Source organism: Scytonema sp. NUACC21 (genome assembly GCF_054684315.1).
The window spans coordinates 1-57,671 of the sequence record NZ_BAAFZH010000053.1 but is presented as its reverse complement, the minus strand read 5'-3'; the positions used below and the strand labels follow the sequence as shown (position 1 = coordinate 57,671).

Here is a 57,671-nt window from a genome sequence, read left to right as displayed (position 1 = left end):
TTTCTCTTCTAATGCCCTAAGAGCAATCCACAGAGCATCTTCTACAGCATCAGATTGTTTTGCTTGCAGGCTGACTGCAGAGAAAGCATGACCTGTACGGCATCGGAACCGCAATAAATCACCCTTTGATAGATCCCAAAGAGTACCACCACAATCAGGACAAGCAAAGGGAGAAGGTTTACCGGGTTTATTATCGTTGTTGAGTGCTTCCATATTCATCTCCGCCAAATCAGATTCAAATTCCACCTCGTTAGGAACGGAATTTTCTGCTTCGACTTCCACTGGCGTGTTTACCAAATTTACCAACGTACTGGGAATATCTGATAGTGCCACGACAAAATCAATATTGTCTATGTTTTCAATGGCACTGAGGGGCATTCCCGAATACATGGCATCATCGGGATCTTGAACAACCGCTACACCCTTCCGCATTTTTACTGCCTTCAATCCTGCCGTACCATCATCAAGGACACCTGTTAGTATTACCCCAATGACTCGCCCCCCGTAAGCTCGTGCAGCAGTACGAAACAGAGGGTCGATAGCTGGACGGTGGTTATTTTCTCTTGGTCCCCGCGAGAGTTGCAAATATCCCGGTTTTACTAATAGGTGATAGTCCGGTGGGGCAATATAAATTCGTCCTGGCGAAATCAATTCACCATCCTTCGCATGAGCGGCAGGCAAATTGCCTGCGCGAGCGAGAATGCGAGGTAAAACGCTGTTACTATGACTGGGTACGTGTAAAACTATGACAATAGCAGCATCTAAATCATCTGGCAAATTTTTTACTAAGTAAGTAAGCGCTTCGACTCCCCCTGCCGATGCACCGACAACGATAATGTCGTGTCCGGGCATTTTTTGATTCCTCCTTTTGGCAGCGGAGTACTTAACTACACTGCTCTTAAAATCAGATTAACAAAATGAGGGCAGCTATTTACCTAGCTTTTAGCAGATTTATTTTGTCTAGGATGCCGGGACTTGACGTCGTTGCACCCGTTCGGGGCTACCCGTAGGAATTGACGCTATTAACTTCTGAGTGTACTCCTCTTTAGGTTCTCGATAGATTGTCTCTGCTGTACCCTGTTCCACAATTTGACCGCGATTCATGACTAAAATGCGATCGCTCATAAATTTCACCACACTTAAATCGTGGGAAATAAAAATATAAGTCAAACCAAATTCATCTTGTAACTCTTTGAGCAAATTCAGCACCTGCGCCTGCACCGATACATCAAGGGCAGACACTGATTCATCACAAATGATAAACTTAGGATTCAAAGCTAAGGAACGGGCAATGCAAATCCTTTGGCGTTGACCACCGGAAAACTGATGGGGATAGCGCTTGATAGCATCTGCACTCAAACCCACCCTTTCTAAAAGATAAGCAACGCGATCGCGACGTTGCTGTTTCGTTGAGCCAATTGAGTGAATCACCAACGGTTCCATAATCGCATCCCCGATTTTCATTCGCGGGTCGAGGGCGCTAAAGGGATTTTGAAAGACAATTTGCATTTCCCTTCGCAACTCTTGCAACGCATTGCCTTTGAGATTTGTAATATCTCGTCCCTCAAACAGAATTTCACCCCCCATCGGTTCAATTAATCGCAGCAAGGTTTTCCCAACAGTGGTTTTGCCACAACCCGATTCTCCCACCAATCCCAGAGTTTCCCCTTTTTTGACATCAAAGGAAACACCATTCACTGCCATATAGTAGCGTTTTGTACCACCAAATAACCCTCGCACGGGGAAACCAACTTTGAGATTGCGGACTTGCAACAAAGGTTGCTGTTGTTCTAAGGTCGCCAACCTTTGAGAAAATTCCTCAATCGAGACTTCTTGTGGCTGTGCGGGTTGTTTTGGCTCTATTACCACCTCTCCTGCTGGTGTCTCTTCTACCTTCATGTAGTCGGAAACTGTGAGTAATTTTTGCGGTCGGCGGTTAAGTGTGGGGCGACAAGCGACTAAGCCTTTGGTATAGGGATGTTGGGGATTCGTAAAAATTTGTCCGGCTGAACCTTGTTCTACAATTTTGCCCCTGTACATTACTGCAACTTTGTCGGCTGTTTCTGCAATCAGCCCTAAGTCGTGAGTGATAAAAATCATTGACATTTCACGGCGTTGCTGCAACTCCCGCAACAACTCAAGGATGGTCGCTTGAACCGTTACATCCAATGCTGTGGTTGGTTCGTCAGCAATCAATAACAACGGGTTGCAGGAAATTGCCATTGCTATCATCACCCGCTGCAATTGACCTCCTGAAAGTTCGTGAGGGTAACGTTCTAAGATTGCTTCTTTGTGTTGTTTTACCAACTGTGCCAACTTTTGCTCGTCCGGGGTTGATGAACCAAAGGAGGTTTTCCACGTCTCGATATACTGTTCCCTTAATGCTTCATCGCTAGGCAAAAGCTTAACTTCTTGCAGGCGGGCGATCGCTTGTTTTCTCGCTTCACCTGAGGATATATTTTGATGTCGCAAAATTGCTTCTGTTAACTGAAACCCAATCGTGTAAACTGGATTGAGGGAACTCATTGGTTCTTGAAATATCATGGCGATGTCGCCACCTCTGTGGAGTTGCATCTCCTCGCCAGACAACTTTGCCAAATTTACAGTTTTGCCATTGTCTTGGAGGCGAAACAAAATCTCACCGCCACTTACTTTCCCCGGATTTTGTATCAAACCCATGATTGCCAGGGACGTTACAGATTTTCCACTTCCAGACTCCCCTACTATTCCCAGAGTTTCCCCTCTGTGCAAATCAAAAGAAATACCATCTACAGCTTTAACAACTTTGGTATCACCTACAAACTCAACTTGTAAATTACGAACTTCCAGAATAGTTTCTCTCATAGGAGTTGGGTTCAAATTGGAACTTATAAATATTTGGAATATTTGGATTTTAACAGCGACTTTCTATTTTTCCCAATTTGCATTAAAAATCACACATAAGTAAGTTTGCGTAAGTCCAGTTCACCAGTCACCAGTTAAGCTCATCTTTTATTTTGTTCATTTGTAGAGGTTTCAGCTATCTTCACATTCCTTAACACAGATGCTTTTATTCCCACCTACTGACTTATTAGGATAAAATGTAGCATAGGCAACAGATAATATAGCGAATATAGTGGATGAACATTGCCGACATCCACAGACAATGTATCCGTGACATCCATTATTTCATCTGTTGCCAATCTCACCGCCTTAAAACGGAATATCATCCGGATCTGCTTCTTCGATGGGTGCTGGATAGGTACTGCGCTCAAAACTTTGGCTTTGGGGTATGCGTTGTTCGTCGGAATTATCTTGGGAAAAGGCACCAACGTTGCTTGGGACTGGGGTAGATGTAGTTCGGGGAGGCTCGTAAGAAGGAGTCGTTTTTGCAGAAGACGCCGCAGGTGAAGGTGTTCTAGCAACGGATGATGAGTTTGTATCAACAGCTGTTCCTAGAGCGTGAATTCTTTGTACTGTCAATTCAGCACGTTTCTCCTTGTAACCTTCTGGATGGGGAATAGTATTCATATTGAGGCGACCTTCTATCAGGACGCGATCGCCTTGGTGATAATTTTGATAAATCTCGTTCGCCAAATTGCCCCAGCCTACCGCTTTTAAAGTTGCTGGCGGTTCTTCTGCCCGCATTGATGGGAACTGTACCACCATCTCAGTGAGTTCCAACCCATCTGGTCTGTGGCGGAGTTGCGGTTCTTCAATGATTTCTACCATCAAAATACAGAGATTCATGTCGTTTTCCTTCTAAAAAAGTGCAAAAGACTCGAATGTAAGTAAGTGGGCGAAATTAAATATAACTATATTGGTCGCCATTTGTCCTTTGTCCTTGGTCTTTTGTCCGTAACAAAGACTCTTGACAAATATAAATTAGTATAATTGTACCATGTAATAATTTGTAATTAACTTTTCCTATTTTTCTCAAAGTGTGTTATTTGGTGCTGAAATCGCTCAATATAATATTATTGTGTAGGTTGGGTTGAGGAACCCAACCCAACGTTCATTCAATTTTGGCATTGAGGAACCCAACCCAACGTTCATTCAATTTCGGCATTGAGGAACCCAACCCAACGTTCATTCAATTTCGGCATTGAGGAACCCAACCCAACCAACAGGTTTTAATATTTACTTTATAAATTATCTCTAAGGCTATTGTTAAAACACTCGTGGCGCAAGTTGTTCTAGAAAACATTTATAAAAGTTTCCCTCCTCGTAAAGGGGAAAGTGTTGCATCACCCATTCAACGCCCATCTACCTCTGAGACAACCAGCGATCCTGTGGCTCATCGTGTAGAAAATGCCGGTGTTTTGCGGCGAATCAACTTAACGGTGACGGATGGAGAATTTATGGTTCTGGTAGGACCCTCTGGTTGCGGGAAAAGTACCCTCCTGCGGTTAATTGCTGGATTGGAAATATTAACAGGCGGTAATATCTGGGTGGGAGATCGCTTGGTAAATGACTTACCACCCAAAGAACGAGACATTGCAATGGTGTTTCAAAACTATGCTCTCTATCCCCATATGACAGTGTATGAGAACATCGCTTTTGGGTTGCGACGCCGTTCTGAAGGAGTGAGGGAGGGGAAAAGAGGGGGGGAAAATATCTGCGTATCACCGCGTTTTCCCATCTCCACAACAGATTTACTAGTAGGGATGACAAGAAAGTTACCGAAGGGGCTAAGATACGTTTCCGAGAAAGAACGGGTAGTGGATAAACGGGTGCGTGATGTTGCTCAGTTACTGCAAATTGAAGCCTTGCTCAATCGTTTACCCAAACAGCTTTCTGGGGGACAAAGGCAAAGAGTAGCATTAGGACGCGCAATTGCACGGAATCCTCAAGTGTTTTTGATGGATGAACCTCTTTCTAACTTAGACGCCAAACTCCGCGCTGAAACCCGCGCTCAAATTGTCAAACTGCAACGTCAGTTGGGTGTCACGACAATTTACGTTACCCACGACCACACTAATGTAGTAATTCTAAATCATCTATGAAAAGTTTGAAAATTTTCAAGCACTATTACTTGTTGAAAAATTGTTCGGGACCATAAGAGTCACAGATGCTTGTAGGATGATGAATAAAATTAATGCAGAAACTATTTCAACGGTGTTTAACCCAGCAATTAATCCATCAATCGCCTTTGTGCTTCTAACGTTGACAGATAAACACTTAAATTTAGCACAAAGAATCGAGTTTTTGGGGATTGCCACTCTATTTGCTTCTGGGTTAATTATTCTATGTCTCTTTGCGTTTGTTCGTCTTGGTTTAATCAATTCTCTAGATATTCCCGATCGCAAGCAGGAGTCTTTATGCAAGTGACCGCTCGCCACGTCCAACTTGACATTGCCCATCGTTTCCACGCGGCACTCACTGCACGCGATTGGAGTGCAATTCGTGTCCTCCTCACTGAGGATGCACACTGGACACTGCCAGGTAACAATACAATTTCAGGAACTGCAAATGGAGCTGATGCCGTGGTCGATCGCGCCCGTAAAATTGCAAGTTATGGACTGAACTTCGAGCTACTGCACATTCTCGTCAGTCGAGACAATGTAGCTCTGTCTTTACACAATACTGCAAAACAGGGCGATCGGATACTCGATGAGTATCTGGCTACGGTATGTCGTCTTAGAGATGGTAGGATTGCAGCAATCGAGACTTTTCTCTCTGACGTTGACGGCATGAATGCCTTCTTTATCTAAACCGGAAGCTTGACAACAAACCTATAAAAAAGGAAACTCTAATGCCTTACGTTACCGTCGGTAAAGAGAACTCTGGAAGCATTGATATCTACTACGAAGACTTCGGAGCAGGGCAACCGATTGTGCTGATTCACGGTTTTCCTTTAAGCGGTCATTCCTGGGAGAAACAGGTAGCGGTTTTGCTAGAAGCTGGTTATCGGGTCATTACTTACGATCGCCGGGGCTTTGGTGCTTCCAATCAGCCGTCGTTTGGCTATGACTACGACACCTTCGCTGCCGATCTCAACAAGCTAATGACAGAACTCGACCTGCGGGATGCCGTATTAGTTGGTTTTTCAATGGGGACCGGTGAAGTGACGCGCTATCTTGGTAAGTACGGTTCAGAGCGCGTTAGTAAAGCAGTGCTAATGGCTCCAGTGCCGCCCTTCTTGTTGAAAACAGATGATAATCCTGAAGGAGTCGATCGCAGTGTTTTCGACGGGATTATGAAAAGTATCGTAGAAGATCGCCCAGCTTATCTATCGGCATTTTTCAAAGACTTTTTTAACGTAGATGTCCTACTAGGCGATCGTATTAGCAACAATGCTATTCAGATGAGTTGGAATGTTGCAGTAGGAGCTTCCGCTAAAGGGACTCTGGACTGTGTACCGTCATGGCTAACCGATTTCCGTGACGATTTGCCACGTATTGATGTGCCAACCTTAATTGTTCATGGGGATGCCGATCGCATTCTTCCACTTGCGTCTACCGCCGCAAGACTACCGAAGTTAATTAAAGACAGTCACCTTGTCGTGATACCGGGCGGTCCCCATGCTATCAACTGGACTCATGCAGATCGAGTCAATCCCGTGCTGCTAGACTTCCTTAAAAGAAATTAATTGACCTTCTAACATCTAGTAGATTGCTATCGATGGTATGTCACATAAAACCTGACATCCTTCGATGGACCCAAGTTCACAAACCTCACATTGTGGAGAAATAGATATACCTATATCTCAAATGAATCAAAATGGTCTTATCTTGCAACCCAGCCAAGGGACTTCTTACTGAGTACTGGGTGACTTATATACCTTATACATACGATTGTTTTGCTGCCGATCTGAATGCACTCCGACATCAGTTAGGGCAAGAACGCGTCTGGTTAATGGGACACTCTGAAACTGGGCGTCACGCGCTCTATTATGCCTTACAGTACCCAGAGCATTGTGCTGGTCTTATACTTCTTGATACAGTAAGCTTTCAAGATGAACAGTCACGCACGGATAGGGAAGCGGGTATGCAGGAACGCCAGCACGAACCCTGGTTTGACCTTGCCTACAAAGCATTTACAAGTCAGGAGATGCCAGAGTCAGATGCAGAGCTTGCGAGATTAACCCAAACTATCCTGCCATTCTATTACTATGATGTCGCTAATCTTGAGCGGGATGCAGCTCGCCATGCTGCAACATCAATGTCTGTAGATGCGTTTAAGGGTGCTGCTCAATGCCAGTGGAACAAAATCAATCTGATGTCGCGGCTTGGAGAGATAGATATTCCAACTTTGGTTGTAGTTGGGAGCCATGACTTTATTTGTTCGCCACTCCATGCTATCGACTTCATATGGGGATTGCAAGTTCTAAGCTAATTTTGATTGAAAAGGCTGGTCATTTTCCCTGGCTTGAACAACCCGATTGGTTTTTCAACAAAGTAAAAGAAGGGTTGGTCGCCGTTCTGTAATACCTGTAATGTTCGGATGTAAATTTTAATGTTATCATAGGGAGTTAGATTTCAAAATATCCCGCTCCTATTAAGATACTTTAGGGAGCAATCGCTTTTTTTAGTTTGATTTCGCGTTGCTCCCCTGCTCCTTTGCTTACTAATATGGCGTTTCCGAATCTAGTGGGCTACACTCAGTTGTAAGGGCGAACAGCCGAGAGCCCCTACTCTTGTACTTCATTTGCCTAAGGAATTGCTATAAATGAGCGAAAGGGCACAGAGCATGGGAGCGCAATTGAGAATGGAGAGCCAACCAGGAAAGAGAACAGAAATTGTTGCGATTGTTAATCAAGGATGAAAAGAATGATGAGTCAATCGACTACAATTCGGGTTTTGATTGCTGACGACCATGCCATAGTCAGGCAAGGATTGGCAACCATCATCAATCGTGACCCAGAAATGACGGTAATTGCTCAAGCAGAAGATGGGCAACAGGCGATCGACTTATTTCGGGAACACCAACCAGATGTGACATTGATGGATTTGCGAATGCCGCAAGTCGGAGGAGTTGAAGCCATTGCTGCTATTTGTGCTGAATTTAAACCTGCCCGAATTATTGTACTAACAACCTACGATAGCGATGAAGATATCTATCGCGGATTGCACGCGGGCGCTAAAGGATATTTGCTTAAGGATGCTAAACCCAATGAGCTTCTGAATGCAATTCGCACAGTTCATTGCGCTCAGCAGTATATTCCACCAGATGTGGGGGCAAAACTGGTGCAGCGGATGAGCCATCCAGAACTGAGCGAACGAGAGCTAGAAGTACTCCGTTTGATGACGCGGGGAATGAGTAATCTAGACATTAGCACCGCTTTGAATATCAGTGAAAGTACTGTCAAATCTCACGTTAATCGAATTTTAAGTAAGTTGGGAGTCACCGGTCGCACCCAAGCCGTGATTGTTGCAGTCAAACGCGGGATTGCGAGTTTGTAGGCGGTACTTCAGTTTGAATTTAGATTCCAACTTTAGTTGGAGCCAAGCTTCGATTTTGAGATGGATTGATTCATCAATCACTCGATCAAACAAAAGTTTCAACTCAAAGTTGACGACTTCTTATAGGCAATTGCATATATTGAATTTATGCAAACGAAGAAAGGCAATTGAGTTGCAAGATTTAAGTTGGCTTTACATAAATCCCAGAAAGAGGGTCTTATGGCGATTGCTTGCAATCAGCATTTCTTCCCTCAGAGGTATCGAGTGAGTCAAGACCGAGATTGCAGTTTGTTATTCTTTCCGCCTTCAACACAGGATCCCATACAAGGTGTGCTAAGCGCCCCCGTGGTGCTGGTCATGTATGGGGACTATGAGTCTCCTGAAAGTGCGGACGTTTATCGGCTAATTAAAGTCATTAGGCGACAACTTAGTGTTTCTTTTGGAGAGAACTATTTATGCTTCATCTTCCGTCATTTTCCACAGATACAGATTCATTCTCATGCTCAACGTGCGGCGGAAGCAGCCCAAGCGGCGGCTGCCCAAGGTCTGTTTTGGCAGATGCACGATATTTTATTCGCCCATCAACAAGAGTTGGGAAACGGCTATCTTATAGAGTACGCTAACGATCTAGGACTTGATATCCCCCAATTTCTGCAAGATATATACCAACAAGTGCATCTCGATAGCATCAATAAAGATATTCAAAGCGGATTACTCAGTGGAGTAACAGCTACCCCAGCCCTGTTCATTAATGGAATTCGGTATACCGAGCGCTGGAAGATTGAGCAGTTGACGGCAGCTATTGTCACTGCAAGTCGTTAAGCCTCATCGTAAGTGAGAAGGACTTTCTTGCACCTGCTGAGTTGACTGCTGCTGTCTGTGCGCGTGCGATGGAACCGAACTCCCTCCAATTCTGAAGGGTGGACACTTTGATTGTTATCAAGGAGAGGGCTTCAAGATTGCAAGTACAAGTGCGGTGAAATGGTTTGAGAAATATTTGAAGCAAGTATCAGGGTAAAAATCGAACACTCAAAACTGCAAGAAGAAACTATGAAAACACTCACGCGATTTGCTTTACTGCTTGGTATAACGCCTAAATTCTACTCAAAACGGCAAAAAACATTTCTCAATATGGTTTTATTGAAGTGTGGTTTTTATGGTATCGCTTTCACTGACGTTACCTATGAGTTTTAAAATTGTCTCTGCTTCGGAACGAGTTCCTATATGAATTGCAGGTGACATTTTTGCATACCCTCTCAAAACTCTAGAACATCTCATCAACCAAGCCAAACCTGGAGATGTGGTAGTCTTTCATTTCTCCGGACAATCAAGGCTGAGTACCGTATTGATGGCAATATAAAAAATTTAGAGACGTTATACTAACGTCTCTACAGAATCTATGCAGGATTTACTTGGACTCTATTCTGAAGTAAATTAATAATAGAAGCTTTTTCTAAGAGCCCGACAAGTACACCATTGTCACGAATTACAGCGAGTGTAGATAACTTTCTTTGTTCTAGGAGTTGCACTACATCTAGTAACGCTTGGTCAGATTTTACAGTGGTAAATTGTTCAGCCGATCGCATGACTTGTCTGATTTGAGTTTCTGACCACAGTGCCGTAGGAATAGTTCGCAAATCGTCAACGGATATTGTTCCTACAAGCTGTCCGTTATCATCAGTCACTAAGAAACGATACCAGTTTTGCCAACTCAAAATCCGTTCATCAGCAAATGCTCGTAAAGTCAGATTGGCACTTACAACCGGGCTGTCGGTAGTGACGGCATCCGCAGCAGTCAACCCTGTCAGTTTTTCCTGTACCCTAGCAAATTGAGCTACATTACCAGCATTTTGCAGTAAAAAGAAACCGACTAACAAGTTCCAGAAGTTGGCAAAGCTACCAAACAATAACAGTGGTAATAAACCAGAAGCTATAGCTACCCAACCAAAGATTTGCCCAACTCGACTGGCAAAAACCACACCCTTATAAGGATTTCCCGTAATCTTCCAAACAAGAGCTTTTAAGATATTTCCACCATCTAGAGGCAAGCCAGGAATTAGGTTAAACAGCGCTAATGCCAAATTCACAGAAGCTAGAACACCTAGAATTGCTGCTAGCGGTGCTGGGGAAGCGATCGCAAAACCAACAGCTGCGAATATACCAAATAACAGTAGGCTAACTAAAGGACCTGCAATGGCAACCCAAAAAGCCTCTGCTGGGGTTTTTGACTCTCTCTCTAAGCTTGCCAACCCACCAAATATAAACAGCGTTATAGATTTAACGCCAATTCCTTGACGAAGAGCGACAAAGCTGTGTCCCAATTCATGGGCAACAACAGAGCCAAATAATAACAGTGCTGTTAGCAATCCCAGTAGCAAAGCGAATCCGCCCAATTGGGGAAATTGCCCTGCCAATCCACTGCTGTAGCTGAGAGTTACCAAGCCCAGGACTAAAAACCAAGATGGATGGATGTAACCGTTCCCATGTATGCTGCATGTTGAGGTTGCAGGCTGTCGAGAAATACGAAACTCCGTAGTTCTATTCCCAAGGTTCTCCTCTCCACTCATAAGGGTCAAAGTTTAGATGTTGCAAAATATGAAGTCAACTTTAAACTACCATAAGAGGGAGTCTCTAAGGCACGTAGCGCACAACTGCTTCTTGTGACAAGACAAAATTTGCACAATTGACATCCCCTGTCAAACTCTGGCAAATTCCTCTCACTTCAGAAACACCAATGATGATACGAATACGTAAGCCGTAATTAGTTGGGTAAGCTTCATAAACAAATGGTTTACTGGTTTTGGCAGTTATTGCCGCTGCGAAAGCTGGAGATACACAAATAATGGCGTTTTTATTTGGGGGTACATAATAATCTATAAAAAAATCGCTATCTTTACTGTCTTTAGTCCAACCACTTCCTACTTTATATGTAGCCCCAGTTATACATTTGAAATCCAGCCCCTTTTCGTATTCACGACCTCTTTGTATGACAACTTTAGGAACAAAATTAGGATTATAAAGTTCTTTTTCTCTTTGAGCTTCAAACTGTTTGGCTAAATAATTACTATCTATAATTCTTGCTCTGACAATATCAGTTAAGAAAATGGTATACAACGCTAGGCAACTCATTCCTAAAGTTATTGTTATTGCTAACAAATATCCTTTGCTCTTATATAGTGGATTTCGTCTTTTCATCGCTATCAATAATTACAGGTTGTTGTAAGGGCGCGGCGGTCTTGCGCCCCTACCTATGTACTTCATTTACCTGAAAAGTGCCGCAATACTTGTATAATTTAATACTATCTACAGCCCTTGAATTCTGTAAACTTTTATAAAGTAATATAATATCTGTTGCCAAATTAGCTTAAAGCGATTTGGGATTCAATGAAGTACGCCTGTAAGGACGCAAGGCATAACGCCCCTAAATTAGGTGTACTTCACGGATCGTGGTAAACCACCACAAATCCAATACCCGTGAAATTCCATGCTCAACACCAGAATTGACGACCTGCGTAACAATGCCATCCAGTTTTTAGAGCAAAACCCCAAAGAACGACTACAAGTTCTCAAACAACTTGGTATAGCCCGTTATGACTTCTTAACCAATATACGCCTTAATGAATCCAATATCGTCTGTATGATGAGATTTTTACAGAACCCCAGTCAGTTAAAATTCCCCAATTTAATGGGGGCAGATTTATCAGGTTTGGTTTTGGATGAAGTTAATTTTATCCGTGGTAATTTATCTGGGGTTAACTTGTGTGAAAGCAGTTTAATTAATGCAGACCTTATATTTGCTAATTTTACTCACGCCGATTTAAGAAATGCTAATTTAACTGGTGCAACTTTGAATCAAACTGTATGGTTAAATACTCTTGTCGATGGGTGTGAGTTTGGACAAGGTATTGGATTAACACAAAATCAACGTGCAGATTTACAGCTTCATGGTGCTAAGTTTAGCAGTTTTGTTAAGTAAAATAAATGCGATCGCACAATTTGTAATTGCATTATTCTTGTTTCGGCGTAGGGTGGGCACTGCCCACCAGCCAGTAAATTAGCTAAACCACCAAAAAATTAGTTAACCAAAGGAGTAGGGTGGGCACTGCCCACCAACCAGTAAATTCGTTAAACCAGCAAGAAAATAGATAGTTTTTACCAGCTTAAAGCACAGTATATCACCTGTTTGATTTTGATAGAGAGATTTACCAGTGCTTGGTGGTATTTGGACGTTTTCAATAAAAGCGATCGCAATCTACTGTGTCTAATCAATACTTCATGTCAATTCTTCACTATCATCAAAAATACCCTCACCAAAAATAACTATGGGATCGTCTTTACAGGCTCCAAAAGTTTCTTCAAAAAAATTAGGAGGTCATCCTTTACCTTGTGTTTTCTTTTCTAGAGCGCTTGCAGCAACTTATTTTACTACAAGCTGTCATAGTTTGTAACTAGCTTTATGGTGAGTTGTGTACTGATAAAATGAACAGTTCTTAACTGTCCTTCAGTAGAAGGTATGACCTCATTAATGTAGAGACGCTTCAAACAGCGCGTCTCTACAACGGTGCGTTTTTACAGGGATTTGCTGGAATTTGGAAAACAGACTACAGATGTAATTCATTACCAAATTCAGCAATGCCCAAATAGCCATACTTCAAAAGCAGTGTTATTTCTCTAGAAAATGGTGTAGGTGAAGATGGAAAACAAAAGAATTCGTTTGATTTTGCAGTCTTTGCAGATTTGTTTTGTTACCGGATGCTTGAGTGCGATCGCTCTCATCGCAAATGTACACACTTCCACAGCTGGATTATTTGACTCTACAGTGGATCGATTACCCACAAATGAACGGGTTGCATTGCGAAAGGGGCAGTCGCTTGTAACAGGAGACAAGGGGAAGTACACTGCCAGAGTCCTCATTACCACCTCATTAGACACAGCATGGGCGGTTCTGACTGATTACAACAATTTTTCAAAATTTCTACCAAACGTAGTCTCAAGCAAAGTGATTAGTGCCAACAATAATCAGAAACTGATTGAGCAGGTTGATTCGCGCCAGGTGTTTCTTCTCAATGTCAAATCCCGTATTCGCTCAGCCATTACGGAAACGGAAAAAAGCCGCATTGATTTTGAACAAGTTGAGGGCGACCTTAAAAGTATGAAAGGCTACTGGTTAATTGAACCAATTGCTCCGTATACGGGTGCAAAAGCAAATCAGGTTTTGATTACGCAAGTGGTTGAGGTTCAACCCAAATCGGGCACACCTGCAGATGTCTTCTACGGTATTTTCAAAGATTCTTTGAGTAAGATGATGGGTGCAATCAAGCAAGAAGCAGAAAGGAAATCACCCTCTGTATCCCAGAACAAGCAATTGTAGAGACGCGGTAGGGGCGAACGGTTGTTCGCCCTTACAAATGCACCTGAAAATATGGTAACAACCTAGTAGTCCGCCACACCAACGCCTGTAAATAACTCTACTGATTTCGCTTGTTATCTAAAAGCGATCGCATATCTAATTAAGAATCTTATGACATTGGAGATTGTATTTTTTCTAACGAAACCAAACCATTTTCTTCAAAATTTATCTCTAGATGATATCCTTCCATCATCGCAGTTCCCAGTAAAGGCTTATAAATGTATTAAAATATAGAGGAAGATTCATTGCACTAACTGCTTGTGGTGGTAAGGTAAGATAGCCGTTGAATCCAGTATCAATGGCAAAATCCACAGAAAAATCTGGTTATTGTGGTAAACGGAAAATCACTGGAATTATCGCCCTTTGGTCAATCAATCTTCCAGAAATCATTCAACTGTACGCTTCAATGGAGCATTGCCAAAACTAAATGCAACATCATAACCGATTCGCATAGTAAATAATCTAGCGTTTGGATTCTTCTGCTTTAAACTTAATGCTGATTCTACACCAGTTTTATCAATTCCATATTCGCCAGTTTCTGCATCAATGACAATCATCTTGCCAATATTATCGCTATGCTCGACCTTTTGACGAATCCCGCAATCGTAAAACTGTTTGGCTCTTTGGGCAACTTCCTCTACAGTCCAAAAAATAGCCTGCATGATTTCACCTGGTTTTACCTACTATTTTCCATATTCTCATTATGGCGTAGATACTGTTGGCACATATGCTGTAATGCAGGCTCGAATCCAAAGAATACAAGTGTTTGAGGGATGAAAGCTAACTTACAGAATACAAAGTACTATAAAATACGGTATTTTGGTAAAAAATATGTATTTTATTCAAAAGTCTTGCCTCACTGAATGGGCTGTGTAATACTCTTAAAGTATAAACTTTAAGTACGGTAAAATTATAGAGTTGCCGTATATTAGAATGAGTAAGTATTATGCAGGAAATCTAAATAGGCATCATGCATCTTCTTTGGTTTATCCCAACTCACGGTGATGGGCGTTATCTCGGAACTGCCATTGGCGGGCGATCGGTGAGCTTTTCTTACCTGCGTCAGATTGCTCAAGCAGTCGATCACTTAGGCTTCACTGGAGCATTGTTGCCTACGGGTCGTTCTTGTGAAGATGCCTGGATTTTAGCATCGAGTTTGATGTCTCACACTCAGCAGATGCGCTTTCTAGTGGCGATACGTCCGGGATTGATGTCGCCGGGAGTCGCAGCAAGAATGGCAGCAACTTTTGACCGTCTTTCTGGTGGGCGGTTGTTAATTAATGTTGTCACGGGTGGCGATCCGGTTGAGTTGGCGGGAGATGGCTTGCATCTGAGTCATGACGATCGCTACAGGTTAACAGATGAGTTTTTAACTGTGTGGCGACAAATAGCTGCAGGTGAAGTCGTGAGTTTTCAGGGTGACTATCTCAACATCCAGGAAGGGAAAGTACTCTTTCCTCCCGTCCAAAAGCCCTATCCACCTTTGTGGTTTGGTGGTTCTTCTCCCATTGCCCAGCAAATTGCAGCCAAACACGTTGATGTATACCTGACTTGGGGCGAACCACCAGCCCAGGTTGCTCAAAAGATTGCAACTGTTCGCAGACTGGCAGAAGAAGAAGGAAGGAAATTAAGGTTTGGCATTCGCTTGCATGTCATTGTACGAGAGGCTGAGAGCGAGGCTTGGGATGCTGCCAATCAGTTGATTCGGTATGTGGATGAAGAGGCGATCGCACGCAGCCAACAAGCCTATGCTCGTATGGACTCTGAAGGACAACGTCGTATGAGCCAATTGCACAATGGCAGCCGAGATGCCTTAGAAATTAGTCCAAACCTGTGGGCGGGAATTGGCTTAGTGCGAGGTGGTGCGGGAACTGCCCTTGTTGGAGATCCAGATACAGTGGCTGCAAGAATGCTGGAATATTCAGAAGTGGGGATCGATACCTTTATCCTCTCTGGATATCCCCATTTAGAAGAGGCTTATCGAGTTGCAGAAATGTTGTTCCCCCGTCTACCTCTAGAGAATTTGCCAGTTGTAGAACAGCAACAACTTATCAGTCCGTTTGGCGAAATTGTTGCCAATCAAGATTTTCCACGGCAGCAGAAACCACAAACAAAAGCTGTTACTGTGGATTAGGAGTAGGCAATTAAACAGCTTTCATATATAGGAGTTGAAAATATGCCACATATCTTGGCAATTTCAGGAAGCCCGTCTCATCCCTCCAGAACCTACAGCCTTTTGGAATACGCTACCACAATATTGCAACAAGAGGGTTTTGAATCGGATATTATTTCAGTTCGCGATATACCATCAGAGGTTTTGGCCTACGGACGTTACGATAGTCCAGATTTAGAACAACCAAAGGCTCTATTGGAACGGGCTGATGGTGTGATTGTTGCCACTCCGGTTTACAAAGCAGCATATACAGGTGTGCTCAAAGCCTTTTTAGACTTGCTACCCCAACGGGCATTGGCAGGTAAAGTGGTGCTACCTCTTGCCGTTGGTGGAACTATTGCCCATTTATTATCTATTGATTATGCTCTCAAACCAGTGCTGTCTGAATTAAAAGCACAGTATATTTTGGGCGGTGTTTATGCTGTAGATAAGCAAATTCAACCACAACCTGATGGCAACGTTCAATTTGATGCGGAAATTGATCAAAGACTCAAAGAAGCTCTACAAGAGTTTGGTCAAACTGTAAACAAGTTTCAACCGATTGCTCAAGAATTAGCCCACGCAAGTTAGTTCATTGCCTTTCTCCTACTTGCCTGTAGCAGGTGAATGACTCCCAGTTCATCTGCTACTTTTTTGATGTTTACCCAGTTAACAGTGGGCTACGTCTATAGTTAGCTAACGGTGAGCAGTGCCCACCCAGCCCTTGGGGCGCGAACAAATGAACTACTAAGATGAAGGCTGAAACCCGCTCTACGACTGGATCGAAAAATGAGCTATTAGGGATTGAAACGTTTCCAAAGAGCTTATGAGCTAACTCTGGATCTGTGAAAATTTCACTGAATCCCTATTAGGGATTGAAACGGTGCAGAAGCACAGCGCTTGTGAAAGTTGGAGCGTGAAAATTTCACTGAATCCCTATTAGGGATTGAAACAGGACTAGGTTTATCTGGCTTGGGTAAAACTTGTGGTGAAAATTTCACTGAATCCCTATTAGGGATTGAAACAATTGCTTTAATGTTTTGCTTGTACTCCGGCAGTGAAAATTTCACTGAATCCCTATTAGGGATTGAAACAAAGTTAACTAAGGCGCGACTGAGTGAAGCGTAACCGTGAAAATTTCACTGAATCCCTATTAGGGATTGAAACCGTGCGGATTAATACTGCAACGGAGATAGGGAGAAGTGAAAATTTCACTGAATCCCTATTAGGGATTGAAACCCGTTGCCGTTGACCGAAATCTCACCCGGTCCTGGGGCTGTGAAAATTTCACTGAATCCCTATTAGGGATTGAAACATAATGGTCGTAATTATTTTTACCTTTGTGTGGCAATTGTGAAAATTTCACTGAATCCCTATTAGGGATTGAAACTTCGTGGCTTTCGTGAGGGCATTTAGAAGTCGTGAAAATTTCACTGAATCCCTATTAGGGATTGAAACTTAGACGTTCTCCCTTATAAGTCCATTCTGTATCCGGAGTGAAAATTTCACTGAATCCCTATTAGGGATTGAAACCGCTCACTCCCTGGCACGCTCCCCCGACTTTACCGTGAAAATTTCACTGAATCCCTATTAGGGATTGAAACTGTTTATATCCATAGGACGCAACAATATGATTAAGTGAAAATTTCACTGAATCCCTATTAGGGATTGAAACTTTGAAATTGAACCAATTCTCACCATGTATACCTGGTGAAAATTTCACTGAATCCCTATTAGGGATTGAAACTTAACCTTTATCAAACTTTTAATTGCTGGGAATGGCAGTGAAAATTTCACTGAATCCCTATTAGGGATTGAAACATTCATCACAGCAATGCCAATGGCGATATGCGGGGTGAAAATTTCACTGAATCCCTATTAGGGATTGAAACGCGTGACCACAATGCAGCGATTAACATCAAAGTGAAAATTTCACTGAATCCCTATTAGGGATTGAAACAAACTAGTTAATCCCATCAATCCAAATCCGCTAAAGTGAAAGTGAAAATTTCACTGAATCCCTATTAGGGATTGAAACTCAATACACAGATGACTTAGGTGCTACGTGGGCAATCGTGAAAATTTCACTGAATCCCTATTAGGGATTGAAACGTCAAATTTTTCTCGCATAGTCCTACTTTGTTTTGTGAAAATTTCACTGAATCCCTATTAGGGATTGAAACTTTTAAGCTGGTCAGAGCTAGCGAGCATAGAAACTCGTGAAAATTTCACTGAATCCCTATTAGGGATTGAAACTTACTCATTTCTGAGTCCATGTATCGCGCCAACCCCTCGTGAAAATTTCACTGAATCCCTATTAGGGATTGAAAAAATGAACGGGTAAGGATGAAAATATAGAAGGTGGAAAAAAACGTTAAACGCCAAGAATAAATAGAATATTAATATTAGTTGCCTTAGATTAAAGTTGGCTAGTTAATGTACACAAGAGAACAAATAGAGAATTTATTTGGTACTCAAGCCGTAGAGTACATACAACGTAAAAATGCAGGTGGCATTAGTAGTAGTAAAGGAATTCAGTATGAAGATATCTTTGCTGTTTATCAATTGGCTTTGTTATCAAGATGTGTTATGGAAGAAAATCAAGACATCATTTTTTTTAATCAATGCTTTGCATTTGTTGATGATTTAGTCATTGATTGCAAAAATGAAGCTTTACTTCGGCATTATCAGCTTAAAAACAGTTCAAGCGTCAGTTGGGGAGAAGGTGAAAAATCAATATATGATGATTTTCAAAAGCAGTATCATTTAAATAAGTCAATATTCCGAGAGTCAGAGCTTTGGCTAGTAGTGCCTTCTGAGGAACTTCAGGAGAGATTGCTGGTAAGTATGCCAGATAATATTAAAAACTACAGCAAAATACTTTACTTCTGTTTTGAAAAAAGTTTATCCAAAATTATTGCAAAAGAAAATAATTTCAGACGTTCTCTAGAGTATTTGTCTGCTTTTGAGAATCCCGACCCAGATAAACTTGAATGTCTAGCAGCCGTGCTGCTGGGCGCATGGGTAGCTAGTGATAAATCAAATGTATCTATCATGGATATTCTTAAAAAAACTCAAGATTTTATACCTTCGTATATCCGTTCATTCCAAACAGAGTTGCAGCTAGACCCTGAGGTTGATAAGATATTGAGCGCTATTGATGGTTTCACCTATAATCTTACTAGAGGATTTTTGCGTTGGGAGTTCCAAAACGGACTTGATGAAGGTACACTATCATACAGTATTGAGACAAAACGCTTTCAAAAGTTTCAAAAACTTATTAAGAAAAATAAACCCTCTTCCTTTGAAGAACTGGAGGTTTTTTTAATATGACAAGAATCTACTCAGATTTATGTAAAGAAGATACCAAATTTTGGCTTGAAATACTAGCAAATAAGCATATTGAGCCTGGAAAATATAGAGAAGCCATGACAAAGATAGGTATGCACCTCGGTAATGCTATTCTGACTCAAATTGATGATGAACAGGCTGATGTATACCTAGCTTGTACTGTAGAAGATGCTGATTTTCTAGCTAAAGGTATGCTTCTAAGTCTAGAAAAGCATCTTTCCAAGATTGCTTTTGCCTGTTTTTGGAATCAACGATTTTCACCATTTGAAATTGAAGATTTAAAAGTAGCTCCGATATTAAAGAAATATCAAGAACCCACGAATAAAAAAATTAAGTATTTAGTTATTGTCAAATCTATTATCTCTGGCGCTTGTGTTGTGAGAACAAATATAGTTAACACGATCCAAAAAATAGAGCCAGAGAAAATTTTTATAGTTGCGCCTGTTATATATCAAAATGCTGAACAAAAATTGAAAGATGAATTTGAAAAAAGCATTTATGATAAATTCCAGTTTTTTTACTTTGCTAAAGATGATGAACGCACTCCAGACGGCGAGGTGATTCCAGGCATAGGAGGAAATGTCTATTTACGACTTGGGTTTGAGGGGCAAAATCATAAAAATGAATATATTCCTGAAATTGTAAAATTGAGGCGGTCTCAATTCGTGTATCGGGCTAAAGCTTCAGATGCATCTGAAGCCACTCCCAATGCAACTTAAGCAGCTTTGCTTTAAAGCCCCAAGCTAGTGAAAGTTCTTTCAAGAGAACCAATATGCAACGACATGATTTTCTTCGGCTAATTCGCGGATGGGTAGGTGTTGGAAAATAACTCTCCAGAAAAATGGCTGAATTCCTTGTACCACAAGGCTTGAGGAGAATTTTAGCACCCGACCCATCCGCGCTCCTTACCCAGACTGGATTTCAGCCATTTTCCCTCTACTCAATCTCCATTTTTGATGCTATGATTGACCCATCCGCGATTTTGAACCATGAAAACTACATACAAACTCGTTTTTGGGCTCCTGGGGTGAAAATTTCATCGAATCCCTATCAGGGATTGAAACACATCCTCCGCCTTCTTGGGAGAAGAAGTGGCGTGAAAATTTCATCGAATCCCTATCAGGGATTGAAACCTGGTTTTCGTAGTAAGAATTAATCATTTTTACGTGAAAATTTCATCGAATCCCTATCAGGGATTGAAACTGCATAAATGGACGCGCTGGCATCTCACTACCATCAACGTGAAAATTTCATCGAATCCCTATCAGGGATTGAAACAAATTCTTCCAGCGCAGACGTTAGAATTTACGCAAAGTGAAAATTTCATCGAATCCCTATCAGGGATTGAAACAGTTCGTCAGCCAAGGCACCCAAATCCGGGTCGAACGTGAAAATTTCATCGAATCCCTATCAGGGATTGAAACATCGTTTTTCGAGTGGGAGTGGTCAGACGAGTGGTGGTGAAAATTTCATCGAATCCCTATCAGGGATTGAAACCTCTCCCGACAAAAATTCGACTTTTGGTGCAGGTGAAAATTTCATCGAATCCCTATCAGGGATTGAAACTTATATAGCAGATGATCATCGACTGGGAGGACTAGTGAAAATTTCATCGAATCCCTATCAGGGATTGAAACAATTGTATTCAAACCCAAAGGTCACTCAATGAGGTGAAAATTTCATCGAATCCCTATCAGGGATTGAAACTTCAAAAATTCTTCTACATACTCTTGATAAGCTATTGTGAAAATTTCATCGAATCCCTATCAGGGATTGAAACCAAAGATTCTCCTTGTATTAAGTAAACTTAAAAGATTGTGAAAATTTCATCGAATCCCTATCAGGGATTGAAACTGACCTGAAAGTATTGAGCAAATTGCAATATGTGAAAATTTCATCGAATCCCTATCAGGGATTGAAACCGGAAGCATCGACTATCAACACTCTATCGCTTCGTGAAAATTTCATCGAATCCCTATCAGGGATTGAAACTCTTCGTCTACGATTCGAGCTAGTCGGCAGCGTGAAAATTTCATCGAATCCCTATCAGGGATTGAAACTAAATATTGGGCAACTTTTTCTACTGCGTTCATGTGAAAATTTCATCGAATCCCTATCAGGGATTGAAACGAAGAATACGCTCAAACCAGAAAAGATGGAACGGGTGAAAATTTCATCGAATCCCTATCAGGGATTGAAACCCCAAGTATCGATATTAACGCGATGAAAATATAAGTGAAAATTTCATCGAATCCCTATCAGGGATTGAAACTATCTAAAGGTAGTGTTAGAAAATACAAAAGTATTGTGAAAATTTCATCGAATCCCTATCAGGGATTGAAACTCTCTTGCCGATGAATTATTAGAAAAATTAGATGAAGAGTGAAAATTTCATCGAATCCCTATCAGGGATTGAAACGTAGTATCCAATAATCCTACAGGTAATGGGGAAGGTGAAAATTTCATCGAATCCCTATCAGGGATTGAAACCGTAGAAAATAGAGATAGACATATACTAACCTTTTGAGTGAAAATTTCATCGAATCCCTATCAGGGATTGAAACGAAATGCAATATGGCATTGTACAGGCACGACTGCCGTGAAAATTTCATCGAATCCCTATCAGGGATTGAAACTTAGACTTTAACTGACTCTCGAAATCATCTAGAAGTGAAAATTTCATCGAATCCCTATCAGGGATTGAAACTTCTAACCCAGTTCTAAAATATTGAGTAGCGTTTGGAGTGAAAATTTCATCGAATCCCTATCAGGGATTGAAACTGGTGCCCTATGAGGATGGGGAGATTGAGGTGATATTGTGAAAATTTCATCGAATCCCTATCAGGGATTGAAACAAAAGATATAAGCAAGATAGGAAATATGGAATTAGACGTGAAAATTTCATCGAATCCCTATCAGGGATTGAAACTGACTTCTATTAGCGTTGATAGCTTGTATTCAGAAAGTGAAAATTTCATCGAATCCCTATCAGGGATTGAAACAAAACCTGCTCGTAAGCACGACCCGTTAGAGTGATGGTGAAAATTTCATCGAATCCCTATCAGGGATTGAAACGTCCAACCCCCCCTCCTTTAGAATCCAGTTTTTTCGTGAAAATTTCATCGAATCCCTATCAGGGATTGAAACTCGCCAGTAACTGGCTCCAAGGGCACGGGGCAACTGTGAAAATTTCATCGAATCCCTATCAGGGATTGAAACTCAGTGATTCTCAGGTGTGTGAATTTTTCGATAAAGTGAAAATTTCATCGAATCCCTATCAGGGATTGAAACAATCTGTAGAGACCCTTTAGAACCCGCTTTTAAAGGCGGCGTCATGATCCGCAGGACAGAATTGAATCAGGGGCTGACTGATTGGTGGTGGCATTGGCTCATGGGCGGTATTGGTTTGACCATCGCCCTAGTGATTGCCAGAAGCCGTTACGAACAGCTGATTCAATGGCACTGGATAACATACGCCATCACAAATATCAGTCTGGTTGCAGTGATGGTAGTCGGTCACAGTGCTAAAGGAGCACAACGCTGGATTAACATAGCTGGCTTTAACGTACAACCTTCAGAATTTGCCAAAATAGGATTGATTATTACCCTAGCGGTAGTCTTACACAAGCGCACTGCTTCTACTCTCGATAACGTTGTCAGGGCGTTGGCAATCACAGCCGTTCCTTGGGGATTGGTATTTTTGCAACCAGATTTGGCTACCTCACTGGTATTTGGTGCCATTGTATTAGGAATGTTGTACTGGGCAAACGCTAATCCAGGCTGGTTAATCCTCCTAGTTTCCCCTATTATTGCAGCAATTTTGTTCACCATACCTTGGCCTTTCCCAATAGTTGTGTTAAACCAAATAACTTTGACGCCTTTGGGATTGCTTTGGTCATTTTTTATGGGTTTGCTTGGATTTTTGACTCTCCCCGGACGTCGATACGCTCTTGGCGGGATAGGTGCTTTGTCCCTTAATCTTTTAGGCGGGGAATTGGGAGTCTTTGCCTGGAACCACGTGTTAAAAGCGTATCAAAAAGACCGCCTCACCGTATTTATGAACCCCGAACACGATCCCCTAGGTGCTGGATATCACCTGATTCAATCTCGCATTGCCATTGGCGCAGGTGAATGGTGGGGATGGGGGCTTTTTAGAGGTCCCATGACACAACTGAATTTTGTTCCCGAACAACATACAGACTTTATTTTTTCAGCTGTAGGCGAAGAATTTGGTTTTATCGGCTGTCTGGTCATTTTGTTCGTATTCTGCTTGGTGTGTCAGCGCTTACTACATATCGCTCAAACAGCAAAAGATAACTTTGGCTCGTTGTTAGCTATAGGTGTTTTGTCGATGATCGTGTTCCAGATGGTTGTCAATATCGGCATGACTGTTGGATTGGCACCAGTTGCAGGAATTCCCCTACCCTGGATGAGTTATGGACGTTCTGCCATGCTGAAAAACTTCATTGCTTTGGGACTAGTAGAGTCTGTTGCAAATTTCCGCCAACGGCAGAAGTATTAGTTTTTGTCCAGTGTCATTTGTCATTAGTCCTTTGCAAAACATTAATGACCAATGACCAATGACCAATGACAAATGGCCAATGACAAATGACCAATCACCAATAACTAGTAGTAAGCTAGAGATAGGAGCCAAGCAAGGGGAAAGATGACGATGATTCTACCTGGAGCAACTGTTCGCGTCAAGAATCCTACAGATATTTATTATCGCTATGAAGGTCTTGTGCAACGCGTAAGTGATGGAAAAGTAGCTGTTCTGTTTGAAGGTGGTAATTGGGATAAATTAATTACTTTCCGTCTGTCGGAGTTAGAACTCTTAGAGACCGCAGGACGGAAAAAGAAATAGTGATTTGTCCTTAGTCATTAGTCCTTTGTTATTTGATGGGACTAATGACTCTTGACTGATGACTAATGACTCTTGACTAATGACTAATATGCGCCTTCCCCTACCACAGTTTAATAGAAGCAATCGTCAACCCAACCATATTGCCGAAGTTATTGAAACCACAACTTGTGAATTTTTAGCTCAGTGTTTAGAACCAGAGGATTTAAGTTTTCCTTCTATGCCTCCCTTTGGTAGTTGGGTTCGTTCCGTTGATGAAGAGTCAGGAAATCAAATTTTTGCGGTTGTATATTATGTGACAACCATGCCCATAGATTCAGTGCATCGGGCGGTGGCTCTGGGTTTATCACTGCAAGACTTACGAGAGGAACAACCTCAAATTTTCGCAATGCTTAAGACCGAGTTTCGGGCAGCAATTGTGGGATTTGAACAACTAGGAAATAATACGTTTTCAAATGGAGGGATATATCAATATTTACCGCCTCGACCACCGCAAATTCACCAAGCAGTCTACCGCTGCGAGCCAGAAATAATTGTTAAATTTACCGAACAGCTGGATTTTTTACGGACATTGCTTTCTATAAGTGGTGCGCCAGTAGAATCTTTAACAGCAGCAGCTATTCGAGGTGTGTATCAACTACGTATGGCTGACAGGCAATGGCTAGTTAGAGCAGGACGTACCCTGAATGTACTGCTTAAAGATGACTACGATCGCCTGCGGTTTATTCTAAGCCAAATCCACCCATAGGTAGTTAGGTTTTAGATAATCATTTGGTTAGTTTAGGTAAAATTTTTATCTTTTTGTCAGGGCAATTCTGAAATTTACTAGTTTGAGCCATTACTGTACTCTTTAATCGAAGTCCCACTATCGCAACTTCTGCGTCCTACCTATGGAACTCTTATCACAATTTCTTGCTTTGGAACCAACTTTCCAAGTTCTCAGCAAGGAACCTATTGTTCCCTTTGCTATTCTACTGGTAGTCATTTTAGTTGTACCAATCCTGTTTGAGCGACTGCAATTGCCAGGATTAGTAGGTTTGCTTTTAGCAGGAGTTGTACTCGGAACTCACGGTTTAGATGTATTGGATGCCAACTCGTACATAATGAACCTCCTGTCAGACATTGGTTTAATTTATCTGATGTTTGTTGCTGGGCTAGAAGTAGACATACAGCAGTTTAAACCTATAAAAAATAGGTCATTGGGATTTGGTTTCTTGACATTTTTAGTTCCTTTATTGGTAGGAAGTTGTATTGGGCGGCTCTTTGGCTATGGGTGGAATTCTGCTATTTTAATTGGCTCTTTATTCGCTTCCCACACTCTTCTGGCATATCCCATTATTAGTCGGTTTGGTGTAGTAAATAACGAAGCTATAACTGTTACTATTGGAGCCACAATTTTCACAGATATTGGTGCTTTGCTAGTATTAGCTGCCAGTGTGACCATTAATGGCGGACAATCTAGCTATAATTCTCTCATTGGATTGCTAAGTTCTTTAACTATTTACTCAATTATTGTTTTGGTAGGTTTTGATTGGGTAGGTAAAGAATTTTTCCGTCGTTCTGGTGACGATGAAGGCAACCAATATTTATTTGTGCTGCTTGCCGTATTTCTTGCAGCTGTAGGAGCCCAATTAATTGGAGTAGAAAAGATTGTTGGAGCTTTTTTAGCTGGTTTGGCTGTCAATGAAACTGTAGGAGATGGTCCAGTAAAAGAAAAGTTACTATTTGTTGGCAATATATTATTCATTCCCATCTTTTTCGTTGACCTTGGCTTATTAATAGATTTACCTACTTTTGTAAATCTTGGAACTTTGTGGTTAACGATTCTTATTGTCGTTGGTTTAATAACAAGTAAATTGCTTGCAGCTTTTTTGGCAAAATTGGCTTACCGCTATAATTGGCAAGAAATGCTGACAATGTGGTCGCTGTCACTACCTCAAGTGGGTACAACTTTAGCAGCAACGCTGGTTGGATATCGAGTTGGATTGTTAGATACTCCAGTCCTAAACAGCATCATTGTCCTGATGCTTGTCACTTCAATTTTGGGACCATTGATTACAAATCGAGTCGCTCTAGGGTTAACTTCTTCACCATTAAAAGAGGATAAGCCTGTAGAGCCTCCTTACCAAAAGCCAGAAGAACGAGAAAAAAGCTATACCATAGTTGTACCTATATACAATCCCCAAACACAGCAACATCTGATGGAGATGGCAGCGCTGCTAGCACGGCAGACAAAAGGCAAAATTGTACCACTGGCAATCGCAACGGCTTTTGCTCATATGGATGCACCTCACATGGATGCTTCTGTACAACGCAGTCAAAGATTACTGGCAAAAGCGGCAGCACTTAGCGAAGTTTTGGGCGTAGAAGCTAAGCCATTGATGCGAATTGATGATGCCTTTGCTCAAGGAATTAGTAGAGCTTCTCGCGAACAAAAGGCGAGTTTGATCGTTATGGGTTGGGGTAAACGGACTGGGTTAAAGGCACGTTTATTTGGTAACGTCATCGATAACGTTTTGTGGTCTTCTCATTGTCCGGTAGCAGTGACTCGTTTGGTAGATTCACCGAGAAAAATCCAGCGTATATTAGTTCCATTAGAAAATTTAGCGTCACCTTCATTACAACCCGTACAATTTGCACAGATTTTAGCAGAAGCAAATCAAGCACAAGTGACAGTGTTAAATGTGTGCGATCGCCGTACCAGCTCAAGTAAAATTGCTTGGAGGCGATCGCAACTTTCGCTGGCAATTTCTAAGCTAGCAATAGCAAATCCACCAGAGATTCAAATCATTGCTCATGAAAATACTGCTCAAGCGATATTGCAAGCAGCAAGACTATTTGATTTGGTCGTATTGCCATTTATACGAAATCGCACCTACCCTGGTGGGTTAGCAATTAGTGATGTCACAACTCAGTTAGCTAACCAACTAACCTGTTCTATCGTTATGCTTGGAGAACCCCAACGCACTCAAACAGCAGTTGTAACTGCTGGTATCCCCACGACTACAGCGGCAATGTCCGAGGGAATGGTGTAGCATTTTTGTCCTTGGTCGTTGGTTATTTGTCATTTATTATGCCGGTCACCAATGACGAATGATGAATGACAAGTATGTCAAAAAACTTTATCTTCTTAAAGATTTAGTAAAATCTGAGTTAAAAGCTAACAATAAGCAGAAAATGTTTGTTATTTTTCTTAATGACTTGTGAAGCTAGAGCATAAGTCCAGTAATTCTACACAACTCGGTTTCTTTACTTAAAAAACTGATGACACTTTGAGCCTACTCAAAGCTACTGAGTTTTTAGCCTGATTTTTGAATACTGGCTCTGCTTTCTGGCAAGTGCGAAGATAGAAAGGTGTAAATTCAGGGGAATTATCTACATCAATCTAGAGTCTCTCCGCTCAATTATTATTCATTCTGCTGTATTTTTGTTTCAAGCCTGGGTAATCTAAGTACAAGCGCAAGCGAAAAAGCAAACATCTGTTAGTAACTGGGAAACTATGAGAATATTGGTGACAGGCGGTGCTGGATTTATTGGGTCCCACCTCATCGATCGGCTGATAGCTGATGGACATGAAGTCATTTGTTTAGACAATTTTTATACCGGACATAAACGCAATATACAGAAATGGCTGGAGCACCCATATTTTGAAATGATCCGCCATGATATTACCGAACCAATTAGGTTGGAAGTAGATCAAATATACCATTTGGCTTGTCCTGCTTCCCCAGTGCATTATCAATACAACCCTGTGAAAACAGTAAAAACCAACGTTATGGGTACTTTGAATATGTTGGGGTTAGCTAAGCGTGTGAAAGCACGCTTTTTGTTAGCTTCAACAAGTGAAGTCTATGGCGACCCAAACGTTCATCCACAAAGTGAAGATTACTGGGGTAATGTAAATCCTATAGGCATTCGCTCCTGCTATGACGAAGGAAAGAGGATTGCCGAAACTCTGACTTTTGACTACTACAGGCAGAATAAAGTCGATGTCCGAGTTGCCAGAATCTTTAACACTTACGGACCTCGAATGCTAGAAAACGATGGTCGTGTAGTTAGCAACTTTGTGGTTCAAGCATTGCGTGGTATTCCTCTGACTGTTTACGGAGAAGGTTCACAAACCCGTAGTTTTTGCTATGTATCAGACTTGGTAGATGGTCTGATGCGTCTGATGAATAACGAATACGTTGGTCCTGTAAATTTGGGAAATCCAGACGAGTACACAATTCTGGAGTTGGCAAAAGCGGTGCAAAACCTGATAAACCCCAACGCAGAAATCAAGTTTGAACCCCTACCTTCCGACGACCCCCGCCGCCGCCGTCCCGATATTACAAGGGCAAAAACGGATGCTTTAGCTTTGCCCCTCAAAACCCCGTTTTTAGAGTGGGAATGGCTGAATAATCTTGAATCCTCCCAAAGTGCCACTGCCAATACTGGGTGGTTGCCAAATCACTTAACTGTATGGCGAGACAGAACACTGATTGCTGCTGCCCCCTTATATATTAAAGGACACAGTTATGGCGAATTTGTTTTCGATCACCAGTGGGCAGACTTAGCACAACGTATTGGTGTAGATTATTACCCAAAAATGCTGGGTATGTCACCGTTCACTCCCGCCGAGGGTTATCGATTTCTCATCGCCCCAGGAGAAGATGAACGCGAGATAACAGCAATGATGGTGCGTGAAATCGATATTTTCTGCACTAAACACGGCATCTCTGGGTGCCATTTCCTTTATGTAGATCCAGAATGGCGTCCTATCCTTGAAAGTCAAGGTTTTACACCTTGGTTGCATCATAGCTACATCTGGCAAAATTCTAGCTTTAATAATTTTGATGATTACTTAACAAGTTTCAACGCCAATCAGCGCCGTAATATTAAGCGAGAACGCAAAGCCGTGGAAAAAGCTGGTTTGAAACTACAGCCGTTGTTTGGTGACGAAATTCCTAAATCCTTATTTCCCCTAATGTACCAGTTCTATGCAGACACTTGTGATAAATTTGGCTGGTGGGGTAGTAAGTATTTAACAAAGCGGTTTTTTGAACAACTGCATACCCATTATCGTCATCGAGTGTTGTTTTTTGCAGCTTACAGTCAACAGGATAACCGTCAGCCAGTGGGAATGTCTTTTTGCTTGGTGAAAGGTGACAGGATGTATGGACGCTACTGGGGTTCTTTTCAAGACATTGATTGTTTGCATTTTGATGCTTGCTACTATGCACCAATAGAATGGGCGATAATGAACGGCATCCAATCCTTCGATCCTGGTGCTGGTGGACGTCATAAAAAACGTCGTGGTTTTCCAGCTACCCCTAATTACAGCTTGCACCGATTTTATAATAATCGATTGACACAAATTTTGCGACCGTATATCAAGCAAGTTAATGAGTTAGAACAACAGGAAATTGAGGCAATTAATGCGGAGTTACCATTTAGCAAAAAAGATGGTTAAGTAGAAGAATTATACTGAGAAAGGGGTTAAGTACAGGTAAAAACCCCGATCTTTAAATTTTGAGTTAAGGTAATTATGGACTTGACTGTTTCGGATTTAGTGGCAATTGATGACAAGCTGTCTCAGCGTCATATTGACCTTGACCCCGGTGGGTACTTTATTATTTACTTGAATCGGGAAGAAGGTTTAATTTGTGCTAAGCATTTCACGAATATCATTGACGATCGCGGTTTAGCTGTTGACCCTGAAACAGGGCAAGTGATTCCCGCACGCGGAAAGGTACAACGGAATCACTCTACAGTCTACAGTGGAAGAACCGCAAAGGAACTCTGCGTTAGACTTTTTGAGGAAACTCAGCCCTGTCCGGTGACTCAGCTAGACCATGCTGCTTACTTAGGTCGGGAATTCATCCGGGCTGAGACTGCTTTGGTGACAGGGCAAGATTATGTTCAGGATTAAAATGTCCTTAGTCATTTGTCATTAGTCATTTGTGCTACATATAAAGGACGAGGGACTAAGGACTAAGGACAGCCCTCACAAAAGATAGGGGATGCTCAACGAGCATTAACCATTTGATGATGGCTGATTAATCTGGTAAATGTAATACGTTGCCATCGGAATGATGGTTGCAGCAATTAACAGCCCTACCACCCAAGCAGTTGCGTTACCTTGGTCGGTGTCTTCTGCTTTCGTGAAGGTACCTTCTACCTGTACTTTGTCAGCAACTTGGGGTGGTCCGGGATCGGGTTCGCCAGATAGGACGGCAACTAAGCGCGTGCTTGCATCTAAGAACGCCTGATTGTATTTGTTGCCGTCCCGTAATGGTGCCATCAAGGTTTCGGAAGCTACACTTTCAGCAATATCGTCTGGCAAAAGAGATTTTACTTTATCGCCAGTTATAATTGCGCTACCGTTAGTCACGGTATCAATCATAAGTAATGTTTGATTTGCTTGGGCTTCTGGTGTGGGAAACCATCTGTTAAAGAGTTCTTTTGTGAAGCTTTCTGGAGTTTCACCATAGTCAAGACGGCGAACCGTAACAATTCTGACTTCATTCCCTGTTTGCTGTGCCAAGTCCTCAAAAGCGCTGGCAATTTTACCTTCATTTGAACGGCTGATGACTTCACCTCGATCTATAACCCAGGTACCACCAGGTGTTATGTTAGGTAATTGATATACACCTGTAGCTAAGGCAGGCATTACAAACACAGAAGAAGCCAGAACCACCATCACAAGTGGCAGAAATAGCCATTTGATATTCTGTTTCAAGTTATATATTTGGTCGAGGAGCTTTTTCATGATATTTGCCAAAGGACAGAATAATTGCACCAAGATTAATATATAACTACAGGTACAGTCTCTGAACTTGTTCGTGAGACAAAGATGGTAACTTGCGGAGTTCTTCACGCACGCTCATCAGGATTTTACCAAGATAATTTTGACCTGTTTTATCTCCTCCACAGCCCCAAAAATAATCTCTCGGAGAATCTTCTACAATGAGTTGGTCGCCAGTTGCCAAAAGAATTTCTCGAATGTCGGCATGAGTTAGAAACTTTTTGAGAACCGCTTCTCTCATAACTTGAGTTTTGACGACTTCCCAGTCAGGACGAACCCGGCGAGTACAATCGCGACCCAATGCTGCTGCTTGTTCTGGTGTCTCGGCAGCATAGATGAGAGGTACAACTACTGCATCTGGTGTTCCTACAAACTTTTGAGCTTGATAGTAATGCTCAACTGTAGACCAGCAAACGCCATCAATTCGGATTGAGTGAAACGAAAAATTGGAAAAACACCCGTAAGGCTGCCAAACTTTGTAAAAATAAATGGTCATATGAAAATTGCTTGTTTATACCTCAATTTTCTTCCTTAACTGTAGATGCTAGCAAGAACTGAGTAAATTTGAATTCTTTCACAGTACGTGTCTTGAGGCAGAAGATAGAGTTTGGAAAGCCGTTCTATTCTGGGAAAAAAGTCTATCTCGGAGGTAAAGGATGGAGTCAAAAAGCGAAAAAAACAATCCTACACCCTTGATTATTGCTGGGATTTTTATTGGTTTGGGTCTGGGAGGATTTTTTGATGGCATCGTGCTGCATCAGATTCTCCAATGGCATCATATGTTAAGTAATGTTCGACCTCCGACAACAGTCCCCAATATTGATGTCAATACAGTCTGGGATGGATTGTTTCACGCTTTTGACTGGATAATGACTGTTATCGGAGTCATTTTGCTGTGGAGGGCTGGACGGGGTGATGATGTTCCTTGGTCATCCAACCTTTTCTTTGGCTCGGTATTTCTTGGTGCTGGGTTGTTCAATTTAGTCGAAGGCGTCATCGATCATCATATTCTCGGTATTCATCATGTGAAATCTGGACCAAACCAGCTATTCTGGGATTTAGGATTTTTGGCAACAGGTGCGTTTCTTGTCATCCTTGGTTGGATAATGATAAAAAGGACAGAGAGTTAGTGGTTAGTCGTTGGTGGTTAGTAGTAATAATTTTTACCAGGTTTCTGGCTTTGACTCTCCCCCCTCTTGTTCTACGTCCTTAGAATATGTTTGAAAAAACGAGTTGGAGTTGGCAATTTTTCCAAGTTCAACAGCAAGTAGGAGAATGGATTGAATATCAGTTTTCTGGTTTCAATTGGAATCCGCAGCTCCAAAATGGATGGAAAATTAGCTCTTGGCTGTTTAATCTACTCAATTTTATTTTTTGGCTGTTACTCAGCTTATTTCTGCTATGGGCAAGTTGGCAGTTTTGGCAAGCACTTCGTCCCTATTTTTACTCTTGGCTCGCAAAAACAAGGAATTCGACTGGTTCTAGTAACAAAGGGCAAGAAAGTGACTTATCAGCAGCTGCATGGTTGACGCGATCGCAGGAATTTTACCGTCAGGGTAACTATCGTGAGGCTTGCCGCTGTTTATATTTTGCCATGTTACAGCATTTGCATGAGGGTCAAATTCTCCCCCACAAAGTCAGCCGCACGGATGGAGAGTACTTACAATTGCTGCAAATATCCGTAACTCCCATACAACCCTATGAAACTTTGATTACCACTCACGAGCAACTCTGTTTTAGTAATACTGATGTCGCCGGTGAGAATTACGAGCACTGCCAACAAGCTTATCAAGAAATTGTACGGAAAGAAAGTTGATTGCTAATTGCCAATTGCTCTCTTACCATTAGCTATTAGCCATTAGCTATTAGCCATTATGTATGAAACGCTCAAACCGTATTGTTTGGATTGGGGCATTGGTTTTAGGAGCCATCATATTACTGACCTTGATATCAGCGCCAACAAGCAGCAAAAATAATAGTGGCTCCACTTACAACCGTGCTCCCGATGGTTATGGTGCTTGGTATGCTTATATGGAACGGCGAAAAACTGGTATTCAACGCTGGCAAAAGCCTTTGAGCGATTTAAATAGAGAGAAAAAACCAGTCACGCTTTTGCAAGTACACAGTTCCCCAATACCAAATTTTTTGTATGGGAGCGAGCAAGAATGGGTAGAACAAGGTAACAAGTTAGTTCTTCTGGGCGTGAGGGAAGCTGTGACAGCAGCAAACTTTACGACAATGCAAGAATCCCCTGCAGGAAAAGTCAAGATTGAAACACGACGGCGTCACCAACTTCATCCAGGGGACAAGGTTTCTTTGGGCGATCGCTTTGGTGCAATTGTATGGGAAGAAAATTATGGTAAAGGAAAAGCTATTTTTGCGATCGCGCCCTACTTAGCTGCCAATGCCTACCAAGATAATCAAGCTAATTTCCAATATTTAGCAGATTTAGTCTATCAAAAAGGTAACTTATTATTTGTAGACGAATATATTCACGGCTATCAAGATTCTAGTATCAGCGAAAAAGAAGGCAAAGGGAACATATGGAGTTATTTTGCACAAACTCCCTTGATGCCAACATTCCTACAAATAGCTGTAGTCTTACTAATACTTATATGGAGTCAAAATCAGCGCTTTGGCAAACCGATACCACTAGAAACCCCTGCTGTTGATAATAGCGAAGCCTATATTCAAGCGTTGGCAGGAGTTTTACAAAAAGCGGAATCCAGGGACTTTGTTGTGGAGATGATTGGGAAGGAAGAACAACTGCAACTACAAAAAGCTTTGGGATTGGGACAGCAATTGCTCGATCGCCAAAGCTTAGTTAATGCCTGGGTACAACAAACAGGAACTTCTGCCGCAGAATTAGATAAAGTGTTAAAGTTACAATCCCAACAACGCCGTTTAAGCGAGCGGGAGCTGATAAGCTGGTTGGAAAAATGGAAAATGATACGGCAAATGCTGTTAACTCAAAGTCACTAAAGAAAATTCACCTCCAGCACTAGATTCACCAATGACAAATAACAAAGGACAGCCTTTACGAGTTAACTTTACTTTATACCGACCTATTTAATTTATTAAATTTTGTTTCAAAATAATGAATTCAACCAATCCTATATTAAATCGCTTAAATCAAGAGCTTAATCAAGTTGTTGTCGGTCAATTTACCTTAATACAGCAGCTTCTCATAGCACTCCTAGCAGGTGGACACGTTATTTTGGAAGGAGTTCCGGGAACTGGTAAAACACTTCTGGTAAAAGTGTTGGCACAGTTTATCCAAGCCGAATTTCGCCGAATTCAACTTACTCCGGATGTCTTACCATCAGATATTACTGGTACAAATATTTTTGACTTAAATACCCGCAACTTCAGCTTAAGAAAAGGACCAGTATTTACTGAAGTATTGCTGGCAGATGAAATCATCCGGTACTTTGTCGAATACGTTTGTCGGACAAACGCTGACACAAATGTTGCATTGAATACACCGTGACTCGCTGACTAACTCTATCACACTGCTACTCCCATTATGGTTTATGCTTTTGATGCAGAAACTAAAGAAGACGCGGAGACTAAATCCGAAACATCTCTCCCGTTCCGGTGTTTTCCTGTCTCCATGCCCTGTTTTTTGACCCAAACTTTATCTAAACCCCCAGTAGTTAAGTAATGCTGTTGGTTGACATCTTGTTCTGGGTAATCCAGATGTTTGTGCATACCGCGAGTTTCTTTTCTCTCTAAAGCGCTGTTGTACATCCACCTTGCGGTTGCTACCATTGCCTCTGCTTCCCTTGCCCGGACAATATTATTGTCATTGACTGCAAGGCTAGTACGGAGTTCTTTCCAAAGGTCATCTAAGTTGTGTAGAGATTCAATCAAACCTTGTTCGGTGCGGAAATAGTTGCGGTCATAGGGGAAGACTTGGGCTTGAGTTGCTTGAATCACTTCTTCTGGGTTGAGAGTGCCTTTGCTTGCAGGATTGAATGCTGCTTCGCCTATTGTTTCTACATGGCGAACTGTTGCTTTGTCTCCCAGTTTTTTGGTATGCAACGCCGCTGATTGTCCAGCCCAATAACCGGAAGACAATGCCCAAGCTGCGTTATGGCTGCCGCCTCCTGTAAATCCACCGCAAATTAATTCTCTAGTTGCGGCATCTCCTGCGGCATACAATCCAGAAACGGATGTGGCACAAGTATTATCTACAATCCGGATTCCACCAGTACCGCGCACGGTTCCTTCTAAACGCAGTGTGACGGGGAAATGTTGGGTAAATGGATCGATTCCCGCACGGTCAAAGGGTAAGAAGAAGTTGGGCTGCGCTTTCCTCATGGCTGACCTCATCTCTTCTGTGGCTTTGTCCAATATGGCATAAACTGGTTGCTTCAGAAGGGTTTGGGCAATGACAGAACGCCCCCGTTGTGACCCTGCACCTGGAATGGGTGAACCGTCTTCGTAGGTAAATGTTGCCCAGTTGTAAAACAGGGTTTTGGTGACGGAAGAAAAGGCGGGCGCGATCGCATAGGCGTTGGAAAACTCCATACCTGACATTTCTGCACCCGCCTCAGCTGCCATGAGGTAGCCATCCCCTGTTAAGACATTGCAGCCAAGTGCTTTGCTTAAAAAAGCACAGCCTCCAGTTGCAATGATGACTGACCCTGACCGCACAATCCATGCTTTACCAGATTGACGGTTCACACCTGTTGCCCCTGCAACTGCACCCTCAGAATCTACAAGCAGCTGCAAAGCTGGGCTGTGGTCTAAAATTGTCACCCCTACCCTTTTCACCTGCTTTCGCATCAGTCGCATATATTCTGGACCTTGCAAAGAACGGCGGTAGGGTTTGCCTTCATCATCGGTAGGAAAGGGATAACCCCACTCGGCAAGCAAATTGACGTTTACATAGGTTTGAGCCAGAACCCGCTGCATCCAATTGCGGTTTGATAAATATCCACCCAAAGCTTCCCGAGATGCCATTGCTGCTTCCCTTGCTTGTGGATCGGGCGGTACATACCACACACCATTACCAGATGCAGCGGCGCATCCGCTTGTACCGCAGTATCCCTTATCTACAAGAATGACCCTAGCACCAGAGGATGCCGCACTCCAAGCAGCCCAAGTGCCAGCCGGACCACCTCCAATGACGAGTACATCTGCCTCTAGATTTGGGTCAAAATTGCCTGTAGATGAATTACCTGACCAAAATTTACTCATGATGTTCGCGCTTCTATACCTAACCTACGTTGGCTTACAATAGAAAACCTGAGGGGACAACGCAGCTAAAATACTGGCTGCTGTTTGCAACACTGAGGATAAAAACCAGCAGCTTTCTAGCAAAAGCCGCTGATGGTGCTCGTATTGGCTTCACCAAAATACGGTTTATTGGTAGACTTGCCGTATTAAGTTACAAAGAGAGTTTTACATAGTTTTTCGGGAAAAGCAAGGAGTTTGGTTAACTTAATTGCGCCCTTGTCCCCCACTCTCATTCGGTACCCCGAATTATTAGCGGAGTTCACAATGTATGACTATTAAGGTGCTGGATTGGGATAACGAGTGTGAACGGCGTTTAACTCTGCCAAAATCTCTTTATCGAGAACCACATTCAAGCTGTCTATATTTTCTTTAAGTTGTTCTAGTGTTGTAGCACCAATAATTGTGCTAGTCGTAAACCAACGACTGAGGACAAATGCTATGGCTAGTTGTGCGGGTTTGAGGTTGTGACTTTGGGCAATTTCGACATAGGCTGCTACAGCTTCACTGACATTGGGCTTGAGATAGCGCTGTCCAAAATTTTCAAAAAGAGTGAGTCGTGTATTTTCTGGTTTCTTGCTATGCACGTATTTGCCTGATAGTAAACCAAATCCTAGAGGGCTGTAAGCTAGCAAACCTACGTTTTCATGATAGCAAGCTTCAGCTAAAGCAGAATCAAAAACCCGATTTAACAGATTGTAGGCGTTTTGAATTGAAATGACTTTGGGTAATCCCAGTTGTTTGGCTATCTGACTAAACTGAGTCACTCCCCAAGGGGTTTCATTACTCAAACCTAGATAGCGGATTTTTCCTGCTTTAATTAAATCGTCAAAAGCCGCGAGTTGTTCGGCAATAGGGACTGTTTCGCGCTCAAAATTGGGATTGTATTCTGTCTGCCCAAAAATGGGAACATAGCGATCGGGCCAATGGATTTGATATAGATCGATATAGTCTGTCTGCAACCGCTTGAGGCTATCTTCTACCGCTTGCTTAATGTTATTGCGTTGAATGTTTGTCGATCCTCCGCGCACCCATTTCACGGGACGACCTGGTCCGGCAATTTTGGTAGCAATAATCAGTTTGTCCCGTTGTTGCTTCTTCAACCATTCCCCTATATAGGCTTCTGTTCGCCCTTGAGTTTCAGGACGGGGCGGCACTGGATACATTTCCGCAGTGTCAATAAAGTTTATCCCCTGGGCGATCGCATAGTCTAGCTGCTCTTGGGCATCTTCAATGGTATTCTGCTGACCGTAGGTCATAGTACCAAGACAAATTTCAGAAACCTTAAGGTTGCTCTCACCAAGTTGATTGTATTTCATACGCTCAGAAAATTTTCCCCGTTCGTTCTCTTATCAGGACTTAAAAATACTACACCTTTACAGAAAATACTGTAAATCAACTGAATCATGTGTGTTTCAAGAAAATGCCTAAGATACTATCAGACTTAGCTTCAACAAGCAACCCAATTTTTAAAAAAGTAACTCACGTGCAATTGTAGCTAAAAATACTTAAGAACTACAGTTTTTATGAAATACTTCTATCTAGTAGAATCAAACATCGTAAACTCGACTGACTTACCGTAAAATTTATTAAGAAAATTTTTACTTTAACATTATTACTTTCTTAATTTTGAATTACAGAATTAAGAAGGTAGTGATTTAGGGTCATGAAGTATAAAATGCAAAGTACTTTCCCAGAAGGAAAGTAAAGCTTAACTTTCCAAGTTTTGCTGATTCTTCAGACTTCATTCGACCTACTGAATCTTTTGGCTCAAATGAATTTATCAAGTGATGAACAAAATTGTTTGGAATTTACTGCTAGCTACTCCGGTTATTTTAAGTCTATTATTAGCAATTGATGCAAAAGCTGTTGCCCAGCCAACAGAAACAACACCAGAGACAAAAAGAGTTGAGGAACGACTGAGTGAAGAAGATGTGACCCGAGAATTAAAGGGCAGTTCCACTCAAACTTGGGGGGAGCAAACTTCTTCAGCAAAACACAAAGGAAGTGTGTCTCAGACAACATCAGTTTCGCAACTTTCAGATGTACAACCAACTGATTGGGCTTTTGTTGCCCTTCAGTCACTGGTTGAGCGTTATGGCTGTATTGTTGGTTATCCAGACAACACTTTTCGTGGTAACCGCGCTCTCTCCCGCTATGAATTTGCAGCGGGTCTTAATGGGTGTTTGGATCAAATCAATCGCCTCATAGCATCTTCTACAGCTGAGGTGCTAACTCAAGATGATTTAGCGGCTTTGGAAAGATTAACTAAGGAATTTGGACCCGAAATTGCTGAGCTACGAGGGCGGGTAGATAATTTGGAACCTCGTGTTGCTGAAGTAGAAGCCAAGCAATTTTCTACGACTACCAAATTGGTTGGTGATGCTGTCTTTGTGCTGGCTGATGCCATTGGTCCAAGAGCAAATAACACAGAGGCTGATGATACGGATGACGACAGTAACACCTTTCTTGGTTATCGTACCAGACTGGCTTTTCAAACGAGTTTCAGCGGTAGAGACCAATTAACAACAAGTTTAGTAGCATCTAGCATTCCTAACATGGGAGCCTCAACGGGAACACAAATGACTCGTTTTACCCTGGATGAGTCAGCTAACTTCCCAAGTGGTGATTTGTATGTTGATGCCTTGTACTACCGCTTTCCTATAGGTAGCAAGGCGACCGCTTGGGTAGGGACTCGGACACTCAATCCTCCTGCGTACATTCCAACAATTACGAACTTAACTGGCAGTGCCCTTAACGGTGCTTTCTCAAGGTTTGGACAGTTCAACCCCACTGTTTACCGACCGGGCTTTGATGGCGCAGGGGCAGCGTTTGCTTATCGCTTTAACAACAAACTTCAACTCCATTTGAGTTACATACTCGATAACTTTCAGGCTAATGTACCAAACAGAGGGTTGACTAACAGTACATCTCTTGCAATTGGTCAACTCACCTTTTCACCCAATCGTCAGGTTGATGTTGCCCTCACCTATGCCCGCAAATATTATCTTGCTCAATCTGGTTTTAACCTTACAGGGGGTACAGGGAGTGCGTTTGCAAGAAATCCTTTTCAACAAAATGCCACAACCTCAGATAACTTCGGGCTTCAATTCAGCTGGAGACTCAGCCCTCGCTTCTCTTTAGGTGGTTGGTTCGGTTATACTTTAGCGCACCAGGAGACAGGGGGTGATAGTGAAGCAACTATAGTGAATGGTGCTCTCACGTTTGGTTTTCCAGACTTATTCAAAGAAGGTAATTTAGGAGGCTTTGTAATTGGTGTACCACCTAAAGTTACCGACACTGACTATAGAGTGGCAGGACAGAAACGAGAAGATCCGGATACTTCTTTACATCTTGAGGCTTTCTATCGCTTCCGATTGAATAGCAATATCAGTATTACCCCCATTGTTTATGTGATTACCAAGCCAGAGCATAATGATGCCAACGATCCAATTTGGGTAGGTGTACTGCGTACTAGCTTTGCTTTCTAGTAAAAATTTTGTTGAAAAGTTGCTTTTTTTCTTAAAATACTACGGTAAGCCAATCAGTTTATAGTACGAAACAATTTTTTGTAGGAGTGAAGTTGAATGTTTAACAAAATTTTAAAAATCTTAGTGAATCAATGGAAATCGTTGATTAAACTCCGATTCCTTCAACACGACCGGAGAAAGAGATTATTCTCAAATCTTCCAGTTCCCATTTTTGGAGCTTTTGTTGCAGGTTTGTGCTTAAGCTTGTTATTTGCTGCGTGCTCAGCTAATAATTCTGCTGATTCCAATTCCACAGCAACATCTGTTGCTAATACTGGTTCAACCAAAGCATCTGTTGTCAGGTTTGGGTATCAAAAATCGGCAATTTTGATCAAAGCTAAGGGAGTTTTAGAAAAACGCCTGCAACCAGAAGGAGTGTCAGTTGAGTGGATTGAATTTCCTGCTGGTCCACAACTGCTAGAAGCTTTAAATGTTGGGAGTATTGACTTTGGGCATACAGGAGAATCACCACCAATTTTTGCCCAAGCAGCTGGTTTGGTGAAGAAGAAGTTACCACTGGTGCTTCTAACGACCTGCAACACGTGGCACGTGTAGCCCGTCAAATGGTGACACGTTTTGGGATGAGCGATCGTTTGGGACCAGTTGCCCTTGGACGTCAGCAAGGCAATATGTTCCTCGGTCGGGACATCATGTCAGAACGGGACTTCTCCGAAGAAACTGCAGCGGCAATTGATGAAGAAGTTCGTCAGTTGGTAGAAACAGCTTACCGACGCGCTAAACAAGTGTTGGAGAATAACCGCCTCATTCTCGACCAACTCGCAGCGATGCTGGTTGAGAAAGAAACTGTAGATGCCGAAGAGTTGCAAGAATTGTTGGCAAACAATGATGTCAAAACTGCGACTTTTGCTTAGTGAGTGAGGATTGAGAATTTAAGATTTAAACAGGTCTTAGTTTCTAATTCTTAATGCACATTAATCAGGGTAATTCTGGTATTGTCTGGAATTATCCTGATTTTTTATTTTTATCCAACAAAGAATAAATCAATAACCATGAATCAGCCCCAAACAGAATTTGATACACCTTGGAAAGATATACTGCAACAATATTTTGAGGACTTTGTACTATTTTTCTTTCCTCAAGCTCATAAAGAAATTGATTGGACACAACCCCCGGAGTTTCTAGACAAAGAACTGCAAAAAGTTGTGCGGGATGCAGAATTGGGACGACGCTTAGTTGATAAGCTCGTTAAAATTTATCGTCATGGGGGCAAAGAGACTTGGATATTAATTCACGTCGAGGTTCAAAGCCAGGAAGAAAGTGACTTTGCCCAAAGAATGTTTACCTGTAACTATCGTATCTACGATCGCTACAAGCGATCGGTGGCTTCCCTAGCCGTGTTGGGAGACGAAAGAAGCAACTGGCGACCAAATCAATTTGGCTACCAGGTATTTGATTGTGAAATGAATTTCAAGTTTCCAGTCGTGAAATTGCTAGACTATCAACAGCAGTGGCAAGAGCTAGAAGCTAGCCGCAACCCCTTTGCTACTGTGGTGATGGCTCATTTAAAAGCCATAGAAACACGTAATAATAGTCAACAGCGTCTTCAATCAAAGCTAACTCTAACTAAACGGTTGTATGAGCAAGGCTTTATGCGAGAAGATATTATTAATCTTTTTGCATTCATAGATTGGATAATGAGTCTACCAGAAGAGTTAGAGCTAGAGTTTGAACAACAATTAATTCAATACGAGGAGGAAAAAAAGATGCCATATATTACGAGTATAGAGCAAAGAGGTGAGCAAAGAGGTGAGCAAAGAGGTGAGCAAAGAGGTGAGCAAAGAGGTGAGCAAAAGGGAATTAAAATTGGTTTGCTCGAGGGAATTGAACTAGCATTGGAACTGAAGTTTGGTAATTTAGGGCTTAACCTGATGCCAGAAATTTCAAAAATTGAAGATGTGGAACAATTAAGAGCTATCAAAACTGCTCTAAAAACCGCCCAGAATGTTGAAGAATTACGTAGTATTTATCATGAAGATGCATATAAAGAACCCCACCGCCTCCTAACCTCCCCAAGATATCGGGGAGGTTAGGAGGGGTAAAAATTGGTGCAGCTTCATCTTAAATTGATATTAGAGAAAGATAAACACAAATTTAGATAAATTTAAATTCAAGTCTTTTACTTATTATTTTTCAATGAAATTATCCGAACTTAGCTCTGAAACTATCGATCGCATTATCGAAATGGCATGGGAAGACAGAACGCCATTTGAGGCAATTCAAGAACAATTTGGCTTGCAAGAAAAAGAGGTCATTGCTCTGATGCGTCGAGAAATGAAGGCATCTAGTTTTCGTATGTGGCGGGAACGTGTCACCGGACGCAAAAGCAAGCATTTACAAAAGCGAGAGATAAGTATAACCAGATTCAAATCGCACAATCAAAAGATATAGTTATATCCAAACCTCTCTCAAAGGATGATTGAAAAGTAGATTGTTAAACATCGCCCATCTTCTCGACCTAATCCCCCTAGCCCCCAACCCGTATAGGAAAAGGGGGTTTCAATACCTCTTTCCTGACGGGAGAGAGGTTTGAAGTAAACTTTATGCCTTAGTTACAACGTTTTAAGAAAAGAATTCCCTCATGCTTTTAGCCAGGGGATTAAGGGCTGTGTAGTTCAGCTAAGGTTGGTTAACATACCGGGATTTACACCAAAACCTGCTATATGTAGGATTTGTTGTTCGGTATCGAACTAACTCAAACTTAGTAGATAATTAATCATATATGACGAGATTTGACTATGCAAACAGATACTATTATTGGAATGATTTTATTGTTGATTGGTAATCGCAGTACTTTATTCCTGTAGAGAGTCTCGTATTGATAATGATAATATTAAGAAAGGGGTAGAGGCGAGCGACACTTGTCTCCACCCCTTCCCCTCTTATATGATTATTATTATTTAAGTTTATTTATATATTTAGATATATTGACAAATTGCATTATTTTTTAATCTGTCACGAGTGGTCTTAACGGTCTTAACTGTCCTTGATAAGAATTCAAAGTTTTGACATATTAAATCAACAACAAGTCCTGTGAGGAAAATTTTAAGTCATGAAGATTTTTAGCAACCTTCAGAAAGTTATTTCGGTTAAAAGTTGGTGTTTACAAAATCTTTTTAATTTCAGAAATTAACTAGTACTAAGTCTGCTAACATCAATCTGAAAATTACCTCAAGTAATGCTCGGCGCTATCTAGTTTGAAAAAATTCACAATTTTACGTGATTGTGTTTGAGAATTTATTAAGTAACAAGAATTCTTTACAAAAATAAAAGACCGAGTATATAGTCGGTCTTTTGTTCCCGTGTGAATCAACGTATGAGTCTTAGTTGTAGAAATCTTCAATTTTCACATCGGTGGGCTCACTTCCTACAATCTTTCTAACGATAATTTTGGATTCTTTAGGCGTTTTGTATATATATCGGATACCATCTAGCTTTCCTTCTTGGCGAAGCCTATCCCAGTCAGCGGAATTAACTTTAAGAGTCACAGTATAACCACAGGAATTGTAGTACATATCATTAGTAACTATACCTCCCGACCAGCCGTAGAAAGCAGCAGCATCTTCATAAAAAACTGGTATGGTAGTATTTGAACCAGTATTTAACGTTTTCAAGCAATCATCAGCAACAGCCGGCGGTATACCTAGTGATAGGCTTAAGCCGACCATGATTAACAAGACAATTATGATTTTCTTCATTGTATAAATCCTCTTCGCGAAACACTTTCGTGCCCAGAAAGCAGCTTGTTTTGGGCGAGAGCAATTGGAAGTGGTCTAGTTTTCTCCAGCCAAAGTTTATAACGAAGCTTTTTCAATAACAACCAACCGCAGCTGGTTGACAAATGTTTAATATTATGTCAATAGCTTGACGTTTCGATCGCATTATTACATTACGTACAAAAATGTATTAGATTTGCCAGCCCTTTCAACGCGTTCATCTGTACTAAAATTTTGATCCAAAATCGATGCCCAATTAATCCTTATGCAATCAGCCTCACAGCATATTGTGCAAAAAAATGACCAATTTTACGAGGAATTTCTTGACCGTTTTTGATGTACTTATGTATTTAAGAACATCGATAGCCCAAAGACCTCATTTTTCGATCCAGTCTGAGAGCGGGTTTCAGCTTCAGCCATATGCACATTAGCTCAGATTCTTCTATCTCTCTTGAGTGTGAGAAACTTTTGAGACAGATCCTCAGTCTCTTTCTATACATTACTCAAGCACTCAGCCATGTTTGAATCTGCTAAAGGCATCCCAGGATTGCCCGATCTAACGCATCCTACCGAACTTATTCAATTCGGAACGCATCTACTCAAAGCTTCACTATTACTAGTATTCCTGGTTGTTGCTTTAGGAATTGCAATTGCTCTATTAAGTTTTGCCCTGCGTCGAAACCAAGAGCAACAAGCTATTTTAATCGGAGAATGGGCTGTTAGTTACTCCCAATTATTAAGGGGATTGCAACATTTAACTCTGATATTAGTTCTAGTTGTGGCAGGGTTTTTTCTCTGTTCGACTTTAGGGAATCGCTATCATCATTGGGAACAAGCAAAGGTGGCTCAAGTTGCACAGAGTGTTGCAGGGGAAAGACTGGAACAAATGGCACCGCAAGTGCGATATATCACAGAAGAACCATATACTTACAACACTCAAGTTAATGGCAGGATAGTTAAGGTCAATGATAAGCAAAAAATTAACCGTTTCCTGGCTTTGAGTGGCTCGCAAATTCAAGTTAAGATTGACCAAAGTGCTGATGTTCAAGCCCGCCGCGCTATATATAAAGTAGATTATGTTGCTGACTATAAAATAGTTAACCAACTTAAAGATATCAATAGTTTTTTCTTTGAAGCGCAACCGCCGATTGGTTATTCTCTACTACAAAGTTACAAAGTCGAGCGTGATGGTACTCGTTTACAACAAACCAATCCGGGCGATTATAACTTTCTGTTTCAACTGCAGCCCGGTCAAGAAACAAGTCTCAGAGTCACTTACAAAGCTCAAGGAGGTCCGCGCTGGGTTTATAACTCTAACGGGCAGTTGCTTTCTAATTTTCGCTTAAATGCGATCGCCAATTTTGCAGGGGCTGATTTTGCAAGTGGTATCATACCAAGCGAGATGGAAACTGATGGAAGAAGCACCCGGTATACTTGGATATTTGACGATAATGTTTCGGTCAGAAATCCATTTGGAGTTTTTACCAACACGAATCCAATTCGCGATACTGGAGTTCTTCCCCGCTTGCTGTTACTAGCACCAGCAATATTTCTTTGGTGGATACTGTTGCTATATTTATCACTGCCAATAAGTTTGAGAAATGTTGCAATTGCGGGTGGTATCTTCTTTGCTTGTCTGCTGACTTTGACTTATCTCAGCCGCCTGATGAGCCCTCCAATTGCTTGGGCTTTAATTTCCCTCATCTTGCTATTTTTAACTTGGGGTTTGGGGTCAAACCGCAATGCATCTCTCGCTGCTATCATCTGCACAATTTCTGGCGTTGTGTTTCCTATTTTTGGATTATTAGTACCGTTTAGTGGTCTGACTCTCAGTCTTGCGGGCTTTCTTTCTGCTATTTGGCTTGCAGTTCGTCACTGGTATGGTTGGTACAGCTTGGAACCACAAGAAAGCGATTTCAACTTTTAGTTTTTCCCGCCTCTGGCACTTCCAAAAATCCCTCTCGCGATTCGTCTTGCATACGTGATTCTCCCCAAGCATTACTGTTAAATTTGTAACAACCGTGCGAGCGACTGCGGTAATGGAAGCACGATGGCAATCAACACAACCATTGCTAGCAATCCCCCTATGTCCCGTTTGTTATCTAGGTCGCTAACATCATTGAGAGCAGGCTCATCAATCAGCGGTAGGAATAATAAAATAATCGCCCACAAGAAAAACTCTTGCTGAACTAAAGAAAGTAGCAGCAGCAATAAGCGAGAAATTTGACCGATGACAACTGCTGTTCTTTGCCCAAATATGGCATGAACAATGTGACCCCCATCAAGTTGTCCTACTGGCATCAAATTCAATGCTGTCACTATCAGACCCAAAAACCCAGCTACTGCTACCGGATGGAGGTCAATTGCTGATGATGGTGTTAACTGACTGCCTAAGGCTAACTTTGAAATTACCGCCAGTAATATGGAGTATTTGGGATTGAGAGCATCGGGGTTTAAAATCCCAGCTTTTTCCGATTGCGGAACGACGTCAGAATGAGCCAAACCCCAAAATAATAAGGGTAAGGTTGCTACGAAACCTGCTATTGGTCCTGCACTCCTAACGTCAAATAAAGCTTTGCGATTGCGCTACCGCATCATGATGAACACGATTTTAGAAAGCGATCGCAGGTTCGGTGTCTTGATGGTAGACCCGGTAAGAGGTACGATTGCTGATGTTGGTTGCTGCGCGGAAATTATTCATTACCAGCGGCTGCCAGATGACCGCCTGAAAATGTTAACTCTAGGGCAACAAAGATTTCGTCTTCTCAAGTACGTTCGTGAAAAGCCCTATCGAGTGGGTTTGGTAGAGTGGATTGAAGACCATCCTCCTACGCGGGACTTGCGACCTTTGGCTACTGAAGTGGAACAACTGCTGCGAGATGTTGTCAGACTCTCAGCTAAGTTGACCGAACAAAACATCAAGCTACCAGAAGATTTGCCAGATTTACCAATAGAATTATCTTACTGGGTTGCAAGTAACCTTTATGGTGTCGCCGCAGAGCAGCAAGCACTGCTAGAGTTACAGGATACCGTCGCTCGTCTGGAAAGAGAAGCAGAAATTTTGACTTCCACTCGCAATCATCTAGCCGCTCGTACCGTTCTCAAAGATACGTTTAACTAGAAGTAGTTAGTAGTTAGTAGTTAGTAGTTAGTAGCTCTTCGTCCCCACTAACCACTAACTAATCACCACTAACTCTTGAGTTGGCAAAACATTATAACTGCCAAAGATTTTTAAGACCTCTGTATACGGCATTATTTCTGCTAAAGCAGATTTGACTTCAGCCTCAGACGCGTCTGCTTCTATATCTATAAAAAACAAGTATTCCCCAAGGGAGCGTTTGGTAGGACGAGATTCAATTTTACTTAAGTTAATCCCTAAATTAGCAAACACCTGTAGAGGTTTCGCCAATGCTCCAGGTATATTGGCGGTCGTACTAAAAGCAAGAGAAGTGTGACTCGCATGTTCTAGATGAGAGGGGCGAGCAAAAGGTAGATAATTCTGGCTGATGACCCAGAATCGAGTACAGTTTTCCGGATAATCGTTAATACCACTTGCCAGTACGGGCAGGTTGTATAGTTGCGCCGCACGTTGAGATGAAATAGCTGCGGCTGTTACGTCTTGTTCAAGTTGCAGTAATGCCTCGGTTGTGGAATTTGTTGGAATAAGTTGTACATTGGGAAGGGCTCGATCCAACCACTTCTGACACTGTGCTAGAGCTTGTGGATGAGAGTAAACGAATCTAATATCTTCTATGCTTTGAGCACAAGAAATTAACACGTGGACTATTGGTATGACCAAAGCCAACTGAATTTGCAAGTTATCCAGTTGCCACAGTGTATCCAAGGTCATGGTTACACTACCTTCAATAGAATTTTCTACTGGTACCACAGCCAGTTCTACTTGAGATGAAGCAACCGCTCTCAGTGTTTGGGCAATGCTGGGATACGGACATAAGCTAGCTTCCACGTCTGAAGTTTTGGTAAGCCAGTTGGAATAAACAAGAGCCGCTTGTTCTGCGTAAGTCCCTGAAGGTCCTAAATGTGCGATCGATAAATTCATGAATTTTTGAGAGGTGCAAATTTGCTATAGTGCGAATGACTATAAGCAGATAATTATACACAAGAAAATTCCCTTCACACAGGGCTATCTTACTTCTACACCTACATTCGCTTTTTTTCTGTGCCTTGCCAAGCGTTTAAGGCATGATTTTTGATATTTTTCTAGATTTATCATTACCGAAAGTCATACAATGAGAAACATATTCTCAGATTTCTTGGCACGAAAACACAAGACTGTTAAAAAACATTACAATTAATTAACAAGTATTTTAATACTCCCATGCCAACTCGGTTTACTGCATCTCAATTGGTAGCGATCGCAATTCCGGAGCAACCTATTCCGATTCAGCACTACTTGCGACAACCCCAACGTTTGGTTAGAGCATTATTTGACCCCAACCGCGTTGAGCAGCTGTCTGAGGAAGTTTTTCGTCTGAAACTGCGTCCTCTAAGTTTCATGTCATTAAGTATTCAGCCTTCTGTAGATCTAAAAGTCACCGTTGAATCAAATGGTACAATTCGCTTGCAATCGGTAGGTTGTGAAATTCTAGGAATTGAGTATATAAACCAACGCTTTTCTTTAAACTTAAAAGGGTATCTGTCCCCAGAAGAACAAAATACTGGTGCTCACCTTAAAGGAAGAGCCGATTTAGAAGTGAAGCTTGATTTACCACCTCCATTTTCTTTTACACCTAAACCGATTTTAGAAACAACAGGCAATGGATTACTCAAGAGCATTTTGCTGACAATCAAGCAAAGATTGCAACATCAACTCCTAGCTGATTATCGCAATTGGGCAAGATTGCAAACACAACAAATAAGGCGAACTAAGGACAGTACGCAATTGCCGATAGTAACCGAATAGCTACTAATTACGAATTATGTTGGCAGGGACGAAAAGACTTGCGATGCAACCGTGAGGCACCATACTGTTGCAGCGCCATCAAATGGCGCTTGCTTCCATACCCCTTGTTGCGTTCTAAGTCATACATGGGATACTTGGAAGCAAGACGAAGCACCAAAGCGTCACGCCAAACTTTAGCAACAATACTGGCAGAGGCAATAACGATAGATCGCTCATCACCCTTAACTATTGTTTGTTGTGGAATTGGTAAGCCCGTCACCAACTGATTCCCATCAATCAAACACAAAGTAGGTTGTACCCTTAACTTCAGCACAGCCCGCTTCATTGCCAACAGTGTTGCTTGCAAGATATTCATCCGATCGATTTCAGTCGTGGAAGCAAATCCAATTCCCCAGTCTATCGCCAACTCACAAATTTGCTGCGCTAGCAATTCTCTTTGATTGCCAGACAGCTTTTTGCTGTCTTTGATATTAGCTGCAACAAGATGGCGTAAAGCCACTTCTGGTAATATCACAGCTGCTGCCACAACAGGACCAAATAGAGCTCCTCGACCAACTTCATCTACGCCCGCAATCAGTCCTTGAGTGCTTGGCTGCGTAGAGAATTCCAGCCATCTTGTTTCTTGCAAAGGGGCTGGAAACCCCCCGTCAGAAGCGGCAGTTTGCTCTGTTTCTATCATAAATTGGTTAACTTTCAGTGGATGAATCTGAGACAGACGAAGAACGGCGACGGCGACGGCGTTTGTCACCTGTGCTGCTAGCAACTTCAGTCTCATCTACCACTACGGTAAATGCTGGCTCTTCAGTTGCTGGTTCTGGTTCGGATTGGCTAACTTGGCTAACCGGGCTAACTGGCTCAACGATTGTTTGTCTGCTAACTGGTTCGTTAAGACTTGAAGAGGTTGATTCAGAAGTAGATGTTGTGGGCGTAGGTGTTGTGGAATTTTGACCGGGAAGGGTAACGTTAATAATAACTGCCTTAGGATTTCTGACCTCCCGATTCAACTTCAGCAATGGAGATGCGCCTGTATAAGCAAACACTTCTTGTTCCGGCGAAGACATTTCTACTGTGACAATCTCCGGAGGTTCCACCACTGGTTTAACGGGCTCTATTTTAGCAATTTTAGTACGTTCGGGTCTTTCACCCCAAGTCACTTTACTAACGGGCGCGGGAAGTTCCGTGACAGTTCCAAGTTCGGGTTCGTCATCAATATCAAAGTCTTGTTCAAACGGCATTGATGAGTTAGAGATAACCCGTGGTTCTTCTTTGCCATTATTTCCCCCATTTAACCCTTGTTGACGGCTGCGGCGGATACGACGCTTTCTGCTGTCATCATTAATTTCCCGATAGCTGGGGTGGTTGTCTAAGTTCAGAGAAACCAAATCCCGTTCGGGCTCATACAGTGATGGTTCTCCATATCCTTCATAACTGCTTTCCCGTGGTTCTGGGACTCGGGTTGTTTGTGCCAGACGGGGTTGTTCTCTGTTAGACAGAGGAGCAAAGCGGTCTGGTAGGTCTGCTGGTGTTGTTGGCAGACGGGTTTCAGTTTCGCCTGGTAGGTGAACAACGTGGCCTAAACCACCACAGGTGGGACAGGTTTTTCCAAAGAGTTCGTATATATTTTGACCTTGGCGCTTCCGAGTCAGTTCAACCAAACCCAGTTCGGTCAATTGAGCAATTTGGGGACGGGCTTTGTCTGCTTTTAGGGCTTTATTAAAGTGTTCTAAAACATGGAGTTGATCTCGGCGCGATTCCATATCGATGAAATCAACAACAATCACTCCAGCAATATTTCGCAGGCGTAACTGGCGAGCTATTTCTGTGGCTGCTTCGCAGTTCGTCCACAAAACTGTTTCCCTAGCTGTTGCCGAGCGGGTGAAGGAGCCAGAGTTGACATCTATGACCGTTAATGCTTCTGTTGGCTCAATAATTATATATCCACCAGAAGGTAGATCGACTCTAGGTTTAAGGGCTTCTTTAATAGCAGCATTAATGCGGAAGTACTCTAGTATAGCAGCGCGATCGCGATGATGGTCGATTAACAACCCTTGTGGTGTTTGCCCGCCACTCCAGTTTTGCAGGTACTGCTTCACCCGCTTCAATCCCGTGCTGGAGTCTACCACAATCCGGTTTACATCCGCGCCATACATATCCCGTAGAACGCGTTGAATAAAATCATCATCTCTATTGAGCAATGCTGGGGCACGGGTTGATTGTGCTTCTTGCTGAATTGCCTCCCATTGCTTTTGCAGCAATTCTAAGTCTTCTATAATTGCCTCTTCCGGCTTGCCTTCCGCTTCTGTACGAACTAGCAAACCCATACCTGCGGGTTTAATTAAAATCGCCAAAGCACGCAAGCGGTTCCGTTCGCTTTCACTCTTAATCCGCCTTGAGAGATTGACGCCTCGTCCGTAAGGCATCAGTACTACATAACGTCCCGGTAAGGTGATGTTCCCTGTCAGCCTCGGTCCTTTTGTACCTGTTGGCTCTTTCATCACTTGAACCAACACTTTTTGCTGCGGCACTAACAATTCTGTAATGGCTGATGCCGTGCGCTTTAGCCGCAATGGACCCAGGTCAGTCACGTGAATAAAACCATTTCTTTCCGGGTCTCCTATATTGACAAAGGCTGCATCTATCCCTGGTAGTACATTTTCAACAACTCCCAGGTAAATATCCCCTATTTGGTGATGACCCGTTGCTACAACTAATTCTTGTATTTGGTCTTCTGAAAATACTGCAGCAATCTGATGCTGTTCCGCGATGATAATTTGTTTTGGCATTCAATTATTTTCCTCAATTCTTGGCAGCATAAATAAACTTGGGGGTTTGTTATTCATGGAAAGCCCCTTGCAAGCCCAGCCATATGCTGCTGGTAATAAAAATTGCGATTCTTCGCTCAAACTTAAAGAGCTATTTACTCTGTCAAAAGCGCTTACACATTCGCCAGTTGCGGGACTGTTGGGAAACACGATGGCACTCCCTTCAAATTTGGGATTGCCCTTCTCCTTTCGGAGTCGCTTTCGCGTTGCTGCAGGCTATAGCCACATAGCTATACAGGTTTGCCCTCTGGGTTCGCCTTTCGGTTTCACCCTCTCGACTTACCAGTCCCTGGGATGGGGTAACCCTCCTTTAGGAATGGCTCACCGCCCAAGGGTGTGCCTTCCAACGCGCTAGCTCCCTGATTTTTCCAGAACGGCTGCATATTATTTAAACAATTTAATCACCCGTCCGTGGTTAATTTTTGATACGATGCTCTTACCAATTAAGGCTTAAGCACTCAAAGTAGTTTTAAAAATCATAGATTTAGAGAAGCCGACGGAGCGTGTTGTTGATTGCTGATCCACTGACTAGCTATTTAAAGAGAGTGTTAATGAATCTGCTTCGGGTTTTCACCGGATAAAATCCTAGATATCGCACTCCAATATCTTTGCTTTTACGCCCTGAATTGTACCAGGGTTGTGAACCAGATCACTCAATGCATATTGTTGCGAGTACACATGCTTCTAACACGGGAATTGCTTATTAAATAAGGGTTGGCTGCTTAGCTGTCAATCTGGGATAAAAGTGAGTCCCTACAAGTATATTCGCCTATTTGTGCGTCTCTTTTTTACAACTTTGTATCTCATTTTCAATGGAGAACTATTGATTTAACTCTATAGCTAAAATATTGAGGATAGTTTTTAACTATACCTTCGCCCAATTTACAACAAGCAGACTGCTAATGGGAAACTATTCCTCAAGCATTGCTGAATTTGGTAATGAATTACGTAGGATCGTAGTATGTTTTTCAATCTCCAGCAAATCTCTGTAGAGACGCGCTGTTTGAAGCGTCTCTACATGAATGAGAATTTTGAAATTCATATGTTGATTCAGCAACGCCATTTCTCACAATTGAGAAACTACAAGACATTGAATCCAACTGTGCATTACAGCAATTTTCAATTGATTGCAACCCCAACCCTACAGACTATAGAAAATCTCTAGAATTTGGAGATTCGATATTGAAAAAAGCAATAGTGGTTTCCCAATTAACTGTTTGATGAAGCAAGCACTGAGTTAATAACTCTTTGAGAGTCTGGATTTCCTCTGGTTTGAGATTGAGTGCCAGACGGTCTGCATAACTGGGTTTAGCTGGGTTAAGAGCAAACAAGCGCTCAATAAAAGCTGATGTAATATACATTTGCGTTATGCTGCGCTCAACTTCAACTTCAACAACCAAACCAGCATCCTCAAAAGCTCTTTGTAAATCGTCAGCGTCCCAATTGAGCATTGGGTCAGATGGAAAGGTATAGATAGATTCCTCAGCCCGAACCAATCGCTCGTATAATTTTGCCTCAAGCTTTGCTGGGTCAAGCAGACGATAAAACCTTTGAGTATGGCGTGGCACTGTTTCTGCCAGTACAATTCTCCCAGAATTGGGCAGTAATCCAGCCAGAATTTTAGCCCCAGCTACTTTATCTGGCTCGTTGAGCAGTGCATTGCGTCCAACAATACAATCAAATCGAACATCAGGGGCATAGGAAGCCAATGCGGCAGGTAGCTCAGTAAATGTCGCAGTGAAAACTACGGGACGCAGGAGTTCTGTTAATGCCGCTGCTTGTTGCTGTAAGGCTTCAGCTTCACTTGCCTTATAGGTACAAGAGTAGACTCCACCTTCTGGAACTTGGCGCAATGCTTCCCAACTCAACAGCCCACTTCCAGCATTGATGTCTAAGACTAGGTGATGGCGCTGTAGTTGGGCGCAAGTGAAAATACGGTCTCTTATAGTACCTAACTTTACACCAACCTGAGACAAGGTACGCTGCAACCACCGTTCGGAGGTACGGTCAAGTTTTCCGTAAGTCAGCACTTCTTGTGATTCTACACCCTCCATCGCAGCAGCAACTTGCATTTCACGATGGCGAGCAACGAGTGTGGCAATTTTCTTTTCGTATCCTTGGTCTTGAGGCTGATAGAAAACCTGTCCCTGCAAATTAGAGGGTAAATATTGTTGAGCAACCCAATGGTCGCGGTAGGCATGAGGATATAAATAACCTGCCCCATGTCCAAACCCTTCCTTATCGCGATTGGCATCTTTCAGGTGAGTGGGAATATCATCCTCCCGTTCCTTTTCCACTGCAGCCAAAGCATCAAAAAAACCCATAATGCTGTTTGACTTGGGTGCGGTTGATAAATAAAGGGCTGCTTGTGCTAGGTGATAGCGCCCTTCTGGCATTCCCACGCGGTCAAAGGCAGTTGCACAAGCATTCACCACCACAACTGCATTGGGATCGGCAAGCCCGACATCCTCACTCGCTAAAATCAACATCCGGCGAAAGATAAAGCGGGGATCTTCACCAGCATAGACCATTTTTGCCAGCCAATACAAAGCCGCGTCTGGGTCAGAACCACGCAAGCTTTTGATAAAAGCACTGATAGTATCAAAGTGGGCATCACCTTCTTTGTCGTATAAAACAGCACGTTGCTGAATTGATTCCTCTGCAACTGCTAATGTGACGTGAATCATGCCTGCTGTATCGGGGGGCGTTGTCTCTACTGCCAGTTCTAACGCATTAAGAAGCGATCGCGCATCTCCGTTAGCAACATTGACCAAATGATTTACAGCATCTGGTTCAAGCTGGACTTGCTTTTTACCATATCCGTGTTCTGTGTCTGTCAGCGCCTGCTGTAGGACACGGTACAAGTCATCATTATTTAATGGCTTGAGTTGAAAAATCCGCGAACGGCTGACGAGAGCTTTATTCACCTCAAAATAAGGATTTTCAGTTGTCGCGCCAATCAAGATAACAGTTCCATTTTCCACCCACGGCAGCAGAGCATCTTGTTGGGATTTGTTGAAGCGATGAACCTCATCCACAAATAAAATAGTTTTTTGATTGTGATACTTGCGATGTTCCCGAGCAGTCTCAATCGCAGCACGAATCTCTTTGACTCCTGAGAGGACAGCGTTAATGGCAATAAAGTGAGCGCGGGTTGTGTTGGCAATGACGCGAGCCAGGGTAGTTTTACCCGTACCAGGGGGTCCATAAAAAATTAACGAGGAAAGCTGGTCTAGATTAATAGCTCGTCGCAACAAGCGCCCCTGTCCAATGATATGGTCTTGACCAATAAATTCATCCAACGTCCTCGGACGCATCCTGGCTGCTAGGGGCGCTTCGGTTCCTAGTGCGTTCTGGTAGTGCTGCTCGAATAAATCCATACAGATAACTGCAACAACCGATCTGTGGGTTGCGTTGCATACCTATCTTAGCTTAACCGACTTTAGTCTTCGTCCTCATCTTCTTCATCTCCAAGAATGTTAAACATTGTGCCCATACCTGCAACTAACTGTTTTGCAACGTTCATCAGCTGTCGTGCATCTTCTTCTGAAGGGATGTTCACGTAGAGGCTTTCGGTATCTAAACCCGCATAAATGGGGTGATAAATCGCAAAAACTCGATTCTTTTCGTTTTCGTAAAGTTTTATCTCCGTATACCCTAATGCTTCTCGGTCAATCAATTCATAACCATTTTCAAGTAGCCAAGTTGACCAATTCCCCTCTCCTGAACGAGGTAATTCGGATAATTGCTTGGTCTGCCAATCCATCACTTTCATCGGGTTCATGTCAGATTTCCTCTGCCGGGGCTCACGCATTCTAAAACAAACAATACCCTATGCCCTGATGCAAGTATTGATAATAAAGTCAGTTCGTTTGTAACAGTTTAGTACACGCCTCATATAAGTTAGAACTGAAAACGGGATAGAACCACTAAAATAAGTAAGTTCTACTGTAAAGTTCTCGTTACTGCAGCACTCCCGTGATGACTGGACTACTAGAAAAATTGCGTGCAACTTTGGCAAAAGATTGGGTTCCGGTTTCTCTTAAGAGATCTCTGTCTCTTATGCAGAAGCAGAATCGCCATCGTGAAGGGCTTGTTGACCAAAACGCACAGGAACTCGCTTTAACAGAGGCTCCTCAAGAAGTCATTTTGGATCGCGATCGTAACAACGATCCCTTCCAATGGTTGCGAATTGTTCTTATAACTAGTATAGGAGCCACCGCTTTATTATTGGGAGTTCGAGAACTGAAATTGTTGCAGTCAGTGGAACTTAAAGCATACGACCAAATGTTGCGGCTGCGTTCTATGGAAGCACCTGATGGGCGTCTAGTGCTAGTAACCGTAACCGAAGACGATATTCAGAAACAAAAATGGCCCTTGTCAGATAGTAAAATCAACGAGTTATTGGCAAAGTTACAGTCGTACAATCCGCGAATTATTGGTATTAATTTATATAGATCGGAGCAGGAAGATTTTGCAGTAGGTTTAAAACCCCAAAATAATATCTTTGGAGTGTGTGCATTTAGCAGCGTAGGAACTCAAGAAATTGGACCACCACCAAATTTTCCCATAGACAATATAGGATTCACCGATTTAGTCACAGATGATGATGGTATTGTTCGCCGCAGTTTATTGTTTGCTCATTCTGAGGAAGATAAGAAATGTACAACAGCTTCATCATTTGCTGCCACACTAGCAATAAGTTATTTAAAAAAAGAAGGTATTGAAGTAGATTTTCCAGACGGACAGAATATGAATTTGGGCCGTGCTAAAATTCCCACTTTAACAACAAATTTTAAATCTCTTAATAACAACGCAGGTAGCTACAAAAACATTGATTCTGCTGGCTACCAAATCATGTTAAATTATAGACATCCGGAGCGCCTTGCACAAGAAGTGACTCTGACACAAGTTTTAAATGGGGCTGTAGATCCTAATTTAGTCAAAGACCGTCTGGTCATCATCGGTACTAAGACCCCCAGTCTTCACCCTGGTTTTTATACCCCCTACAGTGCTTTGGCTGACCAACCAGCAAGAATGGCTCCAGTATTAATTCACGCACAAATAGCAAGCCAACTTCTGAGTGCAGCACTTGATGGACGCCCACTGATTTGGTACCTTCCTGAATGGGCTGAGACAGGGTGGATATGGCTGTGGTCATTTGTAGGTGCTGCATTGGCTTGGCGTTTGCGACATCCTTTAGTGATAGTCGTTGTGGGAGGTACAACCCTCGGTGGCTTAATAACTATTTGTACGACTTTGTTTCTACAGGCAGGGTGGGTACCAGTGGTACCGCCAGCAATAGGATTGGTAATCAGTGGTATGGGTATTATGGCTTACACTACATACCAAACCCAGCAGCAAACTAAGGTGATTGTTTTACAAGTTGAACAGCAAAAAGAAGCAATTGCACAGTTACATACCCTTTTAAAAGAAACGACAGAATTAAAAGACAAACATACTCATATATCAAAAGTAGATACATTAGAAAAAACAACCGGTGATTCTATCCTCAGCGGGCGTTATAAAGTCACGAAGGTTTTGGGTTCAGGTGGATTTGGTTGCACTTATTTAGCAAATGATACACAGCGACCGGGTAATCCCGTTTGTGTGGTAAAGCAGTTAATGCCTGCCCGTCGAGATACAAAATTTATGCAAGTTGCCAGAAGGTTATTTGATGCTGAAGCCGACATTTTAGAAGCTTTAGGAGTACACCATCAAATTCCCCAACTCCTAGCTTATTTTGAGGAAAATAATGAATTTTATTTAGTGCAAGAATATATTCACGGGCATCCTCTGAGTGAGGAACTGCCACCCGTGCGGGGCGTGCAGACAGAGTCCGTTGTCATTGATATGCTCAAAGCAATTCTAGAAGTTTTGGCATTTGTTCACGACCATCGCGTGATTCATCGGGATATTAAACCAACTAATATTCTCAGGCGTAGTTTTGATAATCGCTTAGTGTTGATTGACTTTGGCGCAGTTAAAATGATGCAACCACCAGGCAATGAGCAAACAGAATTAGCAACAGTTGCCATTGGAACGCGAGGTTACGCACCACCCGAACAGTTTGCCGGTCATCCCCGCCTGTGTAGTGACATCTATGCTGTTGGTGTGATTGGCATTCAAGCAATCACTGGGTTACTACCTCACGAACTTCAGCCCAATCCCGAGACTGGAAGTGTGATGTGGCGTCATCGCGCACAAGTGAGCGAAAAGTTGGCACAGATTTTAGACAAGATGGTGCGCTACCATTTTAGCGATCGCTATCAATCAGCCGCTGAAGCCATACAAGATTTAAAATATATTTCCTAGCTACTCCCTTTCCACCATTCCATTACCTCAACACGTAGGGTGGGCACTGCCCACCGTTAGCTTAAGACGTAGGGTGGGCACTGCCAGCCCTTTCAACGCGTTCATTTGTACTAAATTTTTGACCCAAAATCGATGCTTAATTAAGCCTTATACAATCAGA

44 protein-coding genes, 7 pseudogenes and 2 CRISPR repeat arrays (1 of these 53 running past the window's edge) are annotated in these 57,671 nt (G+C 42.3%); of the genes and pseudogenes, 33 read left to right on the top strand and 18 right to left on the bottom strand.

All coding sequences use genetic code 11. From position 1 onward, the window contains the following. From ACYRY3_RS07520 to ACYRY3_RS07510, 3 genes are all read right to left on the bottom strand, one after another. Positions 1 to 852, bottom strand: partial view of a chemotaxis protein CheB gene (locus ACYRY3_RS07520; protein WP_460201072.1) — the 5' portion only. The gene continues 186 nt to the left of window position 1, outside the view; the window shows 852 of its 1,038 coding nt (coding positions 1-852); its start codon is at positions 850 to 852; its stop codon lies off the left edge, out of view. A gap of 108 nt (positions 853 to 960) precedes the next feature. Next, entirely contained in the window at positions 961 to 2,844 is a 1,884-nt protein-coding gene (locus ACYRY3_RS07515) for an ABC transporter ATP-binding protein (protein WP_460201071.1), read from the bottom strand. A gap of 348 nt (positions 2,845 to 3,192) precedes the next feature. Further along, complete coding sequence (locus ACYRY3_RS07510; protein WP_460201070.1) at positions 3,193 to 3,729, bottom strand: single-stranded DNA-binding protein; 537 nt, start codon at positions 3,727 to 3,729, stop codon at positions 3,193 to 3,195. 431 nt (positions 3,730 to 4,160) lie between these two features. Here ACYRY3_RS07510 and ACYRY3_RS07505 point away from each other — a divergent pair. The 7 genes and pseudogenes from ACYRY3_RS07505 to ACYRY3_RS07475 form a co-directional block, all read left to right on the top strand. After that, a pseudogene (locus ACYRY3_RS07505) lies at positions 4,161 to 4,973 on the top strand (ABC transporter ATP-binding protein); the annotation flags it as partial. A gap of 88 nt (positions 4,974 to 5,061) precedes the next feature. Then, entirely contained in the window at positions 5,062 to 5,310 is a 249-nt protein-coding gene (locus ACYRY3_RS07500; protein ID WP_460201069.1) for a hypothetical protein, read from the top strand. Next, on the top strand, positions 5,301 to 5,693 hold the full coding sequence (locus ACYRY3_RS07495) for a nuclear transport factor 2 family protein (protein WP_460201068.1): 393 nt from the start codon (positions 5,301 to 5,303) through the stop codon (positions 5,691 to 5,693). The genes ACYRY3_RS07500 and ACYRY3_RS07495 overlap by 10 nt, the downstream gene beginning before the upstream one ends. A 41-nt stretch (positions 5,694 to 5,734) precedes the next feature. Continuing rightward, positions 5,735 to 6,571 carry an alpha/beta fold hydrolase gene (locus ACYRY3_RS07490; protein WP_460201067.1) on the top strand — a complete coding sequence of 279 codons (837 nt, stop codon included), beginning with the start codon at positions 5,735 to 5,737 and terminating at the stop codon, positions 6,569 to 6,571. Positions 6,572 to 6,702: 131 nt separating this feature from the next. Next, positions 6,703 to 7,317 (top strand): alpha/beta fold hydrolase, encoded by a 615-nt coding sequence (locus ACYRY3_RS07485; RefSeq protein ID WP_460201066.1) that lies wholly within the window; start codon positions 6,703 to 6,705, stop codon positions 7,315 to 7,317. A gap of 437 nt (positions 7,318 to 7,754) precedes the next feature. Further along, positions 7,755 to 8,384 (top strand): response regulator transcription factor, encoded by a 630-nt coding sequence (locus tag ACYRY3_RS07480; protein ID WP_460201079.1) that lies wholly within the window; start codon positions 7,755 to 7,757, stop codon positions 8,382 to 8,384. Between the two features lie 219 nt (positions 8,385 to 8,603). Then, positions 8,604 to 9,206: a DsbA family protein gene (locus tag ACYRY3_RS07475; protein WP_460201065.1), complete on the top strand. Its 603-nt coding sequence runs from the start codon at positions 8,604 to 8,606 to the stop codon at positions 9,204 to 9,206. 575 nt (positions 9,207 to 9,781) lie between these two features. Here ACYRY3_RS07475 and ACYRY3_RS07470 read toward each other — a convergent pair. Continuing rightward, positions 9,782 to 10,855, bottom strand: a complete 1,074-nt coding sequence (locus ACYRY3_RS07470; protein WP_460201078.1) for a site-2 protease family protein — start codon at positions 10,853 to 10,855, stop codon at positions 9,782 to 9,784. A gap of 160 nt (positions 10,856 to 11,015) precedes the next feature. Next, positions 11,016 to 11,579 (bottom strand): hypothetical protein, encoded by a 564-nt coding sequence (locus tag ACYRY3_RS07465; protein WP_460201064.1) that lies wholly within the window; start codon positions 11,577 to 11,579, stop codon positions 11,016 to 11,018. Between the two features lie 289 nt (positions 11,580 to 11,868). On the opposite strand from ACYRY3_RS07465, the gene ACYRY3_RS07460 reads away from it, so the two are divergent. Both ACYRY3_RS07460 and ACYRY3_RS07455 read left to right on the top strand, forming a co-directional pair. Next, positions 11,869 to 12,360: a pentapeptide repeat-containing protein gene (locus ACYRY3_RS07460; protein ID WP_460201063.1), complete on the top strand. Its 492-nt coding sequence runs from the start codon at positions 11,869 to 11,871 to the stop codon at positions 12,358 to 12,360. Positions 12,361 to 13,077: 717 nt separating this feature from the next. Further along, positions 13,078 to 13,755 (top strand): SRPBCC family protein, encoded by a 678-nt coding sequence (locus ACYRY3_RS07455; RefSeq protein WP_460201062.1) that lies wholly within the window; start codon positions 13,078 to 13,080, stop codon positions 13,753 to 13,755. Between the two features lie 425 nt (positions 13,756 to 14,180). Here ACYRY3_RS07455 and ACYRY3_RS07450 read toward each other — a convergent pair whose 3' ends face one another. Next, positions 14,181 to 14,456: a hypothetical protein gene (locus ACYRY3_RS07450; RefSeq protein WP_460201061.1), complete on the bottom strand. Its 276-nt coding sequence runs from the start codon at positions 14,454 to 14,456 to the stop codon at positions 14,181 to 14,183. A gap of 308 nt (positions 14,457 to 14,764) precedes the next feature. On the opposite strand from ACYRY3_RS07450, the gene ssuD reads away from it, so the two are divergent. From ssuD to ACYRY3_RS07400, 10 genes and pseudogenes are all read left to right on the top strand, one after another. Further along, on the top strand, positions 14,765 to 15,928 hold the full coding sequence (gene ssuD, locus ACYRY3_RS07445) for an FMNH2-dependent alkanesulfonate monooxygenase (protein WP_460201060.1): 1,164 nt from the start codon (positions 14,765 to 14,767) through the stop codon (positions 15,926 to 15,928). A 42-nt stretch (positions 15,929 to 15,970) separates the two neighbouring features. Then, positions 15,971 to 16,537, top strand: coding sequence for an NADPH-dependent FMN reductase (gene ssuE / locus ACYRY3_RS07440; protein WP_460201059.1), 567 nt, complete (start codon positions 15,971 to 15,973; stop codon positions 16,535 to 16,537). 254 nt (positions 16,538 to 16,791) lie between these two features. Continuing rightward, positions 16,792 to 18,277: a CRISPR direct-repeat array (repeat unit 37 nt; unit sequence GTGAAAATTTCACTGAATCCCTATTAGGGATTGAAAC). Positions 18,278 to 18,382: 105 nt separating this feature from the next. Beyond that, positions 18,383 to 19,279: a hypothetical protein gene (locus ACYRY3_RS07435; protein WP_460201058.1), complete on the top strand. Its 897-nt coding sequence runs from the start codon at positions 18,383 to 18,385 to the stop codon at positions 19,277 to 19,279. Further along, a complete protein-coding gene (locus tag ACYRY3_RS07430; protein WP_460201057.1) occupies positions 19,276 to 20,016 on the top strand; it encodes a hypothetical protein in 741 nt (246 codons plus the stop codon). Before ACYRY3_RS07435 ends, ACYRY3_RS07430 begins: the two co-directional genes overlap by 4 nt. Before the next feature lie 308 nt (positions 20,017 to 20,324). Continuing rightward, positions 20,325 to 22,588: a CRISPR direct-repeat array (repeat unit 37 nt; unit sequence GTGAAAATTTCATCGAATCCCTATCAGGGATTGAAAC). Between the two features lie 34 nt (positions 22,589 to 22,622). Then, positions 22,623 to 23,819: pseudogene (gene rodA / locus ACYRY3_RS07425) on the top strand (rod shape-determining protein RodA); the annotation flags it as partial. Positions 23,820 to 23,969: 150 nt separating this feature from the next. Continuing rightward, positions 23,970 to 24,161, top strand: a complete 192-nt coding sequence (locus tag ACYRY3_RS07420) for an NAD(P)H dehydrogenase subunit NdhS (protein WP_460201077.1) — start codon at positions 23,970 to 23,972, stop codon at positions 24,159 to 24,161. A gap of 88 nt (positions 24,162 to 24,249) precedes the next feature. Then, a complete protein-coding gene (locus ACYRY3_RS07415; protein ID WP_460201076.1) occupies positions 24,250 to 24,906 on the top strand; it encodes an HAS-barrel domain-containing protein in 657 nt (218 codons plus the stop codon). Between the two features lie 142 nt (positions 24,907 to 25,048). Further along, positions 25,049 to 27,193: a cation:proton antiporter domain-containing protein gene (locus tag ACYRY3_RS07410; RefSeq protein ID WP_460201056.1), complete on the top strand. Its 2,145-nt coding sequence runs from the start codon at positions 25,049 to 25,051 to the stop codon at positions 27,191 to 27,193. A 464-nt stretch (positions 27,194 to 27,657) separates the two neighbouring features. Beyond that, positions 27,658 to 29,610 (top strand): GNAT family N-acetyltransferase, encoded by a 1,953-nt coding sequence (locus ACYRY3_RS07405; protein WP_460201055.1) that lies wholly within the window; start codon positions 27,658 to 27,660, stop codon positions 29,608 to 29,610. Between the two features lie 75 nt (positions 29,611 to 29,685). Next, positions 29,686 to 30,069: a DUF4346 domain-containing protein gene (locus ACYRY3_RS07400; RefSeq protein WP_460201054.1), complete on the top strand. Its 384-nt coding sequence runs from the start codon at positions 29,686 to 29,688 to the stop codon at positions 30,067 to 30,069. Between the two features lie 105 nt (positions 30,070 to 30,174). Here ACYRY3_RS07400 and psb32 read toward each other — a convergent pair whose 3' ends face one another. Next, positions 30,175 to 30,909: a photosystem II repair protein Psb32 gene (gene psb32 / locus ACYRY3_RS07395; protein WP_460201053.1), complete on the bottom strand. Its 735-nt coding sequence runs from the start codon at positions 30,907 to 30,909 to the stop codon at positions 30,175 to 30,177. A gap of 46 nt (positions 30,910 to 30,955) precedes the next feature. Then, positions 30,956 to 31,441: an NADAR family protein gene (locus ACYRY3_RS07390; protein ID WP_460201052.1), complete on the bottom strand. Its 486-nt coding sequence runs from the start codon at positions 31,439 to 31,441 to the stop codon at positions 30,956 to 30,958. A gap of 160 nt (positions 31,442 to 31,601) precedes the next feature. On the opposite strand from ACYRY3_RS07390, the gene ACYRY3_RS07385 reads away from it, so the two are divergent. The 4 genes and pseudogenes from ACYRY3_RS07385 to ACYRY3_RS07370 form a co-directional block, all read left to right on the top strand. Beyond that, positions 31,602 to 32,075: a DUF2243 domain-containing protein gene (locus ACYRY3_RS07385; RefSeq protein WP_460201051.1), complete on the top strand. Its 474-nt coding sequence runs from the start codon at positions 31,602 to 31,604 to the stop codon at positions 32,073 to 32,075. 86 nt (positions 32,076 to 32,161) lie between these two features. After that, the gene (locus ACYRY3_RS07380; RefSeq protein WP_460201050.1) at positions 32,162 to 32,761 is read left to right on the top strand and encodes a DUF4129 domain-containing protein; all 600 of its coding nucleotides are present in this window, start codon (positions 32,162 to 32,164) and stop codon (positions 32,759 to 32,761) included. Positions 32,762 to 32,823: 62 nt separating this feature from the next. After that, positions 32,824 to 33,927, top strand: a complete 1,104-nt coding sequence (locus tag ACYRY3_RS07375; RefSeq protein WP_460201049.1) for a DUF4350 domain-containing protein — start codon at positions 32,824 to 32,826, stop codon at positions 33,925 to 33,927. 115 nt (positions 33,928 to 34,042) lie between these two features. Next, positions 34,043 to 34,372: pseudogene (locus ACYRY3_RS07370) on the top strand (AAA family ATPase); the annotation flags it as partial. On the opposite strand, the pseudogene ACYRY3_RS07365 reads toward ACYRY3_RS07370, so the two are convergent. From ACYRY3_RS07365 to ACYRY3_RS07355, 3 genes and pseudogenes are all read right to left on the bottom strand, one after another. Beyond that, positions 34,367 to 34,456 (bottom strand): annotated as a pseudogene (locus ACYRY3_RS07365) (4Fe-4S binding protein); the annotation flags it as partial. The pseudogenes ACYRY3_RS07370 and ACYRY3_RS07365 sit on opposite strands and share 6 nt — an antisense overlap. Positions 34,457 to 34,476: 20 nt before the next feature. Next, on the bottom strand, positions 34,477 to 36,150 hold the full coding sequence (locus ACYRY3_RS07360) for an FAD-dependent oxidoreductase (RefSeq protein WP_460201048.1): 1,674 nt from the start codon (positions 36,148 to 36,150) through the stop codon (positions 34,477 to 34,479). A 314-nt stretch (positions 36,151 to 36,464) separates the two neighbouring features. Further along, entirely contained in the window at positions 36,465 to 37,505 is a 1,041-nt protein-coding gene (locus ACYRY3_RS07355) for an NADP(H)-dependent aldo-keto reductase (RefSeq protein WP_460201047.1), read from the bottom strand. A 471-nt stretch (positions 37,506 to 37,976) separates the two neighbouring features. Between ACYRY3_RS07355 and ACYRY3_RS07350 the strand changes: the two genes are divergently transcribed. The 5 genes and pseudogenes from ACYRY3_RS07350 (at position 37,977) to ACYRY3_RS07330 (ending at position 42,125) form a co-directional block, all read left to right on the top strand. Then, positions 37,977 to 39,677, top strand: coding sequence for an iron uptake porin (locus ACYRY3_RS07350; RefSeq protein ID WP_460201046.1), 1,701 nt, complete (start codon positions 37,977 to 37,979; stop codon positions 39,675 to 39,677). Between the two features lie 96 nt (positions 39,678 to 39,773). After that, the gene (locus ACYRY3_RS07345; protein WP_460201045.1) at positions 39,774 to 40,271 is read left to right on the top strand and encodes a hypothetical protein; all 498 of its coding nucleotides are present in this window, start codon (positions 39,774 to 39,776) and stop codon (positions 40,269 to 40,271) included. Beyond that, positions 40,211 to 40,588: pseudogene (locus ACYRY3_RS07340) on the top strand (cell division protein FtsH); the annotation flags it as partial. The gene ACYRY3_RS07345 and the pseudogene ACYRY3_RS07340, both read left to right, overlap by 61 nt. 138 nt (positions 40,589 to 40,726) lie before the next feature. Continuing rightward, the gene (locus ACYRY3_RS07335; RefSeq protein WP_460201044.1) at positions 40,727 to 41,767 is read left to right on the top strand and encodes an Rpn family recombination-promoting nuclease/putative transposase; all 1,041 of its coding nucleotides are present in this window, start codon (positions 40,727 to 40,729) and stop codon (positions 41,765 to 41,767) included. A 103-nt stretch (positions 41,768 to 41,870) separates the two neighbouring features. Next, the gene (locus ACYRY3_RS07330) at positions 41,871 to 42,125 is read left to right on the top strand and encodes a TIGR03643 family protein (protein ID WP_460201043.1); all 255 of its coding nucleotides are present in this window, start codon (positions 41,871 to 41,873) and stop codon (positions 42,123 to 42,125) included. Positions 42,126 to 43,057: 932 nt separating this feature from the next. Here the strand turns inward: ACYRY3_RS07330 and ACYRY3_RS07325 are convergent. After that, a complete protein-coding gene (locus tag ACYRY3_RS07325) occupies positions 43,058 to 43,432 on the bottom strand; it encodes a hypothetical protein (protein WP_460201042.1) in 375 nt (124 codons plus the stop codon). 535 nt (positions 43,433 to 43,967) lie between these two features. Between ACYRY3_RS07325 and ACYRY3_RS07320 the strand changes: the two genes are divergently transcribed. Next, positions 43,968 to 45,377 carry a hypothetical protein gene (locus ACYRY3_RS07320; RefSeq protein ID WP_460201041.1) on the top strand — a complete coding sequence of 470 codons (1,410 nt, stop codon included), beginning with the start codon at positions 43,968 to 43,970 and terminating at the stop codon, positions 45,375 to 45,377. Between the two features lie 77 nt (positions 45,378 to 45,454). Here ACYRY3_RS07320 and ACYRY3_RS07315 read toward each other — a convergent pair. Next, positions 45,455 to 46,033: pseudogene (locus tag ACYRY3_RS07315) on the bottom strand (site-2 protease family protein); the annotation flags it as partial. 1 nt (position 46,034) lies between these two features. On the opposite strand from ACYRY3_RS07315, the pseudogene ACYRY3_RS07310 reads away from it, so the two are divergent. Beyond that, positions 46,035 to 46,571: pseudogene (locus tag ACYRY3_RS07310) on the top strand (LON peptidase substrate-binding domain-containing protein); the annotation flags it as partial. A 54-nt stretch (positions 46,572 to 46,625) separates the two neighbouring features. On the opposite strand, the gene pheA reads toward ACYRY3_RS07310, so the two are convergent. Further along, on the bottom strand, positions 46,626 to 47,510 hold the full coding sequence (pheA, locus tag ACYRY3_RS07305) for a prephenate dehydratase (RefSeq protein ID WP_460201040.1): 885 nt from the start codon (positions 47,508 to 47,510) through the stop codon (positions 46,626 to 46,628). 279 nt (positions 47,511 to 47,789) lie between these two features. Here pheA and ACYRY3_RS07300 point away from each other — a divergent pair, with 279 nt between their 5' ends. Beyond that, positions 47,790 to 48,374 carry a DUF1997 domain-containing protein gene (locus ACYRY3_RS07300; RefSeq protein ID WP_460201039.1) on the top strand — a complete coding sequence of 195 codons (585 nt, stop codon included), beginning with the start codon at positions 47,790 to 47,792 and terminating at the stop codon, positions 48,372 to 48,374. A gap of 7 nt (positions 48,375 to 48,381) precedes the next feature. Here ACYRY3_RS07300 and ACYRY3_RS07295 read toward each other — a convergent pair whose 3' ends face one another. After that, positions 48,382 to 49,053, bottom strand: a complete 672-nt coding sequence (locus tag ACYRY3_RS07295; RefSeq protein WP_460201075.1) for a ribonuclease HII — start codon at positions 49,051 to 49,053, stop codon at positions 48,382 to 48,384. Between the two features lie 7 nt (positions 49,054 to 49,060). Further along, complete coding sequence (rne, locus tag ACYRY3_RS07290) at positions 49,061 to 51,157, bottom strand: ribonuclease E (protein WP_460201038.1); 2,097 nt, start codon at positions 51,155 to 51,157, stop codon at positions 49,061 to 49,063. A 55-nt stretch (positions 51,158 to 51,212) separates the two neighbouring features. On the opposite strand from rne, the gene ACYRY3_RS07285 reads away from it, so the two are divergent. Beyond that, positions 51,213 to 51,551 (top strand): hypothetical protein, encoded by a 339-nt coding sequence (locus tag ACYRY3_RS07285; RefSeq protein ID WP_460201037.1) that lies wholly within the window; start codon positions 51,213 to 51,215, stop codon positions 51,549 to 51,551. Between the two features lie 793 nt (positions 51,552 to 52,344). On the opposite strand, the gene ACYRY3_RS07280 is transcribed toward ACYRY3_RS07285, so the two are convergent. After that, complete coding sequence (locus ACYRY3_RS07280) at positions 52,345 to 54,576, bottom strand: AAA family ATPase (RefSeq protein WP_460201036.1); 2,232 nt, start codon at positions 54,574 to 54,576, stop codon at positions 52,345 to 52,347. Between the two features lie 62 nt (positions 54,577 to 54,638). Then, positions 54,639 to 54,980 (bottom strand): hypothetical protein, encoded by a 342-nt coding sequence (locus tag ACYRY3_RS07275; protein WP_460201035.1) that lies wholly within the window; start codon positions 54,978 to 54,980, stop codon positions 54,639 to 54,641. Between the two features lie 197 nt (positions 54,981 to 55,177). Between ACYRY3_RS07275 and ACYRY3_RS07270 the strand changes: the two genes are divergently transcribed. Continuing rightward, positions 55,178 to 57,511 carry a CHASE2 domain-containing protein gene (locus ACYRY3_RS07270; protein WP_460201034.1) on the top strand — a complete coding sequence of 778 codons (2,334 nt, stop codon included), beginning with the start codon at positions 55,178 to 55,180 and terminating at the stop codon, positions 57,509 to 57,511. Positions 57,512 to 57,671 lie beyond the last annotated feature (160 nt).

Bases quoted from the DNA above. Each gene is read 5' to 3' on its own strand.
- ACYRY3_RS07515 (WP_460201071.1), bottom strand. From the start codon at position 2,844: ATGAGAGAAACTATTCTGGAAGTTCGTAATTTACAAGTTGAGTTTGTA.
- ACYRY3_RS07510 (WP_460201070.1), bottom strand. From the start codon at position 3,729: ATGAATCTCTGTATTTTGATGGTAGAAATCATTGAAGAACCGCAACTC.
- ACYRY3_RS07500 (WP_460201069.1), top strand. From the start codon at position 5,062: ATGATGAATAAAATTAATGCAGAAACTATTTCAACGGTGTTTAACCCA.
- ACYRY3_RS07495 (WP_460201068.1), top strand. From the start codon at position 5,301: ATGCAAGTGACCGCTCGCCACGTCCAACTTGACATTGCCCATCGTTTC.
- ACYRY3_RS07490 (WP_460201067.1), top strand. From the start codon at position 5,735: ATGCCTTACGTTACCGTCGGTAAAGAGAACTCTGGAAGCATTGATATC.
- ACYRY3_RS07485 (WP_460201066.1), top strand. From the start codon at position 6,703: ATGGTCTTATCTTGCAACCCAGCCAAGGGACTTCTTACTGAGTACTGG.
- ACYRY3_RS07480 (WP_460201079.1), top strand. From the start codon at position 7,755: ATGAGTCAATCGACTACAATTCGGGTTTTGATTGCTGACGACCATGCC.
- ACYRY3_RS07475 (WP_460201065.1), top strand. From the start codon at position 8,604: ATGGCGATTGCTTGCAATCAGCATTTCTTCCCTCAGAGGTATCGAGTG.
- ACYRY3_RS07465 (WP_460201064.1), bottom strand. From the start codon at position 11,579: ATGAAAAGACGAAATCCACTATATAAGAGCAAAGGATATTTGTTAGCA.
- ACYRY3_RS07460 (WP_460201063.1), top strand. From the start codon at position 11,869: ATGCTCAACACCAGAATTGACGACCTGCGTAACAATGCCATCCAGTTT.
- ACYRY3_RS07455 (WP_460201062.1), top strand. From the start codon at position 13,078: ATGGAAAACAAAAGAATTCGTTTGATTTTGCAGTCTTTGCAGATTTGT.
- ACYRY3_RS07450 (WP_460201061.1), bottom strand. From the start codon at position 14,456: ATGCAGGCTATTTTTTGGACTGTAGAGGAAGTTGCCCAAAGAGCCAAA.
- ssuD (WP_460201060.1), top strand. From the start codon at position 14,765: ATGCATCTTCTTTGGTTTATCCCAACTCACGGTGATGGGCGTTATCTC.
- ssuE (WP_460201059.1), top strand. From the start codon at position 15,971: ATGCCACATATCTTGGCAATTTCAGGAAGCCCGTCTCATCCCTCCAGA.
- ACYRY3_RS07435 (WP_460201058.1), top strand. From the start codon at position 18,383: ATGTACACAAGAGAACAAATAGAGAATTTATTTGGTACTCAAGCCGTA.
- ACYRY3_RS07430 (WP_460201057.1), top strand. From the start codon at position 19,276: ATGACAAGAATCTACTCAGATTTATGTAAAGAAGATACCAAATTTTGG.
- ACYRY3_RS07420 (WP_460201077.1), top strand. From the start codon at position 23,970: ATGATTCTACCTGGAGCAACTGTTCGCGTCAAGAATCCTACAGATATT.
- ACYRY3_RS07415 (WP_460201076.1), top strand. From the start codon at position 24,250: ATGCGCCTTCCCCTACCACAGTTTAATAGAAGCAATCGTCAACCCAAC.
- ACYRY3_RS07410 (WP_460201056.1), top strand. From the start codon at position 25,049: ATGGAACTCTTATCACAATTTCTTGCTTTGGAACCAACTTTCCAAGTT.
- ACYRY3_RS07405 (WP_460201055.1), top strand. From the start codon at position 27,658: ATGAGAATATTGGTGACAGGCGGTGCTGGATTTATTGGGTCCCACCTC.
- ACYRY3_RS07400 (WP_460201054.1), top strand. From the start codon at position 29,686: ATGGACTTGACTGTTTCGGATTTAGTGGCAATTGATGACAAGCTGTCT.
- psb32 (WP_460201053.1), bottom strand. From the start codon at position 30,909: ATGAAAAAGCTCCTCGACCAAATATATAACTTGAAACAGAATATCAAA.
- ACYRY3_RS07390 (WP_460201052.1), bottom strand. From the start codon at position 31,441: ATGACCATTTATTTTTACAAAGTTTGGCAGCCTTACGGGTGTTTTTCC.
- ACYRY3_RS07385 (WP_460201051.1), top strand. From the start codon at position 31,602: ATGGAGTCAAAAAGCGAAAAAAACAATCCTACACCCTTGATTATTGCT.
- ACYRY3_RS07380 (WP_460201050.1), top strand. From the start codon at position 32,162: ATGTTTGAAAAAACGAGTTGGAGTTGGCAATTTTTCCAAGTTCAACAG.
- ACYRY3_RS07375 (WP_460201049.1), top strand. From the start codon at position 32,824: ATGAAACGCTCAAACCGTATTGTTTGGATTGGGGCATTGGTTTTAGGA.
- ACYRY3_RS07360 (WP_460201048.1), bottom strand. From the start codon at position 36,150: ATGAGTAAATTTTGGTCAGGTAATTCATCTACAGGCAATTTTGACCCA.
- ACYRY3_RS07355 (WP_460201047.1), bottom strand. From the start codon at position 37,505: ATGAAATACAATCAACTTGGTGAGAGCAACCTTAAGGTTTCTGAAATT.
- ACYRY3_RS07350 (WP_460201046.1), top strand. From the start codon at position 37,977: ATGAACAAAATTGTTTGGAATTTACTGCTAGCTACTCCGGTTATTTTA.
- ACYRY3_RS07345 (WP_460201045.1), top strand. From the start codon at position 39,774: ATGTTTAACAAAATTTTAAAAATCTTAGTGAATCAATGGAAATCGTTG.
- ACYRY3_RS07335 (WP_460201044.1), top strand. From the start codon at position 40,727: ATGAATCAGCCCCAAACAGAATTTGATACACCTTGGAAAGATATACTG.
- ACYRY3_RS07330 (WP_460201043.1), top strand. From the start codon at position 41,871: ATGAAATTATCCGAACTTAGCTCTGAAACTATCGATCGCATTATCGAA.
- ACYRY3_RS07325 (WP_460201042.1), bottom strand. From the start codon at position 43,432: ATGAAGAAAATCATAATTGTCTTGTTAATCATGGTCGGCTTAAGCCTA.
- ACYRY3_RS07320 (WP_460201041.1), top strand. From the start codon at position 43,968: ATGTTTGAATCTGCTAAAGGCATCCCAGGATTGCCCGATCTAACGCAT.
- pheA (WP_460201040.1), bottom strand. From the start codon at position 47,510: ATGAATTTATCGATCGCACATTTAGGACCTTCAGGGACTTACGCAGAA.
- ACYRY3_RS07300 (WP_460201039.1), top strand. From the start codon at position 47,790: ATGCCAACTCGGTTTACTGCATCTCAATTGGTAGCGATCGCAATTCCG.
- ACYRY3_RS07295 (WP_460201075.1), bottom strand. From the start codon at position 49,053: ATGATAGAAACAGAGCAAACTGCCGCTTCTGACGGGGGGTTTCCAGCC.
- rne (WP_460201038.1), bottom strand. From the start codon at position 51,157: ATGCCAAAACAAATTATCATCGCGGAACAGCATCAGATTGCTGCAGTA.
- ACYRY3_RS07285 (WP_460201037.1), top strand. From the start codon at position 51,213: ATGGAAAGCCCCTTGCAAGCCCAGCCATATGCTGCTGGTAATAAAAAT.
- ACYRY3_RS07280 (WP_460201036.1), bottom strand. From the start codon at position 54,576: ATGGATTTATTCGAGCAGCACTACCAGAACGCACTAGGAACCGAAGCG.
- ACYRY3_RS07275 (WP_460201035.1), bottom strand. From the start codon at position 54,980: ATGAACCCGATGAAAGTGATGGATTGGCAGACCAAGCAATTATCCGAA.
- ACYRY3_RS07270 (WP_460201034.1), top strand. From the start codon at position 55,178: ATGACTGGACTACTAGAAAAATTGCGTGCAACTTTGGCAAAAGATTGG.